Annotated in this window: 55 protein-coding genes, 2 pseudogenes and 1 riboswitch (2 of these 58 cut by a window edge); of the genes and pseudogenes, 22 read left to right on the top strand and 35 right to left on the bottom strand. The window is 31.6% G+C overall.

All coding sequences use genetic code 11. The features are described 5' to 3' along the window. The 3 genes from WY13_RS00625 to WY13_RS00615 form a co-directional block, all read left to right on the top strand. A protein-coding gene (locus WY13_RS00625) for a radical SAM/SPASM domain-containing protein (protein ID WP_063553786.1) crosses the window boundary here: on the top strand, positions 1-791 show its 3' portion. 595 nt of this gene lie to the left of the window's left edge; the window shows 791 of its 1,386 coding nt (coding positions 596-1,386); its start codon lies beyond the left edge, outside the window; the stop codon is at positions 789-791. Positions 792-844: 53 nt separating this feature from the next. After that, a complete protein-coding gene (locus WY13_RS00620; RefSeq protein ID WP_063553785.1) occupies positions 845-3,442 on the top strand; it encodes an indoleacetate decarboxylase in 2,598 nt (865 codons plus the stop codon). Between the two features lie 93 nt (positions 3,443-3,535). Further along, positions 3,536-4,468 carry an indoleacetate decarboxylase activase gene (locus WY13_RS00615; protein WP_063553784.1) on the top strand — a complete coding sequence of 311 codons (933 nt, stop codon included), beginning with the start codon at positions 3,536-3,538 and terminating at the stop codon, positions 4,466-4,468. Between the two features lie 128 nt (positions 4,469-4,596). Here the strand turns inward: WY13_RS00615 and WY13_RS00610 are convergent, their stop codons facing one another. From WY13_RS00610 to WY13_RS00600, 4 genes are all read right to left on the bottom strand, one after another. Next, positions 4,597-5,871, bottom strand: coding sequence for a HAMP domain-containing methyl-accepting chemotaxis protein (locus WY13_RS00610; protein ID WP_063553783.1), 1,275 nt, complete (start codon positions 5,869-5,871; stop codon positions 4,597-4,599). 287 nt (positions 5,872-6,158) lie between these two features. Then, the gene (locus WY13_RS21980) at positions 6,159-6,290 is read right to left on the bottom strand and encodes a hypothetical protein (RefSeq protein ID WP_278321756.1); all 132 of its coding nucleotides are present in this window, start codon (positions 6,288-6,290) and stop codon (positions 6,159-6,161) included. Between the two features lie 118 nt (positions 6,291-6,408). Next, entirely contained in the window at positions 6,409-7,953 is a 1,545-nt protein-coding gene (locus WY13_RS00605; RefSeq protein ID WP_063553782.1) for an ABC-F family ATP-binding cassette domain-containing protein, read from the bottom strand. Between the two features lie 172 nt (positions 7,954-8,125). Next, positions 8,126-8,401: a CD3324 family protein gene (locus WY13_RS00600; RefSeq protein ID WP_063553781.1), complete on the bottom strand. Its 276-nt coding sequence runs from the start codon at positions 8,399-8,401 to the stop codon at positions 8,126-8,128. A gap of 488 nt (positions 8,402-8,889) precedes the next feature. Between WY13_RS00600 and WY13_RS00595 the strand changes: the two genes are divergently transcribed. The 5 genes from WY13_RS00595 (at position 8,890) to WY13_RS00575 (ending at position 14,757) form a co-directional block, all read left to right on the top strand. After that, the gene (locus tag WY13_RS00595) at positions 8,890-9,669 is read left to right on the top strand and encodes a MerR family transcriptional regulator (RefSeq protein ID WP_063553780.1); all 780 of its coding nucleotides are present in this window, start codon (positions 8,890-8,892) and stop codon (positions 9,667-9,669) included. Between the two features lie 217 nt (positions 9,670-9,886). Continuing rightward, positions 9,887-11,065, top strand: a complete 1,179-nt coding sequence (locus tag WY13_RS00590) for a M28 family metallopeptidase (RefSeq protein WP_063553779.1) — start codon at positions 9,887-9,889, stop codon at positions 11,063-11,065. Between the two features lie 138 nt (positions 11,066-11,203). After that, positions 11,204-12,040 carry a MerR family transcriptional regulator gene (locus WY13_RS00585; RefSeq protein WP_063553778.1) on the top strand — a complete coding sequence of 279 codons (837 nt, stop codon included), beginning with the start codon at positions 11,204-11,206 and terminating at the stop codon, positions 12,038-12,040. Positions 12,041-12,153: 113 nt separating this feature from the next. After that, positions 12,154-13,563: an MATE family efflux transporter gene (locus WY13_RS00580; protein ID WP_082848330.1), complete on the top strand. Its 1,410-nt coding sequence runs from the start codon at positions 12,154-12,156 to the stop codon at positions 13,561-13,563. Positions 13,564-13,641: 78 nt separating this feature from the next. After that, positions 13,642-14,757 (top strand): helix-turn-helix domain-containing protein, encoded by a 1,116-nt coding sequence (locus tag WY13_RS00575; RefSeq protein ID WP_063553777.1) that lies wholly within the window; start codon positions 13,642-13,644, stop codon positions 14,755-14,757. A gap of 157 nt (positions 14,758-14,914) precedes the next feature. On the opposite strand, the gene WY13_RS00570 is transcribed toward WY13_RS00575, so the two are convergent. Continuing rightward, entirely contained in the window at positions 14,915-15,439 is a 525-nt protein-coding gene (locus WY13_RS00570; RefSeq protein WP_063553776.1) for a flavoprotein, read from the bottom strand. A gap of 568 nt (positions 15,440-16,007) precedes the next feature. Beyond that, on the bottom strand, positions 16,008-16,934 hold the full coding sequence (locus WY13_RS00565) for a DUF2935 domain-containing protein (RefSeq protein ID WP_063553775.1): 927 nt from the start codon (positions 16,932-16,934) through the stop codon (positions 16,008-16,010). 201 nt (positions 16,935-17,135) lie between these two features. Between WY13_RS00565 and WY13_RS00560 the strand changes: the two genes are divergently transcribed. Continuing rightward, positions 17,136-17,861 (top strand): acetylglutamate kinase, encoded by a 726-nt coding sequence (locus tag WY13_RS00560; RefSeq protein ID WP_242866288.1) that lies wholly within the window; start codon positions 17,136-17,138, stop codon positions 17,859-17,861. A 367-nt stretch (positions 17,862-18,228) separates the two neighbouring features. On the opposite strand, the pseudogene WY13_RS00555 reads toward WY13_RS00560, so the two are convergent. The 13 genes and pseudogenes from WY13_RS00555 to WY13_RS00505 all read right to left on the bottom strand — a co-directional run. Further along, positions 18,229-18,522: pseudogene (locus WY13_RS00555) on the bottom strand (transposase); the annotation flags it as partial. Between the two features lie 150 nt (positions 18,523-18,672). After that, positions 18,673-19,938, bottom strand: coding sequence for a zinc-binding dehydrogenase (locus WY13_RS00550; protein ID WP_063553773.1), 1,266 nt, complete (start codon positions 19,936-19,938; stop codon positions 18,673-18,675). 21 nt (positions 19,939-19,959) lie between these two features. Beyond that, entirely contained in the window at positions 19,960-20,895 is a 936-nt protein-coding gene (gene pfkB, locus WY13_RS00545; RefSeq protein ID WP_063553772.1) for a 1-phosphofructokinase, read from the bottom strand. 4 nt (positions 20,896-20,899) lie between these two features. Beyond that, positions 20,900-21,337 carry a PTS sugar transporter subunit IIA gene (locus WY13_RS00540; protein WP_063553771.1) on the bottom strand — a complete coding sequence of 146 codons (438 nt, stop codon included), beginning with the start codon at positions 21,335-21,337 and terminating at the stop codon, positions 20,900-20,902. A 63-nt stretch (positions 21,338-21,400) separates the two neighbouring features. Then, the gene (locus tag WY13_RS00535; RefSeq protein ID WP_082848329.1) at positions 21,401-23,485 is read right to left on the bottom strand and encodes a BglG family transcription antiterminator; all 2,085 of its coding nucleotides are present in this window, start codon (positions 23,483-23,485) and stop codon (positions 21,401-21,403) included. Between the two features lie 17 nt (positions 23,486-23,502). Continuing rightward, complete coding sequence (locus tag WY13_RS00530) at positions 23,503-24,948, bottom strand: PTS mannitol transporter subunit IICB (protein ID WP_063553770.1); 1,446 nt, start codon at positions 24,946-24,948, stop codon at positions 23,503-23,505. 315 nt (positions 24,949-25,263) lie between these two features. After that, positions 25,264-25,533: a TnsA endonuclease N-terminal domain-containing protein gene (locus tag WY13_RS00525; protein ID WP_063553769.1), complete on the bottom strand. Its 270-nt coding sequence runs from the start codon at positions 25,531-25,533 to the stop codon at positions 25,264-25,266. Between the two features lie 715 nt (positions 25,534-26,248). Continuing rightward, positions 26,249-26,482: a hypothetical protein gene (locus WY13_RS21430; RefSeq protein ID WP_204377934.1), complete on the bottom strand. Its 234-nt coding sequence runs from the start codon at positions 26,480-26,482 to the stop codon at positions 26,249-26,251. A 713-nt stretch (positions 26,483-27,195) separates the two neighbouring features. After that, on the bottom strand, positions 27,196-27,294 hold the full coding sequence (locus WY13_RS20250; RefSeq protein ID WP_082848328.1) for a YgaP-like transmembrane domain: 99 nt from the start codon (positions 27,292-27,294) through the stop codon (positions 27,196-27,198). A gap of 293 nt (positions 27,295-27,587) precedes the next feature. Next, entirely contained in the window at positions 27,588-27,881 is a 294-nt protein-coding gene (locus WY13_RS00520) for a ferredoxin family protein (RefSeq protein ID WP_063553768.1), read from the bottom strand. Then, positions 27,881-29,176 (bottom strand): FAD-dependent oxidoreductase, encoded by a 1,296-nt coding sequence (locus WY13_RS00515; protein WP_063553767.1) that lies wholly within the window; start codon positions 29,174-29,176, stop codon positions 27,881-27,883. The genes WY13_RS00520 and WY13_RS00515 overlap by 1 nt, the downstream gene beginning before the upstream one ends. A gap of 3 nt (positions 29,177-29,179) precedes the next feature. Next, a complete protein-coding gene (locus WY13_RS00510; RefSeq protein WP_063553766.1) occupies positions 29,180-30,469 on the bottom strand; it encodes an FAD-binding protein in 1,290 nt (429 codons plus the stop codon). After that, positions 30,457-31,266: an electron transfer flavoprotein subunit beta/FixA family protein gene (locus WY13_RS00505; RefSeq protein WP_063553765.1), complete on the bottom strand. Its 810-nt coding sequence runs from the start codon at positions 31,264-31,266 to the stop codon at positions 30,457-30,459. The genes WY13_RS00510 and WY13_RS00505 overlap by 13 nt, the downstream gene beginning before the upstream one ends. Positions 31,267-31,555: 289 nt before the next feature. On the opposite strand from WY13_RS00505, the pseudogene WY13_RS00500 reads away from it, so the two are divergent. Then, positions 31,556-31,771 (top strand): annotated as a pseudogene (locus WY13_RS00500) (sulfite exporter TauE/SafE family protein); the annotation flags it as partial. 13 nt (positions 31,772-31,784) lie between these two features. Here WY13_RS00500 and WY13_RS00495 read toward each other — a convergent pair. Both WY13_RS00495 and WY13_RS00490 read right to left on the bottom strand, forming a co-directional pair. Next, positions 31,785-33,497 (bottom strand): methyl-accepting chemotaxis protein, encoded by a 1,713-nt coding sequence (locus WY13_RS00495; RefSeq protein ID WP_063553763.1) that lies wholly within the window; start codon positions 33,495-33,497, stop codon positions 31,785-31,787. A 167-nt stretch (positions 33,498-33,664) separates the two neighbouring features. Beyond that, complete coding sequence (locus WY13_RS00490) at positions 33,665-34,036, bottom strand: hypothetical protein (protein WP_063553762.1); 372 nt, start codon at positions 34,034-34,036, stop codon at positions 33,665-33,667. 104 nt (positions 34,037-34,140) lie between these two features. Here WY13_RS00490 and WY13_RS20245 point away from each other — a divergent pair, with 104 nt between their 5' ends. Next, positions 34,141-34,317, top strand: coding sequence for a hypothetical protein (locus WY13_RS20245; RefSeq protein ID WP_242866286.1), 177 nt, complete (start codon positions 34,141-34,143; stop codon positions 34,315-34,317). Positions 34,318-34,560: 243 nt separating this feature from the next. On the opposite strand, the gene WY13_RS00485 is transcribed toward WY13_RS20245, so the two are convergent. The 3 genes from WY13_RS00485 to WY13_RS00475 form a co-directional block, all read right to left on the bottom strand. Next, entirely contained in the window at positions 34,561-35,004 is a 444-nt protein-coding gene (locus WY13_RS00485) for an OsmC family protein (RefSeq protein WP_063553761.1), read from the bottom strand. A 63-nt stretch (positions 35,005-35,067) separates the two neighbouring features. Further along, a complete protein-coding gene (locus WY13_RS00480; protein WP_063553760.1) occupies positions 35,068-36,435 on the bottom strand; it encodes a sensor histidine kinase in 1,368 nt (455 codons plus the stop codon). Next, positions 36,435-37,118 carry a response regulator transcription factor gene (locus WY13_RS00475; protein WP_063553759.1) on the bottom strand — a complete coding sequence of 228 codons (684 nt, stop codon included), beginning with the start codon at positions 37,116-37,118 and terminating at the stop codon, positions 36,435-36,437. The genes WY13_RS00480 and WY13_RS00475 overlap by 1 nt, the downstream gene beginning before the upstream one ends. 258 nt (positions 37,119-37,376) lie before the next feature. Here WY13_RS00475 and menA point away from each other — a divergent pair, with 258 nt between their 5' ends. The 10 genes from menA to WY13_RS00425 all read left to right on the top strand — a co-directional run bounded on the left by menA (position 37,377) and on the right by WY13_RS00425 (position 44,860). Continuing rightward, entirely contained in the window at positions 37,377-38,273 is an 897-nt protein-coding gene (gene menA, locus WY13_RS00470; protein WP_063553758.1) for a 1,4-dihydroxy-2-naphthoate octaprenyltransferase, read from the top strand. A gap of 15 nt (positions 38,274-38,288) precedes the next feature. Beyond that, positions 38,289-38,909 (top strand): CPBP family intramembrane glutamic endopeptidase, encoded by a 621-nt coding sequence (locus tag WY13_RS00465; protein WP_063553757.1) that lies wholly within the window; start codon positions 38,289-38,291, stop codon positions 38,907-38,909. Between the two features lie 148 nt (positions 38,910-39,057). Next, complete coding sequence (locus tag WY13_RS00460) at positions 39,058-39,345, top strand: hypothetical protein (protein ID WP_063553756.1); 288 nt, start codon at positions 39,058-39,060, stop codon at positions 39,343-39,345. Between the two features lie 114 nt (positions 39,346-39,459). Beyond that, on the top strand, positions 39,460-40,164 hold the full coding sequence (gene ubiE / locus WY13_RS00455) for a bifunctional demethylmenaquinone methyltransferase/2-methoxy-6-polyprenyl-1,4-benzoquinol methylase UbiE (RefSeq protein WP_063553755.1): 705 nt from the start codon (positions 39,460-39,462) through the stop codon (positions 40,162-40,164). A gap of 473 nt (positions 40,165-40,637) precedes the next feature. Further along, a complete protein-coding gene (locus WY13_RS00450) occupies positions 40,638-41,462 on the top strand; it encodes a polyprenyl synthetase family protein (RefSeq protein WP_063553754.1) in 825 nt (274 codons plus the stop codon). Between the two features lie 92 nt (positions 41,463-41,554). Next, complete coding sequence (locus WY13_RS00445) at positions 41,555-42,091, top strand: FixH family protein (protein ID WP_063553753.1); 537 nt, start codon at positions 41,555-41,557, stop codon at positions 42,089-42,091. Positions 42,092-42,109: 18 nt separating this feature from the next. Next, on the top strand, positions 42,110-43,504 hold the full coding sequence (locus WY13_RS00440; protein WP_063553752.1) for a 4Fe-4S binding protein: 1,395 nt from the start codon (positions 42,110-42,112) through the stop codon (positions 43,502-43,504). A 167-nt stretch (positions 43,505-43,671) separates the two neighbouring features. Next, positions 43,672-43,980 (top strand): hypothetical protein, encoded by a 309-nt coding sequence (locus WY13_RS00435; protein WP_063553751.1) that lies wholly within the window; start codon positions 43,672-43,674, stop codon positions 43,978-43,980. 203 nt (positions 43,981-44,183) lie between these two features. Then, positions 44,184-44,534, top strand: coding sequence for a YHS domain-containing protein (locus WY13_RS00430; protein WP_063553750.1), 351 nt, complete (start codon positions 44,184-44,186; stop codon positions 44,532-44,534). Between the two features lie 92 nt (positions 44,535-44,626). After that, on the top strand, positions 44,627-44,860 hold the full coding sequence (locus WY13_RS00425; RefSeq protein ID WP_063553749.1) for an SHOCT domain-containing protein: 234 nt from the start codon (positions 44,627-44,629) through the stop codon (positions 44,858-44,860). A gap of 391 nt (positions 44,861-45,251) precedes the next feature. Here the strand turns inward: WY13_RS00425 and glmS are convergent, their stop codons facing one another. The 6 genes from glmS to cdaA form a co-directional block, all read right to left on the bottom strand. Next, positions 45,252-47,078 (bottom strand): glutamine--fructose-6-phosphate transaminase (isomerizing), encoded by a 1,827-nt coding sequence (glmS, locus tag WY13_RS00420; protein ID WP_063553748.1) that lies wholly within the window; start codon positions 47,076-47,078, stop codon positions 45,252-45,254. Between the two features lie 565 nt (positions 47,079-47,643). Continuing rightward, on the bottom strand, positions 47,644-47,838 hold the full coding sequence (locus tag WY13_RS00415) for a DUF4177 domain-containing protein (RefSeq protein WP_013240632.1): 195 nt from the start codon (positions 47,836-47,838) through the stop codon (positions 47,644-47,646). A 104-nt stretch (positions 47,839-47,942) separates the two neighbouring features. Further along, positions 47,943-49,292 (bottom strand): phosphoglucosamine mutase, encoded by a 1,350-nt coding sequence (gene glmM / locus WY13_RS00410; protein ID WP_063553747.1) that lies wholly within the window; start codon positions 49,290-49,292, stop codon positions 47,943-47,945. Positions 49,293-49,520: 228 nt separating this feature from the next. Next, positions 49,521-51,119 (bottom strand): NAD(P)/FAD-dependent oxidoreductase, encoded by a 1,599-nt coding sequence (locus WY13_RS00405; RefSeq protein WP_063553746.1) that lies wholly within the window; start codon positions 51,117-51,119, stop codon positions 49,521-49,523. Further along, positions 51,109-52,365, bottom strand: coding sequence for a CdaR family protein (locus tag WY13_RS00400; protein WP_063553745.1), 1,257 nt, complete (start codon positions 52,363-52,365; stop codon positions 51,109-51,111). Before WY13_RS00400 ends, WY13_RS00405 begins: the two co-directional genes overlap by 11 nt. Then, positions 52,332-53,183, bottom strand: coding sequence for a diadenylate cyclase CdaA (gene cdaA / locus WY13_RS00395; protein WP_063553744.1), 852 nt, complete (start codon positions 53,181-53,183; stop codon positions 52,332-52,334). Before cdaA ends, WY13_RS00400 begins: the two co-directional genes overlap by 34 nt. A 135-nt stretch (positions 53,184-53,318) precedes the next feature. Further along, positions 53,319-53,446: riboswitch (cyclic di-AMP (ydaO/yuaA leader) on the top strand. Positions 53,447-53,448: 2 nt separating this feature from the next. Between cdaA and WY13_RS00390 the strand changes: the two genes are divergently transcribed. Then, positions 53,449-53,973 (top strand): cell wall hydrolase, encoded by a 525-nt coding sequence (locus tag WY13_RS00390; protein ID WP_063553743.1) that lies wholly within the window; start codon positions 53,449-53,451, stop codon positions 53,971-53,973. 43 nt (positions 53,974-54,016) lie between these two features. Here the strand turns inward: WY13_RS00390 and WY13_RS00385 are convergent, their stop codons facing one another. The 5 genes from WY13_RS00385 to ptsP form a co-directional block, all read right to left on the bottom strand. Next, the gene (locus WY13_RS00385; protein ID WP_063553742.1) at positions 54,017-54,874 is read right to left on the bottom strand and encodes an NAD(P)/FAD-dependent oxidoreductase; all 858 of its coding nucleotides are present in this window, start codon (positions 54,872-54,874) and stop codon (positions 54,017-54,019) included. Between the two features lie 97 nt (positions 54,875-54,971). Continuing rightward, complete coding sequence (trxA, locus tag WY13_RS00380; protein ID WP_063553741.1) at positions 54,972-55,289, bottom strand: thioredoxin; 318 nt, start codon at positions 55,287-55,289, stop codon at positions 54,972-54,974. A gap of 111 nt (positions 55,290-55,400) precedes the next feature. Continuing rightward, positions 55,401-56,633 (bottom strand): tetratricopeptide repeat protein, encoded by a 1,233-nt coding sequence (locus WY13_RS00375; protein ID WP_063553740.1) that lies wholly within the window; start codon positions 56,631-56,633, stop codon positions 55,401-55,403. Then, a complete protein-coding gene (locus WY13_RS00370; protein ID WP_063553739.1) occupies positions 56,626-57,384 on the bottom strand; it encodes a DUF4652 domain-containing protein in 759 nt (252 codons plus the stop codon). Before WY13_RS00370 ends, WY13_RS00375 begins: the two co-directional genes overlap by 8 nt. 194 nt (positions 57,385-57,578) lie before the next feature. Next, positions 57,579-57,671, bottom strand: partial view of a phosphoenolpyruvate--protein phosphotransferase gene (gene ptsP, locus WY13_RS00365; RefSeq protein WP_063553738.1) — the final stretch only. It continues 1,521 nt past the right edge of the window; only the last 93 of its 1,614 coding nucleotides appear in the window; the start codon falls outside the window, past its right edge — the gene reads right to left on this strand; its stop codon occupies positions 57,579-57,581.

Genomic DNA, 57,671 nt, shown 5'->3' with positions numbered 1-57,671 from the left:
TACTTGTTAAACAGGTACAGCATTTAATTTTTGGGACTACTTTTCCCATCATTAAGCGGGGTTCCATTAAACTCTTTTTTATGGGTGAGCCTTTAATTCACAATCAACTAGATAAATTAATAGAAAGTGGAAAACGGGCTGGCTGTACTGTTGGAATCCAGACTAATGGCACAGCTCTTATAAATAAAGTGGTCCGCCAGAAATTGTTGTCAGCGAAACCTTCTGTAATAGGAATTTCTCTTGATGGTATAAATGAAATGTCATATGAATCTGTTAGACAAGGAGCCCATTTACTGGATATTTGCAAAGGATTGGAAGCGCTACATAAAGAACGTGAGGAAATGAATTTGCATAGAAAGATATGGATTATAATATCTTCTATTATTCCCCAATGGAATCAGATGTCACTGGAACGTGCACAAAAATTTCTTGAGCCGATCCGTCCTTTTGTAGATCATATTGGATTTATTCCTCTAAGTCGTGAACGAGATCCTGAATTTTATGATGAAAACGGTAAAATGACCTTATACAGCAGACAGCCTATATCCAGCATATCGAAACTGCAGCCATTATGTGTAGAACCATTTACCAAACTCAATGTTCTCTGGGATGGGAGTATCACTCCATGTTGTTATGACATTGATTGTGATATGCTATTAGGTCAGGTCAACGATGGCATCGATACTATCTGGAAATCCAACAAAGTAAAAGGACTTCAGTATGCTCTTTTAAATCAGGATATTAAGAAGTATTCCCTATGCTCAGTATGTATGGGCAATAACAAAATATAATATCAAACTTTTATGACTAAATACAAAATATTTTAATTAGGGAGGAATATTCTATGGAACTTAAAAAAAACCAAACACCTACATGGCCACCAACTATGGAGGAAAAAGAAGAATCCGGGTTTGTTGATCGCGAAGTTAAGGGACAACCTTCAACTGAAAGAAACAAGAGAATCAAGCAGCGTTATTTAGATGCAAGACTTATGTTGGATCCAGAATTTTCAGTTTTATTTACAGAAAAATGGCGTGAATGTGATGGGGAGCCTGTATTAATACGCCATGCTAAAGCTTATGCTTATGCACTGGAAAATGTTACTCCATCAATTCTACCTGATGAATTAATTGTAATGCAGAAAACACGTTACACACGTGGAGCACCGGTTCATCTGCAATACAGCCAGCAATTCTATCCGATTATGTTAAGTCATAGTGAATCTGTTGAGGACAAAAAAATATACGATATAGGAATGGGTGGCGGACGCAAACATATTGAAATAAAAGGCTTGAAGCAGTGTGGAATTTATGCAATCAGAGATGAGGATGTTCAGCCACTTCTGGATGCCTGCAATTATTGGAAAGGCAAATGTATTGATGAAGCAGCTGAAAAATTTATTAACGAAAACATGCCTGATGCAGAAACCTTTAATAATGGCTATAAGGTAACTATGTGGCCGTTAAGTGTTGTTTCCATAATGGAAGGCAGATGGGTACCTGCTTATGATATAATCGTGGAGCGCGGCCTTGAGGATGTTATCAAGGAATGCAAGGAACACATTGCCAATACTTTACCTACTACCTATGATGTTGCCGAAAAGATCTTATTCTGGAGAGCTTCAATTATTTCCTGTGAAGCAGTAATAAATTGGTCAAAGAACTATGCGCAGCAAGCTCGCATAGCTGCAGACGCTGAGACAGATATGACACGTAAAAAGGAACTATTAGATATAGCAGAAAGGCTTGAATGGGTTCCTGCAAAACCTGCACGTAATTTCATGGAGGCACTTCAATCTGCATGGATAGGCCATATCGCTGTGGGACATGATTGTTCTGTCGTTGGTCTTTCACCAGGAAGATGGGGACAATTGTTGTACCCTTATTACAAAAAAGATCTTAAAGAGGGAAAGTTAACACGTGCACAAGTTATTGAAGTAATGGAACAGATACGTATCAAATTCTCAGGGAATGAATACATTGCACCGCGTGCATGGTCTGCAATGGCTTCTGGAAACGCATATCAGCACCTAGTAGTGGGTGGCGTAGATAAAAATGGGTTGCCAGCAGAAAATGACCTGGAATTTGATATTTTACAAGCTGGTATTAATATGCAGACAATACAGCCAACCCTCGGGGTACAGGTCAGTTCAAAGACCAGCAATAAACTGATGATGAAGGCTGCAGAATGCTGCAAGAGCGGCGGCGGCTATCCAGCATTCTTCAATAACGACATCAGCATTCAGCATTTACTAACAGATGAAAGTGAAGAAGATATTACTTTAGAGGATGCAAGAGATGTAGCTATTGCAGGATGTGTTGAAATCGGAACACAGGGAACCTCGCACGGTATCACCCATCCGGCATTCTTTAATGAACCAAAGATCCTTGAAATAGTTCTTAATGATGGTGTTGATCCAAGAACAAACGTAAGATGCTATGATCCCCTAGGGGAAATAGACAGTTATGAAAAACTGTGGGATGCATGGTGCAAGGTTGAATCAAAATATCTTAAATTTTACATGGATGCATGGAACTATACAGTAGAAATGCGCCGTGAAATAAATCCTCTGGTATTTGCTTCGGTGTTGATGAAGGATTGTGTTAAGACCGGTAGGCCTATGGACGAAAATGGATGTCGCTATAATAAGTCAGTAACCCTGTTGAATTCAGGAATGGTTAATGTAGCAAACAGCTTTGCTGCTATCAAAAAGTGTGTATTTGAAGAAAAATTATTTACTTTGGATGAATTAAAACAATCTTTAAAGGAAAACTTCGGTTATGAGAAATCAGATAGTCGTACGTCGATGCTTGAACAAAAACGAATTGATATGAAATGGGCTAAGATCCATAAATTATGTCTTGATGCACCAAAGTTTGGTAACGATGATGATTATGTTGATAGCATTTTCGTACATTTGTGGCAGCATTATAAAGATATAGTTTCAAAACAAACAACCTATTTAGGCTATCATTGGGTTCCGGCAGCATTATCCATATCATCACATGGTCCATTTGGTCGTGTATGTGGAGCAACACCTGATGGAAGATTAGCAGGTGTAACATTGACCGATGGCATCCTTTCAGCAACTCCAGGAACTGATGTTAATGGTCCTATGGCTCTATTGAATTCTGGAATTAAACTAGATTGTACCGATATGCGTAGTGTACAGCTGAATATGAAATTTCATCCTAATGCTGTTAAAGGTACTGAAGGTTCACACCACCTTGTAGACCTAATTAGAGGCTATTTTAGTAAGGGTGGTTACCATATCCAGTTCAATATAGTGGACTCCAAGATGCTCCGAGATGCACAGGCACATCCTGAAAACTACCGTGACTTAATTGTACGTGTTGCCGGTTTCAGTGCATACTGGGTTGAGTTAGGAAAGCCAATTCAAGATGAAATTATTGCCAGAACAGAATATGGAACTTCAATATAATAATATTAGATAATATAATTATTGGATGTGCATATCCCATCCCACATGTATAAAATAGTTATTTAATCATATATTGAGAGATAAAAGGAGGAAATTAAAATAGCGAATAAAACAGGAATAGTTTTCGATATTCAAAGCTTTTCAATTCACGATGGGCCGGGCATTAGAACTATTGTATTCTTGAAAGGATGTCCACTAAAGTGCTGGTGGTGCGCAAATCCTGAGGGACAAGCTGCCTCACCAGAAATTAGTTACCATGTTGATAAGTGTCAGGGCTGTATGTCATGCGTAATAGCTTGTAAAAATAAAGCTATAGAAGGAATTACTGAATTAAAAACAGGTGGAGATCATATTAAGATAGATAAGGGAAAATGTAAAAAATGCTTGGAATTTGATTGCGTGAATGCCTGCCCGAATAAAGGGTTAGTTACCTGGGGAAATTTAAAAACAGTTAAGGATGTAATGAAAGCGATAAAACGCGATATTTCATATTTTAGAGAAAATGGTGGCGTTACGTTGTCTGGTGGAGAGCCTTTATACCAACATGACTTTGCTTTAGAAATATTGAAAGCATGTAGAGAAGAATATATTAATACAGCAATTGAGACTACACTTTATGCACCTTTTGATGTTATTGAACCTTTTATACCTTTTGTAGATTTGTTCCTATGTGATATTAAGCAAATGAATGATTCAAAACACAAAAAATATACAGGGGTACCCAATAAAATGATATTGAGTAACATTTGCAGTTTATCTCAAAAAACCAAAAATATTTTAATAAGAATTCCTTTAATTCCAGGATGTAATGATGATATTTTAAACATTCAAAATACATCAAAGTTTGCATACGATAATGGGATAAATAGAATAAATATATTACCCTACCACAATCTTGGACAAAGCAAGTATGATAAATTGGGTAAAGAATATAAATTAAAGGATACAAAATCCCCTGAAGCTGATAAATTGGAGCAGTTAAGAAAAGTAGTGGAAGAACAAGGTGTTAAATGTATAATCGGATAAAATTAAATCTATGCATTGCAAAATAATTCAAAAGTACCCTCACATCACATTTATGACATGAGGGTACTTAAACTCTTTTTTTAATTGTCATTGACATAGGGTTCATTTTAAATATTAAGCGCTCCTTCTTATATCTTAAAATTATGTACCAATTTATCAATCTTTTGAGCAAATTTTTCTTGATTTTGTGACGTTTGTACCATTTGTTCCATAGATTTTGAGGTTTCATCAATATTACCTTTAATATCCCCAGTACGCTCTGCAGAAAGCTGTGAATTTTCTGCAAAAGTTTGTACTGCTGTACTAACCTGGTTTACTGTGGCTTCCACTTCTTCTGACATAGATGCAATTTCTTCGGACATGGAACTTACAAATTCACCATCTTCATCATATTGTTTTGCTAAATCTTTATATTCATGCAATGTAGGTCTAATATGTTTTATAACAAATTCAAGTAATTCTTTGCTATTTTCTGACAAGTTTTTAAAAGCATCTTCCACCTTTACTACGGTACCTTGAATAGAATTTACGGTTTCCGCTGATTGTTCTGCAAGCTTTTTCACTTCCTCTGCAACTACTTCAAATCCTTTGCCTGCTTCTCCTGCCCTTGCAGCCTCAATAGCTGCATTTAGTGCAAGTAAATTAGTTTGTGATGCAATTGCTGCAATTCCATCCGCCATAGTTTTTATTTCATTTACCACTTTTCCATCTTCTATAGACTTTATTATATTTTTTTCTTTTTCATCATAAATAGCATGAGTTTCTTCCAATATTTTTTTGCCATTTACCTGAGCTTCTTTTGCTCTTTCTTTAATTTGAGAAGCATTGCTGCTACCATCCATAGCTTTTGAAGATAATTCCTCCATGCTTGAGTTAACTTCTTCAATGGATGCTGTTATTTCTTCTAATGTGGCGCTTTCTTCTTGAACATCTTTATCTATTTCTACTGTTGAGTGGTCTACATTTTTTATTTTAGATGTTATTTTCTCAATTGAAGCTGATAGTTCCTCAGAAGATGCACTAATACCCTGCCAATTTTCCATAATAGCATTTATAAGTTCTCTAATATTATTTTGTGCTTTTATTAATGATGCTTCTGTTTGTCCAAATTCATCACTTCTTGTGTTCTTAAACTTATATATAAAATCATAATTGGCAAGCTTTTCACCAAATAATTTTATCGTGTTTAATGGTTTCATTATACTCTGAATTAATATGTAAGCCATAAAAATTATAATTAAAAGTGCTATAGCTGTGATAATTATAACTTGATTCCTAGAACCCTCATTTATTTTTGATAAACTTAATATACTTTGTGCTGCTATTAAAATTATAAACATACAAACTATTGAAAATACTAATATAAACTTTTTCTTTACACTCAAATTCTTAAAAAATTGCATTTTGACGCTTCCCTTCTATTTTATAATATGTTCTTGAAAATCCAATACACAAAATTAGCCAGTAAAATGATTATATGAAAATTTGCCTGTCCCAAAATTACTTAAATCTGTAAGTATATATCTTATCATTTTACATCTTACACCTTTTTGTAATATATTTCAAGATATTATTTACTTTTTGTGCAATTTTCGTCAAAGAATCTATTTTTTACTAAATTTTATTTAAATAAGACTTACTAATTTAGCTGCATGAAAATAGTGAAGTTAAACTAAAAAACTTATCCATTCTAATATGACCCATTTTTTTCATTCACATATTTTGTAACATTAGTCATAATTCTTATAAATACAACCACTATTGTTGCCATTGTAATTAATCCACCTATAGTAATTAAAAATATCTTTAAACCTTGCGACACCTAATCTCACCCCTCTTCTTAAAATTCAACATTATTTCTATTATTATCACATATTAACTAATATATACACTGTACAAAATTTTTTGTTTCACGAGTACTATAGGAGGCTATTTGACATTCACACTTTCCAATCTTCACAATTCCACACATCCGTTGCAATATCTTCATAAAACTCTGGTTCATGGCACACTAAAATTATGCTGCCGTCATATTCCTTTAAAGCACGCTTAAGTTCATCTTTAGCATAGATATCTAAGTGATTAGTTGGTTCATCCAAAACTAATATATTGGTTGGTTTATTGATAAGCTTGCATAATCTAACTTTGCCCTGTTCTCCTCCACTCAATATATTAATAGGACTGTCTATGTGCTGTCTTGTTAGTCCGCATTTAGCAAGGTCACTTCTAACTTCAGTTTGGGTCAAATCAGAAAAAGTCTTCCAAACATCATATAAAACCGTATGGGTATTACTTTCTGCAACCTCCTGCTCAAAGTAGCCTATTTTTTTATAGTCACTTAAAACTATTTCACCACTTATAGGTTTTAATAATCCGATCAAACTTTTTAATAGAGTTGTTTTTCCTAAACCATTAGCTCCAGTTATTGCAATTTTTTCTCCTCTTTTCATTTTTAGATTTAGAGGTCTGCTTAAAGGCTTGTCATATCCAATAACCAAATTGCTGGCTCTAAAAATTACACTTTCCGGCATTTTTACACTTTTAAAATTAAAGCGAGGTTTTATAAGGTTCTTTTTAATTTCTATTCTTTCAATTTTGTTTAGCTTTTTTTCTCTTGCCTTTGCTTGTTTTGCCGTTGCAGCTCTTGCTTTATTCTTTCTTACATAATCTTCAAGCTTTGCAATTTTATTTTGCTGCTCTTTGTATTCAATTTGCAGCTGCTGTTTTCTCATTTCATAAAGTTTGAGAAAATAATCATAATTTCCGTGATATCTAGTTAAGATTTTGTGTTCAAGGCGATATATTACATTGACAACACTGTTTAAAAAGCTGTTATCATGGGATATCAATATAAAGGCATTTTCGTAATTTATTAAATAGTTTTTTAACCACTCTATGTGTTCTTCATCCAGGTGGTTAGTAGGTTCATCTAATAACAAAATGTCTGGTGCTTCAAGTAAAAGCTTAGCAAGTAAAACCTTTGTCCTTTGTCCACCGCTTAAAGCTGAAACGTCTTTATCTAAAAGTTCTCTAATCCCAAGACCTGCTGCTGTAGATTGTATTCTTGAATTAATGCTGTAAAAGTTGTTTTTATCTAAAGTTTCCTGCATATTTGATAGCTTATGGAGGGCTCTTGATAATTCTTTTTCATTCATAGTACCAAGCTTGTTGCATAAATCACTTATTTTTTTCTCTATATCAAATAACTTTGAAAATGCACCTTTTAAAGTGTCTAGTGTGGTATTCCCTTTTTTTAGATCAACATGCTGATCCATATAGCCTATGCTAAATTTGGGATTCCATTCAATTGTGCCCCCGTCCGGTAGAAGCTCTCCCGTAATAATTTTCATAAAGGTTGACTTACCTTCCCCATTAGCACCAATAAGACCAATATGCTCTCCTTTTAATAATTTAAAAGATGCATTTTTAAATAATACTCTTTCACCAAATGAATGGCTCATATTTTCAACTGTTAAAATACTCATTATTTATTTACTTCCTTTATCTATGTATTTCCAAATTAATATATTATGCGCTTTTAAAGCATATCATTTCATGCTATAAATACTCAAGCTCATAAATATTTCTGTATTATATGTGACTATATAAAACAACGGTATATTAGCATACTTTTTTATGCTAATATACCGTTTTACATTAACCATGTTTTTTTTGTTTTCTGATTATTCTTCTAATACTATTTTCTGTTAAATAATATTGCTTAGATAAGCTTTTAACAGATATCCCTGTACAATACTTATTAAAAATTTCTTTATTCCTTATATAAAGATACTTTTTGGTTTCAGTATTTTCTCCCCAGGATTTTTTATTTTCATTTTTTCTAGGAATATAAATATATCCACCATCGGTATATTTTTGAATTGTTTCAATTATACATTGTGGTAATATATTCTGTGCCTTTTCATATTTCATAAGTCATCTGCTCCAATCTACATTTACTTTGTAAATAATGAAGCAAAGACTGAACAAAACATGTAAAAACTAAATTGATAAATTATAGGGTCGCTAATTAACTTATACACTACTCATAATGATTTAAAAATGTCATTTTGAAACATACATAAATTAAGTTTAACATTGTTTTCCCTGCAGCTCCAAGCAAAATTTTTCCATGTTTTTACAATCTTTGCATGGAGCTAAATCTTATAACTAAAAGCATTATGAATTTTCCCCCTTTTTCTTTAATCATACTAATTGTATATTTACAATATTATTCTATGAACTCATACATCATGAAAACTATTGAAGTTTCGAAATACAATCAAATTAAGTATAATATAAACTCCAGCATTTTCAAAGCTTTAATTTAAGATGACTTCAATAAGAAAAAGTTAGTTGTTTATAAGTAAAATGCTTATAATTAGATATATGTGAATTTTGATTTGGTATGGTGATATATTATGGAGAAAAAGGCAAAAATATATAAAGTTATTGATTTAGCTAGAATATATGGTATTCATCCAAATACTATAAGGCTATATGAAAAGCTAGGCTTTATATCTAAAGCAAAAAGAAATATGAATAACTACCGCATATTTGAAGAATTACATGCATTACAAATAAAGGTTTGTCGGTATATTTTGGGTTATCCTTTTACAAACAAACATATAAGAAATGCCAGTAATGAAATCATGTGGTCAATAGCAAAAAAACAGTGGGATGAAGCAGGACAAAATACAGATTGTTATATACAGATGATTGAACAGGAAATTAAGAAGGCTCAAAAGGCCTGTGAAATGCTAGATAATTGGGCAAACTCAATTAAGAATAATGAAATCTTATTAGAAAATAAAATGTTGTCACGTAAAGATATTGCTGATTATCTAGGGGTCACTACTGAAGCCATACGAAATTGGGAAAGGAATGGGTTAATTCTTGCAGAACAAGTAGGTAAAAAAGGTAAAAAACTTTATTCAAGTACTGATTTAGGAAGAATGCACATTATATATATGCTATTACAGTCTGGATATAGTATGGCTTCGATCCACCATAGTATTTCAATGTATGATAAAGGACATGCCGAGTTAGTGTCATCAGCACTGGACTGTCAAGAGTATGATGATTTTATTTCAGTTGGAGATCGCTGGCTTTATGAATTAAATAAACTACTAGAAGCAGCTCAAAAAATACCTTCAATTATTGAAGAGATGAAAAATTTGTCCGATGACTACCTGCTCTAATACTCCCACTTCTCCAAGTGGGAGTAAAGAGCAGCTACATCCCTGGATAACGATTTCTAAGCATAAGGTGGAGTCAAAACTCCATCTTATGCCAAGAACTCTGTTTATAAAAAACCTTACACTTGCACACCACCCTGTATTTTCTATGTTATTTTTTAATAGAAGGATGGTGTGTTGTTTTTTCATCCTAAATTATAAAAAAGCTGGAGGTAAAACGATGATAAGTAAGGTTTTTAAAGTGATTACAAAAGAACGTGCAGTAGGAACAGCTGCAAATGATGAAATAATAAATTTTTTAGAAAATAAGTTTAAGCATATGAACTATTCAATAAAATCTCTGCCATTTGAATGTACTGTTTGGGAAAATGGGAAATCAACTCTTATGACTGGCAGTCACTCATTTGAAGTTGAGCCAAGTCCTTTTTCTGAGCCCTTTAAAGGAAGTGGGAAATTGATTATGGTTAGAACTGTAGAGGAATTAGAGGAGATTGACTGTAATGGTTTTATCTTAGTATTGTCAGGAAAACTTACAGAAAGTCCTTTGCAGCCAAAAGACTATCCCTTTTATTATCCCAAAGAACATAAATATCTTATTTCTCTACTTGAAAGGAAAAAGCCAAGAGCAATTATTGCTGCAACAGGTAAAAATCCATTAAGCGGTAAAAATCCATTTCCGCTTTTTGAAGACGGAAATTTTTTAATACCATCAGCAAATATTAATGAGCAAACCCTATCAAAAATTGAAGCCGCAGGGCTTTTAGGTGAAGTTGTGTATTTGACAATAGATTCCCACAAGAGGTTATCTAAAAGCCGACAGATTGCAGCATTAAAGAAGGCTAAAAACTCAATGGGCAAAATTGTTATAGGTGCTCATATGGACACAAAATATAATACACCTGGAGCTTTGGATAATGCAGCAGGAGTTGCAGTATTGCTGCAGGTGGCTGAAGTATTGAAATCTGAAAAATACGATATAGAGATTGTACCATTTAATAGTGAAGAATTTTATGGTGCGTGTGGTGAAATGGAGTATTTAAAATTAATTGATAATGAAAAAGATAGAATTAGGCTCATGATTAATATAGATTCACCATGTCATAAGGGAGCCGAAACTGCCATTTCCTTTCACAATCTAAGTGATAATATAAGTGAAATTATAAACTGTACTATAGATAAGAGTGAAAAAATTGTTAAAGGTAAGGAATGGTATGCTGGAGATCATGTTCCTTTTATATTTCGTGGTATACCTTGTTTAGTAGTAACATCATCAGATCTTTTTAGTGGTGGCTTAGAATACACCCATACCTCAAAAGATACGTTGGATACCATTGATTTTGACATAATTGGCCATATAGTCAGGTATATAGTTGAAATCATTTCAGCTTTTTCTGTTTAAGCATTTTTAAAATGAATAGAGTTGGATTCCAAATTTGAACTGCAATAAATAAACAGCTTAATCTTAGAATCTTTTTAGCATATGTCTGTTATGGTAAAATATAGTTAACTGCGTTTATCCGAGGAGTTGATTAATACAATGGACGAAAGTAAAAAACTTTATCAAATAGGAAAAGTATCTAAAATATGCAATATTCCAATAAAAACACTCAGATACTATGATGAAATAAAACTGTTGATACCAAGAAAGGTCGATCCAGACAGTAATTATAGATATTATTCAAATGACCAATTGGCTTTGGTGCTTGTAATCAAGCATTTTAAAGAAGCAGGCTTTTCATTAAAGGAAATAAAAGTGCTTTTGGGCAGAGAAAATTTAGAGTATAACACAAGAAAAATTAATGAAAAATGTATAGAAATTGATAATAAAATTAACGATTTAAAAATGCTAAAAACAAAATTGCAGTTTTTCATAAAAGAAAGCAAGAAGGAAAAGAAAAAAAATAAGAATTTTAAAATAGGAATAAAAGAAATACCAGTTTCTTATGTTGCTTATCTCAGAAGTAAGGGGCCCTGTACTATTGAAGAATTTACAGTTAGGTACTGTAAGCTGATTTCATTGGTTGAAAGAAACAATTTTCATATTATAAAAAATGCTATGGCAGTGTATTATGATAACTGTATCGATTTTGAAGAAAAAGAAAAGCAAGATTATGATATAGAAGTTTGTATAGCTGTATCTGAGGAAAGAGAAATAAATGGTTTAGTTAGAAAGTTTGGAGGTTTTAAAGCTGTTACTGCTATTCATTATGGAAGTTATGACAATATGATAGATACTTATAGAAAGTTGTATAAATACATTTATGAAAATGGATATGAAATTTGCGGTGAGCCTGTAGATAATTATCTTGTGGACATAATGAACACAGTAGATGAAGAAAATTATGTGACTGAACTTATAGTTCCAATAAAATAATTAAAATAAGTGTTGACTCTCCCGTTACTGTATGCAGTATTCTTTCAATTGTAGATATTTACACCAGAAATATATATCTGTAGATAAGTCTGTTAACTTCGGTGTATCTCTATATGAAGTTTGAAAGAGGTGTATGTAAGTTGAGCGAAAAGAGTACAAAAATTAATGAAAGCTATATTGAAAATGAAAAGCTTGGCAAGCTTATTATGAAGTTTTCAATTCCCTGCGTACTCGCAATGGTGGTCAATGATCTTTACAGTATTGTGGATCAGATTTTCATTGGTCAGGGAGTAGGCTATATTGGTAATGCAGCTACAAACATAACCTTTCCACTTGTAGTTTTAGCCTTAGGTTTTTCACTACTTTTGGGAGATGGCGCAGCTGCTTTTTACAGTATAAAATTAGGAGAGAAAAACAAAGAACAGGGCGCTAAGGCAATAGGTAATGCAATTGTTTTGATGGTGATTTTAGGTTTGATATTTTTAGCAGTTGGATATATTTTTATGGAAAAGCTGCTGTGGAGCTTTGGGGCTACAAGTACTAATATTTCTACAGCACTGGATTATATGAGAATAATCTTAATAGGATTTCCTTTCATGATTTTGGCAGCAGGTCTAAATTCAATAATACGTGCAGATGGCAGCCCGGAATATTCAATGCTGGCAATGATAGTAGGAGCAATTATAAATATTGTTTTAAATCCCATACTTATATTTCATTTCAGTATGGGGGTTAAAGGTTCTGCCATAGCAACAATAATAGGACAAATTTTATCCTGCACAATTTCTCTAAGTTACCTTAAAAAGTTTAAAAACATAAAGTTTAAAAGAGAATATTTGAAGCTCGATGTAAAGGTGAGCAAGACAGTAATGCTTTTAGGTATCTCCAGTTTAGTTACACAGGCAGCAGTAACAGTAATAATAATAGTAAGCAACAATATGCTTAAAATTTATGGAGCACAATCAATTTATGGCAGTGATATTCCCATATCAGCAATAGGTATTGTAATGAAAGTGAATGAACTTTTATTAGGAGTTGTAATAGGTATAGCCATAGGAGGCCAGCCAATACTTGGATACAATTACGGTGCTAAAAATTTCAAACGTGTGAAGGATACTTATTTTATGCTTATAAAAATAGCAACTGTTGTATCAATAATAGGCTTCATTATATTTCAGTTTTTTACGCAAGGTATAGTAAATCTATTTGGTCAAAATAATGCACTGTATAATGAATTTGCATTAAAATCTTTTAAGATATTTTTGATGCTCTGTATGTTTATAGGTTTTGAACTTACAAGTTGTATTTTCTTCCAGGCTATAGGTAAACCTGGAAAAGCAATGCTTCTCACACTATGTAAACAGACCTTCTTTATAGTTCCCCTTATGATAATTTTACCTAAGTTTATGGGAGTTTTAGGAGTTTTATATGCAGGACCCTGTGCAGAAACATTATCAGTTATAGTGACTATTATTCTTATTACTTCAGAACTTAAGAAATATTCAAAGTTAACTGTAAGTTGATTTCATCAACTAAAATCAACTTTTAATCCATTGTTATCATATATTAAAACCGTATAATTACATTATGAGGTGATAATTATGAAAGAGATTAATATTGCAAAAACACTTATCACAAAGCGTAAAGAAAAAGCCATTACACAAGATAAACTCGCTGAATATATAGGTGTATCCAAGGCGTCAGTTTCTAAATGGGAAACAGGTCAAAGTTACCCTGATATTACTTTTCTTCCACAGCTTGCAGTATATTTTAATATCAGTATAGATGAACTTATAGGATATGAGCCGCAGATGACAAAGGATGATATAAAAAAACTCTATAATAAGTTAGCTGGTGAATTTAGCAGCAAACCTTTTGAAGAGGTTCTAGATAAGTGTCATGAGATCATAAAAAAATACTATTCTTGTTTTTCACTTTTAGTGCAGATGGCTGTACTTCTTACGAACCATTATATGCTGGCAAATGGGAAGGAAGCACAAGCGTCCGTTCTTCATGAAGTAATCGATTTATGCCAGAGAATTAGAACGGAAGAGGATGATGTGTATATAACAAATGAGGCAAACTCACTTGAAGCTACCTGCTCTCTCATATTACAGCATCCGGAAGAAGTTCAGGAATTATTAAATGGAACAATGAAACCTAAACCATCAGATGAAGTAATACTAGCAAGTGCATATCAGATGACAGGAAATATACAAAAGGCAAAAGAAGTTTTACAGGTTGGTATATATCATCATTTAATTAATATGATGGATACATTACCAAGTTATTTTATATTAAATCAGAATACTCCAAGGCAGTTTGAAAATATACTCCAGCGCACAATTTCCACAGCCGAACTTTTCAACTTAGACAAGCTTCATCCCGGAGTTATGCTAAAGATATATTTAACAGCAGCACAATGCTATGCAGTGCAAAATAATCAGGATAAGGCAATTGATATGATAAGAAAATATGCGGATATATGCACATCGGAGTCACTCTCATTTAAACTACACGGCGATGAGTTTTTTGACAGTATTGATAATTGGTTTGCAGAATTTGATTTAGGGAACCAGGCCCCAAGAGATGAAAAGGTCATTAAAAGAAGCATGCTCCAGGCAATCACAGAAAATCCGGCATTTGCAGCATTTAAGGATCAACCCAAATTTAAGAGTATCCTTGAATCAATAAAATCAAAATTAGGTAACCTGTAAAGGACTTATTTGACACTATTATAGTTTCCAAGGTTTCTGCTTCACAGATAAGTCAACTTAATCAAATAAATATTCTTATCTGAAACAAAGAAAATTTTTTACTTCAGCTAAAATGGAACTATATTAAATTATAGCTCCATTTTGGTTAAAATCATTTTTAACCAATTACTTCTTCAACTGTTTTAATAATAGCCTCTATGCTTGGAAATAGACTTGGAAATTTTGCCTCTTTATTTTCAACAAATATTACCCCATCTTCTTTAAGTGTTTTCACATTTCTTTGTACACTTGGTTTGCTGTACATTTTCGGATTAATATGAGTTGCAAAAATAATAGGTGCACTTGTTGACAATAGATTTGTAGTAAGAAGATTATCTGCTATTCCATTTGCTGCTTTTCCAACAGTATTAGCGGAAATTGGTGCAACAAGCATTAAATCAGATTTAAAGGACAGTGACTGATGATTCATATCATAAGCCTTTGGAAGTTCAAATTGCTCAATCTGGATAGGTGTTCCTGCCTCTCTCTGTACCATAAGCGGTGTAACAAAATTAGCTGCATTTGTCGTCATAATTACATGTACCTGTGCCCCACGCTTTTTCAATTCCTTAATTAACATAAGTGACTGGTTTGCTGGGCTGCATGCTGTGATCCCTAAAGTTATTATTTTTCCTGATAACATATTTACTCCTCCATTTTCTTGTAATTCTATTTGTACTTATTGAAATTGGAATCAATTACTTACACAATAATATAAATTCTACAAATTAATCCAAACTCCTCCGTGAACAACCAAATTTATAATACTTTAACTTGTACGCATCAAATTAAGTTCAACACTCCAATCTCTTCTTCCATCGCTTTTTCATCCAAACATATTCATTGTAAAAAGTTTCTCATTTTGTTTTGTTTATTGTAAGCGGTAAATAACTTGACACATTGACAGAGTTATTTATCGCTAATTTTTAGGTACAACAAAAACACCTAAGGGGTAATACCAGCAGCCGTGTCATGTACTGAAAATCATGTGCCATATAAAGGCAATTTCTAAGTATAGTAGCTATATGTATAAAAATAGGCCACATTCTGAAATTAATATCCTGATGTGGCCTTAGTTAGTAAACAATATAAGAATATTGTTAAATCAGACAAATAAATTAAGAGTGCTGCAAAAAAATATGTACTACCACATGATGTACAGCTATTCTATAATATATAGAAAACAAATTATATCATGTGATTTTTAGCTTTTATACCGTTTTACTAAATATTTTTAATAGACGCAAATAGTGATTTGCTTCACGTAAAGTATGGTCGCCCAAAAGTGGTATTATTATGGACTTAATTTTACATTCTACCAATCCTTCTGTACCCTGTGCCTTAAATTTGCTTATTTCTATGGTTGCTTTCAGACTGCTATCTGTAACTTTTGAAATTGGTAATGCTTTATCCATAGCTTCCCTTGCTTCTTCTGTAAGCTTATCAAATTCATTTCCAAAGTTATTTGCCGTTTTTATAAGTTCCCCTTCGGTTGGATCAAGAAGCCCTCGAATAAATTTTGAATGTTCAGCCATAATCCTGTTCCAAAAAGCTTCTTGTTCATAAGCTTCTCTTTCTAAATTCACATCTTCATGACTTTGTAATTTTCTAACTAGGTGAAAATAAAACTTTGCTTCTCTTAAAATATGATCTATAAGTAAAGGATAGTTAGTTGTAAATATTCTGCAGGATACAACATCTGATAGTAGCTTAGCCTTAAACTGTGCTAAAGCCCTAGTTAGCCTCATTGCTTCCTCATTAAGCATAATTACTTTTCGATAAATAGAAGTTCTACCTGATCTTGATGTATTACCCATTAATCTAGTTTCTACTTCAGTTAGTTTAGTTGGAATTTTCACTCCTGTAAAATAGGATGATGCCTTTTCAGCTTCTAATGTAAAAGGTGTTACTACTTCATTAGATTGTAATACACTCGTTGAAACAACTCCATTTGAAAGAGCTATGGTATTAGTTAAAAGTCTATCAAATGCCATCCTAAAATTATTTGCATGCTGTATATAACTTGAATTTTTCGAAGTAAACCCTATTTGTAAAAAGAAAGAGTGTTCCTTCATAATCCGTGCAAAGAAAAGGTTCAATCCCAGTGATTGTCGTATAAACTCACTTCTAGATAGCATAGTCAATTCTCCTTAAAAATTTTCTTTGTTACCATTATATTAAGTGTATATGTAACTGTTACAATTGTGTATATGTCAAATATATTGTTATCATTGTAGGTACAAGTCACCTTATGTATCCAAAAATATTTATAGTATAGAACTTTCTTGTTTACGTAAACATACTATGAAAAATATAAAGATTATTAAGGGAGTAATAAAATGTTATGTCCAATAAGAAGATTTTTCTGCAATATTCAACCATACAATCCAGGATTGTCAATAAAAAGATGCCCTTCTAACATTTTTCCAATTACTACAGTAAATCCAGGATCAAATTTTAATTGTTTATATTCTAGATATCGAAGTTACGATGAAAGTTATTCTACTATTCCTACAAAAATCAGTAAATCAGAAGTAGCTTTAATAAATACTCTGCGTATGCTTTGGGAACAACATATTGCATGGACAAGAATGACCATAGTAAGTATACTAGCAGGGTTACCAGATATAAATCTTGTTATCGATCGACTTCTTAGGAATCCTATAGATTTTGAGAAAGCTTTAAAGCCTTTCTACGGAGATAGAATTGCTTCCCAATTTAGAGATTTGTTTAAAAGTCATCTTATCATAGCTGCTGAACTGGTCAAGGCTGCTAAGGCTGGCAATAATCAAGCTGCCGCAAATGCTGAAAAAAGATGGTATGCCAATGCAGATGAAATTGCTAATTTCCTTGGTAGAATAAATCCTTATTGGTCTCAAAAAGATTGGCAAACCATGTTGCATGAACACTTAAAACTAACCAAATCTGAGGCAATTGATATACTTACAGGAAATTATGCGGGAAGTATCAAATTATACGATGAAATTGAAAAACAGGCTCTAAAAATGGCTGACGTAATGTCAAAAGGTATTGTCAAACAGTTCTTAGAAAAATTTACAAGATAATTACTTTAGCATATCAAAAATAATAAGGCTTTACCATATTAACATTAAGCTTATATTCTTTGGTTAGAATACAGGCTGGGCGTGTAAATTATTTTATGTATTCTCTTTCTTTAGATAAATAATTATTGAATTGTATGTATTTGTAATATAATGTTTCTTTAAGTCGATACCTGTAGTTACTATATTACCTGTACAACGTATATTATAACCAACTTTGGTCAATAATATACGTTTGTAACAGGATAGGGCTATGCTGAAGAGCAACCTGAGCGGTTACGAAATTCTGTACGGAAACGGATAGTTTTACTATCCGTTTCCGTAGAATAAATGCGGTAAACCTCAGGGGTTCGGGGACAGAGTCCCCGGTTTATGCTCCCTTATTTAAAACATTACTGAATAATATATTAAGCTGGTTTATAACAAGATCCCAGTTTGCATATATTCGAGTCCATTTCTTACTTATTTTCTGGGTAGCAAGATACAGCATCTTCATAAGACTTTCGTCAGTAGGAAATATTAATTTTGTTTTTGCCACTTTCCTAAACTGGCTGTTAAGGCTTTCTATAGCATTTGTTATATGCATTATTTTTCGTATATATTCTGGAAATGCAAAGAAGGTTGCAAGGTTATCCCAGTTGTCTTCCCAACTTTTTATTGCATCCATTTCTGCTATTCCTTGTTTGCTTTTCAGTTACGTCATACTTGTCATATCCAAGCTGTGTATCCATTTTAAAACAAAAAAGATAATATCCATGGACTTAACATAAATCAAGTCCATGGATATCATCAAACTTTACACCGAACTATTCTATTATAATTTACACATAGTTTTAAGAAGATACTTTTCAGCTTCAGTGGACCATAACCTATTATGTCTTTTAGTTATTTTTGCCAACTCAGCAAAAACTGGATTAGTTTTGCCTTTCTCTTCAAAATCATCTATTGCAGTTAATTCCATATTTATATTTGTATATATAAGTTTTTTGCCTCCAGGAATTTTAGGAAGATTCACTGTAGTTTCAGCCACACAATCCAACCCTCCAATATGAGTTATCATCACAGCCGGATTCATTATACCATCTTCTGTCATTTTTAAAGATTCCTTAAGATCATCTGTATTTCCTCCAGTAGTTCCTATTACATGCGTTGATCCATAGTGTACATTATAATAATTCAACTCTCCACTAAAGTTTTTATCTGTTGGGCCTGAAAAAAAGTTAAGGCATCCATCTCTTGCAAGTACTTTATCTGCCTGCTCAACTACCTGCTTTACAGGAGCGTATACATACACATCATCAAATCCTGTTCCGTCAGTCAATTTTCTTAAATATGCAGGTACATCATCTATATCTTTAGTATTGACAAATATCAAATCTATACCTTTTTCCTTTTTGATCTTATCCTTATCAAATATTTCTTTTGCCCTTTCTATCCTTTTGTCATCAATATCCGTTACCACAATCATTGAAGGTCTTCTATCACAGTTTATAACATACTCAATTGATCCAAGACCCATTGGACCTGTTGCAGCCAAAAGTCCTAGTTTACCTCCTTCTCTTATTCCCATCAGATGCTGATAACAGCCCATTTTCGTATGAAAACTTGCATGATATCCACCTATTATACAGGACATTGGCTCAGCCAAAGATGCTTCATAATAAGATTCTCCATTATAATTTAATAAACATCCAAGTTCCATAACTTCATGTGGAATTATCATATAAGTAGCATCACCTCCAAAATATTTATACGAATATCCCGGCGATGCCATACTTCCCTTATAATTAAGTGCAGGTTGTTGTGCAAACTTGCCTCCTTCTTTAAATTGTCCCTTCCACTTTGCTCCTACCTTTATTATATTCCCTGCAAATTCATGACCAACTATTACAGGATTTTTATCTACATCTTTTGGAACTCTCTTGTGATCCGGTCCTTGAACTGCAGCTTTATATGTTGACATACATATACTATCTGATACAACCTGAACAAGTATTTCATCATCTTTTATTTCTGGTAGTTCAAATTCCTCTAATCTTAAATCATTTTTTCCATAAAGCCTTACTGCTTTTGTTTTCATGTAGATTACCTCTTTCCTTCATTAATAATTCAAATATTCAATATTAACCTGTTTTTCAAAACCTGATATAACATCAATACTAGCAGTTTGCGTTCCTGACATTGTTACACTTGCAGTACCACATGCAACTGCAAGCCTAATAGCCTTTTCAAAATCATAATTTTTATCAATTGCTAAAGCTAAAGCAGCCACCATAGAATCACCTGCTCCAACAGTACTTCCTACATTAACCTTAATACCATGAGCAAATACAACAACATTCTTTTTTATAAAGAGAGCTCCTTCCCCTCCAAGCGAAACTACTACATTTTTTACACCATAATCAAATAATTTTCTTGAAAGTTTGACTGCTTGCTCCTTATTTTCTATCTTTTGTCCAAAAATACTTTCAAGCTCATATATATTTGGCTTCACAAGGAAAGGACCTGAATCAAGTCCAAGTTTTAAAAGTTGTCCATCTGCATCAAATATTGTTCTTGCACCTTTTTCACTGGCTATCTCTATATATGATTTGTATACATCCATATCCGCACCATTAGGCACACTCCCAGAAAATACTATAATTGAATCATGATTAATTTCTTTACAGAATTTTAAACACACATCATCAACATCTTTTTTACATACTTTAGGACCATTTTCATTTATATCAGTATTGGTATGTTTTACTTTATCTACTACCTTTATATTAGTCCTGGTATTCCCTTTAACAAATACAAAATCATTTTCTATATCTTCCTCATCCAAATATTTTTTTATAAAATTTCCATTTGTACCCGAAAGTATGCCAACAGCCTTACTTCTACCTCCTAAAGCCTTAATAACCTTAGATACATTTATTCCTTTTCCTCCTGCATCGATACGACTGGCTCCTATTCTGTTTACAATACCAACATCAAAATTATCAACTTCAATCGTTTTATCAACCGCAGGATTTAAAGTAACAGTTGTAATCATATTTCTACTCTCCTTCTAAGATTAAATTTATCATCACGTTTTTATCATTCTCCTCAACCAACTTCTGAACATTTTTCTTATCCTGACACGCTATCGCTATTTTTGATAATATACTCATATGGTCATCACCTTTGCCTGCAATTCCTATTACCAAATACGCTATATTACCTTCACCAAAATCAACTCCATGTGGATATTGAGCAATAACAATTCCAGAATATTTTATGTATTTTACATACTCATTCATTCCATGTGGAATTGCAACACCATTGCCTATGTACGTGCTTATATCATCATTCCTTTTTATCATTCCTTTAATATATTTTTCATCTACATATCCATTTTCTACGAGCAATCTTCCAACTCTTTTAATTGCTTCATTTTTTGTTTCACTTTCAATATTTAATAATATATTTTGCTCACATAAAACTTCCGGTTTCATTTAGATATCCTCCCTATTAAGTATGTTAATATAAGCCCTTTACAATAATCTTCTAAATATTTTTTATACCTGCTTTTCATCATCTTGATTTGCACTCTTAAGTATTTTAAGCATCTTGCTGCGTAAATCCATTATATTTCCAAACCTTAAAATTTCTGTAAAATTTTTATCTTCTATCAAACATATGCTTATATTTCCCATTTGCTCAAGCACATAAGATTGTTCACTTTTTCTTGCAAGTAGTACTATAAAAGTATCTACATCCTCATACGCAAAACCAATACTTCTAAGTTTCATATATTTTTTCAATCTATATACACCTATAAATGGGCTTACAACACAATCTGATCTTGTATGAAGTAAAGCTACTTGAGAATTAGGTATAACTACACTCCCCAGCTTTTCCCTGTTGATTATAAGATTTTGTATGTCTTCTTTGTTATTTATAATATTGTGGTCATATTCATCTTTTGCAATTAATTCAATCATTTTCTTAAAAGACTGAGGTTCTATTGTTTCAATACGCATATTATTCAATAAATTATCAATCATCTCATACTTTTGTTCTTCTGAACTTTCATACTTTACTGATTTTGATAATAAACTTATTTTATTAAAATAAGTATCGTCCTTATGAAGCTTAGCCATATAATTATTTATTTTGTCTATATCTTCCTTTTGTAAAAATGGTGAAACAGTTATTATATGATCTTTTTTTGATTTTTGTTTTGAATTAATGTTTACTGTAGAAAGTACAATATCATATTTATGTTTACAATTTTCCCAATCTTTAAAAGATTGTATATCTATACTTTTAATATTTTTTATTAACAATTTAAGCTTATTAGAAAGTATTCTGGCAGTACCCATTCCATTTGGACATATTATAAGCATTGAAAAGTTATTATCTAACCTATTGCTTCTTTCTATAGCTGCACCTATATGCATTGTTATAAATCCTATTTCATCCTGTGATATATTTATATTATATTTTGAAAAAACTAATTTACAAGCATAACTAACTGCTTTAAATAATTCATTATAATAATCTTTTATTTGATCCAGCATACTATTTTTTATAGGCATGTCCATATTAACCCTATACAAAACAGAATTAAAATGTTGAGACAACCCTAAAATTAGCTGTCCATCACAGTTAATTTTAACATGCAACTTTTTTGAAACTTGATGCACTAATTCCATGGATATATCTTCAAATGAGACTCCGAATTCTTCAAATTTCTTGTTTTCCGTGTAAATATATTTATTTCCTAAAACATATATTGTAATATATGTAAGTTCACTATCTGCAAGCACTATACCTAATGATGTCAAATATTCTTTCATTTCGTAAGCAGAAGAATGTATTTTTGATAAAAGTATATCTTCAATTAAATATGAAGGTAATTTTATTGGAGAACCTAATTCGTTCTTTTTTAATGCTAGAAGTACATGAATTAATGAGCTCAGGTAAGTTATATCATCCATACTTGTTGCTCTTTTTTCTAAAAAGTCAAATAACTTCTTTGAGGTTGAAATAAGTTTATCACCAAAAAGTATCTTAAAAAATGTATGTATAAAAAGATCATCTTGAGTTCCATATACATATGCACATAATTCATCTATAGGCTTTAGTTCATAAACAAGTTCCATAAAGCAATTTCTTTTGATCCATTCAGAACCTTCTATTATTATTCCATATCCTCTTTTTCTTACAAGCGTCAAGTATCTGGCACTAAGCCACTGCTCAATTTTATCCATATAAAAACTTATAGTTCCTTCTACAACATTTAACTGATAACTGAAAAAAGCTAGTTTATATGGTTGGTTTGCCAAAAGAAGCTGCATTGTAATAAATACTATTCTCTGCTCCTGATTAAATAGCCATTGTACCGGTATGCTTCCTAGTGATTTTTTTAAGTAGCTTATTTCTTGCTTTTTTCCTTCAATGCTAAACTTTAGCTTATCATAACATACACTTATATCTTTAGCCTTTAAAACTTTATTTATCGCACTAACTTCTCTCAGTATAGTACGATCGCTTACACCAAATTTTAAAGAAAGTTCCTTACTGTTTAAAGGAGGCTTTTCCAGTATTGTATTCAAAATAAATTTTTGCCTGGCAGTAAGTTCACTAATGTTACACACAACAGTCACCTACTAAATTATTTTTTTAATGATTTTATATAATCATCATATACAGTATTATCGAGAAAATTTTTTATAGTAATAATCTTTGCATTAGGTACTATCATCGAGGCTCTTTGGGCAAGGCCCTCTTGAGTAAACACTACTTCTACATCCTGTGGTATTTCATTTATTGCTGAATGTTTTACATCAATTTTAATTCCTGCATCTTTTAACTTTTTCTTAAGTATAGATTCTCCCATTGCCGAAGATCCCATACCTGCATCACAAGCAACTACTATTAATTTAGGAAGAGCATTAGAAATTACCGTGGTTTTCTCTTTAGTATTTTCAATCTTTTGCCCTTTGCTTTCAGCCTTCATGTCTCCAACGGTCATCTTAGCATTATTAAACGATTCATCATCAAGTTTCACACTACTCTTTTTTACTATAGGACATGCTATTAAGAAAGATACTACTGTTCCAACTAATATACCAAAAAGTACAGGTATAAGCCCACCCTTAGGACTCATTGCAATTTCTGCAAATATACTTCCTGGTGAAGGTGATGCTACAAGGCCTGCTCCAGAAATTACAAATGTTAAATCAGCTGCCATACCGCCGCCAATTACTGCTAATAACAATAGTGGAGTCATTAAAACAAATGGAAAATATATTTCATGAATGCCACCTAAAAATTGAATAATTATAGCTCCTGGTGCAGACTGTTTTGCATTTCCCTTTCCATATAAACAGTAGGCAAGTAATACGCCAAGACCTGGCCCTGGATCAGATTCAAGTAAGAAAAATACTGACTTTCCAAGTTGCTTTACCTGTGCTATACCAAGAGGATCAAAAATGCCATGATTAATTGCATTATTTAAAAATAATATTTTCCCTGGTTCAACAAGTATCGATATAAGGGGAAGCAATTTAACCTCTGTTATCCATTTAGCTCCATTTCCAAGAGCTACTGTAAAAGCAGCTACTATAGGTCCTATAATAGAATAAGCAATAAGTGCAAGAATTCCACCTAGAATACCTGAAGAAAAGTTATCAACCAACATTTCAAATCCTGTCGGAACTTTATCCTTAACAAGGCTGTCAAATTTTTTGATTAAATATCCCCCTAAAGGTCCCATTATCATTGCACCAAGGAACTGAGTTACTGAAGATCCAACAATAACACCTATGGTAGCTATTGCACCAACTACACCTCCTCTTGTTCCATATACCAATTTACCCCCTGTATAGCCAATAAGAATTGGTAGTAAAAAAGTAATTGTTGGTGATACCAATTTATTAAAATATGCATTAGGAATCCATCCTGTTGGAATAAATAAAGCTGTTATAAACCCCCAAGCTATAAATGCGCCAATATTGGGCATAACCATTCCTGCAAGAAATCCACCAAATTTTTGAACCCTAGCTTTTCCAGTTTTACCTTTGTTATTAATAGAATTAGTTTTTTTAGAAACTTCCATGTATATATACCTCCTTACTTTTTAATTACTTATAGTTTTAATATATTACCTAGTAAACGTTTATACAAGCATTACTACCTCAATCCTGACATATGAAACCTTTGACAATTTTAAACTTCCTTTGTAAGTGTTACTCCCTTACTTATGAAATTAAAATAAAAATCGAGTAGGAGCTGAATAATTATTTTATTCAGCTCCTACAGGTATGCTAGTTGTCCAATTGGCAACTCTAACTCCCACAGAATCCGGCGTGCAGATTTCCCGCACCGGGCTCTTCAAAAGTTGATTCACAGTATTACATAGGATTTCATTTCTCTAAATGGAATTGAAATCTTCGGTTTCAATAACGGAAATTTCTCTTCTTTCCCAATAAACACGCTCAATCTCAAATTTTTCAATTACTCTTTTATTCATAAGCATATCCTTGGGTTTTATCGTTCTTACTATATTAATCGTTTTACCTTGAATCTCCTTAGTTATTAAGAAATCAGTTGTCATAACTATATTTTCACCGTTCTTTGGATTTTTAGGATGCTCTATTCCTAATTCATTTGCTACCGTCAAAGTCTCTTCTATTGGCAGCAAAGGATATTATTCTCTTATGTCCGTTACTAGATCTGAATATTCTAAAATGTAAAAATATATCAAGCTTTATTTCAAACCAACACAAATGTATTGCATAAAAAAAGTCGGTAATTTTTATCCACCTCAAAGCACCGAAATGTCTAGAGCCGTTTTTACTTATATAAAAAAAGTTAGGAACTATATTTTTTCTATAATTAAGTTAAATTACTTCATCTATAAAAAATGTTGGAAACTACTCATTGAGAATATGTATTTCAATTGTATTCTTGATATTTTTTTAACAAATAGTTTGTAGACTAATACTTCTCAATTTTTTAATTTGAGTTTCAACCTTACGTATTTTTACTGTATATATTCGTCAAGTCAAAAATACATATTTTAGCAGTGTATACAGACTTATAATTATTAAAGTACCAATATAAATATTTATTTGCAAGTAAATTAAAAAAAAGCAAGTTATGCTCTAAAAGATACTATATAGGTTATTTACAATATAAGAAAGATACTACAGAACTGAATCTAAAAGTATCTTGTATCAACTCTAAAAATTGAAATTTATTAAATTCACATTGTATTGATAATGGATGACTTGCTATAAACATAATATATCAGTTCAAAATTCTGTTGAACTGATATATTATATGGATAATGTGAATTACCAAGGCTAGAATTAAAAGTCTATTAAAGCCATTAGTATCTTATGTAAACAGTGAAATTAGAGACCTTCAGCCCTTTGTGTAAACCTCTGATATGTGTAAAATAGAAGCACCAATTGGAGGTTTAGTTGATTGTCGTAGCTTATTATTCCACCCGAACCGTATACAGGACAATCGCCATCGGGTAAAGCCTTATAATCTCGGCCATTTGAAATCTTTGCAACACTACAGATCGGTACGAAGTCAACACCATCTGGGCAGAGGTTGGTGAGTAGTTGCTTTATTTTACTCATGTGTTTTCGTTACAAACTTTCACCAATTTTATTTAAGGAAAAGTCATCACGCTTTTTGCACACAATGTGTAATTTACAAGGAGATTTTATTTTGTGGGAACTTATGTTTAATATAATTGTAATTATTCATATATGAAAAAAGCCTTAATGAAAACTTTAAATTATTAAATTAATTCAACACCGTCAGCAATAAGAGCATCTATTTGTCTAGCCAAATTTTGGTCTTCAGTACTTTACTCTTCCATATGCAATTAACACATAATGATCTCTAGTCTAAATTGATTGCACCATAAACATTCGTTTATGGTACTTTCAAATAAAATAAAACTAGAGTATTTTTACTCTAGTTAAGTTAGTAAACAATATAAAAAAATGTGTATGTATTATAAATTTGAACTAGATACACATAGTGTTTGTATTATGTATTAATATTTAAATAGCACATAATTTTAATAAATAAGTACAAATAAAAGTAAATGGTTGTAAAATAATGACATATTACTTTTGAATTTAAATTTATCAGTATTTATAATTATACACTAACAGATATATTAAAGGTAATGCTTAGATAACAAAAATTGCTCAATAAAAGAGTCACCCTATTTCTAATATTTTTTATTAAGCATCCATAAAATAGTTAATCAAAAAACGATAAGTATTTAACCTTTATTTTCAGGTTTATAGGTTGACCAACCTATCATATCTAAAATAATTCAGTAACCAATTACTCCTTCTACTAAAAGCAATGAACCTAATATTATTCTTACTATTCTATCAGCATTTCCTAGATTTCTTTTAGAAGATATTATCATAACTTATCACCCTTTCTTTCATATTATTTGTGCTAAATGATTTTTTATTCCATAAATATATTTACTTGACAAATTATATACAAAAAATATAGGCAGTAATTAATATATCGAAAATACTTTAGGTACTTACTTTAACCATTTTCCACATTATTTCTATTTTCCCAAATTTCCTTATAGCTAATCTTGGTAAAATGTATAATAAAGTACCCTATAAAGATTTTATATAGATACAAATGTAATACTAAAAGGTCTCAGCAAATAAAATTTGCCAAAACCTTTTATAATTCAATATACTATGCCATTCGAAACTGTATACCAAATCCTCCCCTTGGGAAGTTCCAATCAATATTATCATGAGAACAAGCTATACGACATGCCCCACATTCAAGACAACCTTCATAACCAACAGTAACATGTCCATTCTTACATTCATAAACACGAGCAGGGCAAATGAAAGTACAGGTCTTTTCCTCACATGTCTCACATATCTTCTGATCCTTTATAGCTAAGTGGGAAAGAGTGTCTACATTATAAGTATTTAAATACAGCTTATCATCAATATTTACTTTTAATTTTGTATCTTCCATTATTTCATCGCCCTCCATATTTTAAATCCATCCATACCCATACTTAATATAGATTTTCCACCAGCCATATGTTTAATAGCTAACTTTTGCTTGTCTCTCTTTGATACTCCATCTACAGTAAACATTTCACTCATTACCTTGTTAGCTGCTGGTATATAATGATTAAAGAACTTCGGATTTTCTTCCATAGTTGTAGATGCATTCTTATATTTTTTTAGATCTTTCATAACATAACTTTCTTTAAGCAGCTCCTGATAATGTGAAAGTGCTTGTTCATTGAATTTGCCTAGTTTCTTAGCCTGTATAATAGTCTCAGCAGCAAAACGTCCAGAGGTCATTCCTAGATTTGATCCTTCTCTATGAATACCATTAACAAGCTGTGCTGCATCCCCAATTACAAGTACTCCATCCCCTACTAATTTAGGTATACTATTATACCCTCCTTCTGGAATTAAGTGTGCATAATATTCACTTGCTTCACCTCCTGCAATTAAAGGTTTAATAACAGGATGCTGCTTGATATATTCTAATAACTCATAAGGCTTAACATTTCTCTCACTCATCTGTGAAAGCAAAGCTCCACATCCAATAGATATATGTTCCTTGTTCGTATAGATAAAGGCTGTACCCACCATTCCCAATGTTCCATCACCAAACATTTCTATGGTTGCTCCCATACCTTTGTCCAAGTTAAATCTATCTTCAATTTTATCTGAAGGCAGTTTTAATTCCTCCATAGCTGCAAGAGCTACCTGATCCTTACGCCATTCTTTATGGAAGCCTAGGCTTTTGGCTAGTAATGAATTAACACCATCTGCAAGAACAACTACATCAGCATAAAGGTCTCCATCGGGTCTATCTGTTCTAACTCCAACAACCTTATTGTTTTCTACAATGCATTCTTTTACAACAGTCTCGTTGACAATTAATGCCCCAGCTTCCACGCATTTTTTTGAAAACCACTGATCAAACTTGCCTCTAAAGACTGTGAAATTATTATAAGGAGGCTTTGACCATTCTATCCCCCTGTAACCTGTTTTTGCTGCAGATTCTTTGCCTAATAGCCAAAAATTTTGCTCAACAATAGGACGCTCAAGAGGTGCTTCCTTCCAAAACTCTGGTATAATCTCGTCCATCATGTGGCGATATAATACACCACCCATAACATTTTTTGAGCCAGGGTATTTACCTTTTTCAATTACAATAACTTTAAGACCTTCTTTTGCCATTACATATGCTGCTGCAAGCCCGGAAACCCCAGCCCCTACAACAATAACATCAAATTTTTCAGTCACTCTTTAAACCTCCTTCGCAATCTTACACAAACCTTTATTGTTTATCTTTGAAACTTCTGTAAGTTCTTCTTTAAAACTACTAATTAATTTAGGTAATACTTCAAAAACATCTCCTTGAATTCCATAAGTAGCCAACTTCATCATTTCACATTCAGAATCTGTATTTATACAAACTATTGTTTCAGCTCCCTGTATTCCAACAGTATGCTGTATTGCACCAGAAATTCCTATAGCAAAATATAGCTTTGGAGACACGGTTTGACCGGTCTGCCCAACTTGACGTTTATGATCCACTAAACCTTTCTCCACAGCACCACGACTACCAGCTACTACCCCACCAATTACTTTTGCTAATTCCTGAAGCAGCTTAAATCCTTCTTGATTCTGCACACCGCGTCCACCACAAACTATAATTTTAGCATCTTCAAGCTTCGCATTTTCTGACTGTTCCTTAATAACTTCAAGCACCCAAGTTCTAAGGGATTTTTCTTCAATTTCAAAATTCTCTCTAATTATAGCGCCTGTTTTATTTACCTCAGGTTCTGGCATTGGCATAACTCTTGGGCGCACAGTAGCCATTTGAGGACGATGTCTTTCACATACTATAGTGGCCATTATATTTCCTCCGAAGGCTGGGCGACTGGCAAGTAGTACTCTTTTTTCTAAGTCAATATCTAGTCCGGTACAGTCTGCTGTAAGCCCGGTTTTCATTGCAGTTGCAACGGCACCAGCTAGATCTCTCCCTGTAGTTGTTGCTCCCATTAACAATATTTCTGACCTATACTTATTTATTAAATAGCAGAAAGCTTTGCTATAAGTCTCTGCTCTATAGAAATGAAATACTTCATCATCTATAACATATATGGTATCTGCACCATATGCAAAAAGCTCAGGTATTATAGATTCAACTTTATCACCTAATAAAACTGCACATACCTTTACCTCTAATTTTGAAGCGAGCTTTCTTGCAGCACCAATAAGTTCAAGAGTAACAGAGGATAGCTTACCTTCCAATTGTTCTGCAAAGACCCATACATCTCCAGTAGGTTTTTCTGACTTTGAAGCTTTACTACCTTCCTTAGTCTCATTCTTCAAGATATCATTGGCTTTCTTTTTGCCACCTGAAATATTTAATGCAGAAACTGGACACACCGCTACACACTTTCCACATTCAGTACACTTTTCTTTACTAGCTACTAATTTACCTTCTCCATTAATCCCCAATGCATCGAAGGGGCAAATTGGGATACAGGATTCACATCCAATACAAGAATCTGTAATTATAACTGCCATCTAACTATTCCTCCTTTCAAGCTATCTGTAAGTTGTTTTACCACCTCATCAATGTTGCCCTTTAGTAACTCCCCACCGGACCTTTGAGGTGGTGGAAATATACGTCGAACTGAAGTTGGAGATCCTTTAAGCCCTAATTGACTCATATCTGCTTCAAAATCATTAATTCCCCAAACTGTTGCTTTATAACGTGCTGCTCTAATAATATTTGATAGTGGAGAAAAACTTAAATCATTTATATCTTTTTCTACTGTGATTAAGCATGGAAGTTTTGATTCAACAACTTCGTAGCCATTATCAATTTTTCTGTGTATTATCACAGTATTATTTTTTAAATTTAAAAACTTTATTTTTTCCACATAGGTTAACTGAGGTATTTCAAGTCTTGATGCAATACCTGGTCCAACCTGAGCTGTATCTCCATCTATAGCTTGCTTTCCACAAAACACTAAATCAATAGCCTCTTTCTCCATTATTTTTTTTATTCCCGTTGAAAGTATATAACTTGTAGCTAGAGTATCAGAACCAGCAAAGGCTCTATCTGAAAGAAGATACCCTTCATCAGCTCCCATTTCAATACACTTTTTAATAACTTCCTCTGCTTGTGGTGGCCCCATTGATATAATAGAAACCTTACCTCCAAACTTATTTTTAATTTTCAGAGCTTCTTCTACTGCATGTGCATCATAAGGATTAATAATTGTAGGTGCGCTTGATCTATCTAAAGTATTTGTTTTTGGATCCATTTTAATTTCTGTAGTATCCGGTACTTGTTTCACACAAACTAAAGTATGCAACTAAACAACAACTCCTTCAATTTTTATTTTAAATTATTATTTACAATCATTTTTCATTATTTGTGCTCTATTATATAAGTCTCATATGAAGAAAAAATGAAGATTAAATAATTTAAAAAATTTATTTAAAACAAGTTTGGCTATGCAAATATTTTTTATATAAATCTTTATAACTTCTACACAACTATTCTGTATATTATAGCTATTAAATGTATTTATAATGTGAGGACTATACCAATGTACTCAGCTTATATAATAAAAATAAATAATATACTGATGAGGTGAATTTATGAGTATAAAAAATATAAGACTAAAAGTATATAATATGACTTGTACATCTTGTGAAAAAACTATGGAAAGAACATTAAAAAAGTTAGTAATGGTAGCAGTTTCCATTATTCTTATAGGTAATTCTACTGGTGGTTTCGATATGAATAATATGCTTAAAGGAGCAACCTATTTTGTACTTTTTGCAGTTGGAGTGCTCACCTCTATACACTGTGTAAAATATTTAAAACTTATATCTTAAACTTCTGTACTAAACCATTTAACTCCTCAGCTAATTTCGATTGTCTTTGAGCTGATTTAGCTACTTCTTCAATCGCATAACTTGTTTCATCGATGCTATTTAATATGCCGTCTGAACTTGACGCAGATTGCTCAGCTGTTCTTGACACATTCTCAATAGCTGTGCTAGTTTGTTCTATGGAGCTTAATATTTGTGTTGTGCCATTTGCTATTTCTTCTGACATAACCTTTATGAAAACAGCATCTTCTTCATATTTTTCTGCAGTTTCTAAAAACAGTTCATAATCAGGATTTACATTATTGTCAATAAAAGCTAGTATATCTTGTGTATTGTTAGATAAATTATTAAAAGCTTCATTTACCTGTGTTATAACATTTTGAATGCTTGAAACATTGCTCGTTGACTGCTCTGCAAGCTGACGTATTTCATCTGCAACCACTGCAAATCCTCTCCCCATTTCCCCTGCTCTTGCCGATTCAATGGCAGCATTAAGCGCTAAAAGATTAGTTTGAGAAGCTATATTTGCTATAGAATCTGCCATAACCTTGATTTCCTCAACAACTTTTCCATCTTTTATAGCCTTAACTATATTAATTTGCTTTTCTTTATATATTTTTTGAGAGATATCAATAGCCTTTAGTCCTTTATTCTTTATTTCAGTTGCACGAGCCTGTACCTCATCTGATGCTCTATCACCATCTTTAGCTTTATTTGAAAGTTCAGTGGTATTTGATGTTATCTCTTGGATTGAAGCATTTACTTCCTCTGAAGTTGCGCTTAAGTTCTCTGTTCCAGCCGATATTTCTTTAGTTGCTGCATTAATATTAGTCATTTTTGCAGAAATTTTTTCTATAGTTCCAGAAATCTCTTCACTAGAACTAGTCATGTCAATAGAACTTGAAATTATTGTAGATATTAAGCTACGAGTATTTTCAACCGCTTTATTTAAAGCTTCAGAAAGCTTACCAATTTCATCCTTTGCATAAATATCAATTCTTTTAGTTAAATCGCCACTTCCCAGAGCATCTGCAAATATAAGAACCTTATTTATTTCTTTTGATAAAGATGTTGATATTAATATTCCAAGAAGTATTGCAATTATAAAGCCAAGTATTACAATGGAAATCATGATATTAAAGGCTGTCTTATATGTTGAATTATTAGTTTTGTCAGCCTCCTGTGCTTCTTTTAAATTTAGATTTATAAGTTCATTGATACCATCAAAGGTCTTCTGTCTTGCTTGCAATACCATATCAAAAGCCATCTGAGCTTCAGCATATTTATTTGAATCTATTAATTTCATATAATTTTCACGTGCCATCATGTAATCATTATGATTTTTATTAAACTTATCTAATAAGTCCTTTTCCATTCCTGTTGCATTAGTATCTTTAAATTCTTTTGATATAGCCATATCCTCTTCTGTTAGTTTATTTACCTCATCTATTATTTGCTTCTTCTTAGATGAATCTTTTGTAGTTAAAAGAGATACTAAATCTGAATGTATCTGCAAAAAATTTTCTTTCAAAGCCCCTACTTTTCTGATATGTAGTAAGTTATCTTCATACATTGAAGTTGAATTTGTATTTATCTTTTTTATTTGTACTATTCCTATAGTACCCACTGCTGTCATGAGAAGTGATATTAATAAAAAACAGCTTATAAGTTTTTGTGCAATTTTTAAGTTTTTGAATATTTTCATCTGTACTCCCCCCAATTACTTAAGATAAATTTTTTCTGATTTTTAGCAATTGTATACTTATGTTATATAAACCACTATGTAAATTTTATAAAGATAAAATAATTATTATATATAGTAAAAGATGAAACTTAGTATCTATAGCTAAATTTCATCTTTTATTACATTCATTACCTTCCCATCATAGAATTGTGAACATTTACCATGTCTTGTCTACTAACAGATTCCATCATATTTGTCATTGGAGCATATCCATTGTTCTTCATTATATCCATCATCTTCTTATAGTCTTTATCTGTTAAGTTACTCATAAATTTATTCATAGAATCAAAATCCTTATCTTCCATTGCTTCTGCTGCACCGCTAAAGCCATTTTCTTTCATAATCTTTACCATGTTATTAAAATTGCTTGTATTTCGGTAGCTTACATTATCATTCATTTTATTTGAATTTACATAGCCTTTTGCCTGTGCATAAGCTACTGAAATTCCTCCTATAACTAATATTGCTGTTGTCATCAAAACAATTAATCTCTTTTTCATAAGAATCTACCCCTTTTTATTTTCTCTTCTCTATGTTTTTATTATAGATTTTAATTGTGTAGAAAATATGGAGAAATCTTTTTTGTAAAATATATTTGTTAACTATGGGTAATAGAGGACTATCTTTAGCTGGAATAAATGTTGTTTCGTCTATAGCTTCTCTTTTACCTGGCACTAACCAATCCCTTGCTGCTTCTGCGGCAAATAGCACTAAAGCTATTTTAAAGGATGGAAGTTCAGGTAGTAAATATGACTGCAGATGGAAATGGGTATACACCTAGTGTACTGTATGTAAAGAAAGGCATTCCTGTTAAATGGGGTAATTCGAAAGATTCCAACTGAAACTATAGTTAATACTGCAGTGGTAAGCCGAACATTGTTCACAAAATCCACATTAACCTAATAATATTCAAGAGTAATTTTGTAGATGCTCTAATTACCATAATAAAAAATGGCATAAAAAAAGTGATTGAATAAAAGTAATCTACACATTTTTACTTTATCAATCACCTTTAGTTTAATAATTACTTCTCTATTGTAATCTTCGCCTTTTCTAGCTTAACGGCATTTCCTATTGTATCTCCTACTGGGCATCTTTTTTCAATGAATTCAACAAATTTCTTAATTTTTTCTTCTGAAGCATCACTCTTTATATGCATATTATATCTTATACTCTGGTATCCCGGTCTCACATCTGATAATCCCATAAATCCGTCTGGATCCAAGTCTCCTTCTAACTCTATCCAAAAATCCTCGAGATTTATTCTCATTTTTTCAGCAAAAGATGACGCAAGAATTGTTTGACATCCACCTAAAGCGCAAAGAACTAATTCAACCGGATTCATTCCAGTGTTACTTCCACCTAAGCTTTCTGGTTCGTCAATATCTACATTAAACCCCCTTGCTCCTCCTGTAACTGCAAGACCTTTCTTTCGTCTTGTTGTTGCCTTAAATGTTGTTACTGCCATAATACCACTCCTTTGTAAATTTAGTTAATATTACAATTACAAGTATATCACAATCAATTAATACTAAACATTATTTCTAAATCGTATAGTAAATATGGATCCTTTACCTACTTCACTTTGAGCTTCAATAGAAGCTGAATGGAGAGTTAAAATATCCTTTACTATAGTTAATCCGATTCCACTTCCTTCAATTTTATTTCTGCTCTTATCCCCTCTATAAAGTCTTTCAAATATAAATGGTAAGTCTTTCTTACTAATTCCAATTCCAGTATCTCTTATGCTAACAATAATATTTTCTTTATCTCTAGTTAAGTTAATCCAAACTTTTCCTCCACAATCTGAGAATTTTACTGCATTAGATAAGAGATTAATAAATACTTGTTTTAATTTGTCTGGATCTACAATTATACTATAATCTTTGTTTGGTCTTATATTATAAGCCAGATCAATATTTTTTTCTTTCAATGCAATTGAAAAATCATCACATACTGAAGATAGCAGTTCATCTAACCGAACCTCTTCTCTATTAATAGAAACTGTATCTGCTTCAAATTCTTTTAGAGCATTTAGGTTATTTAAAAGTTTTCCAAACCTGATAACCTCATCATTTAAACCTATTAACTGTTCCGTATTTACTGGAAAAATTCCGTCAATCATGGCTTCTAAGTTATTTTGAAGAATATTAAGTGGAGTTCTTATTTCATGCGATATATCAGAGACTAGCCTTTTTCTTAGTAAATCCTGATGATTAAGTTTTTCTCCTAACGTATTTATACTGCTTTTAAGCTTTTCAATCTCTAATATGTCTGTATCTACATTAGTTTTAGAATTATAATCTCCATTAGATAGTTTTACTGATACATTTGATACTTCTCTAATTGGTACTGAAAACTGTTTTGAAATATACAGGCTGATAATTATTACAATAAGAAGACTTAAAAAAATACTAGCAATAATTCCTTCGTTAATGGATAATTTAAAATTTACATCATCAGCAGATAATAACACTGAAGAATATTGCCCTATCTGTACATATCCAACAACATGGCCATTATATTTAATTGGGAAACTATTTGTAGTAAAAACTCCACTTTTACCATCTAAGGATTTAAAATGTTCTTTTTCTTTAATATCATTTGGATCCATCATCCAAACCAACTTTTTATTTGAATCTAAAAGAGTTATGCAGTAATTGCTCATATATGCCTCATGCTTCATTTCACTTCCTGAAGCTGCTGTCCATTTTTTATCTCTTTTATAAACCTCTTGGAAATACTGTACTATTCTATCATTTCTTTTATTCTGGTTATTCACCATATATTCGCTAAATTTATTATTTATTGTGATATTTACAAAGATAGCAGTTAATAATACAGCTAATATAGAACAAGCTAAAATTATAATGCTTAGCTTTTTTCTAATACTATACATCAATTGTCATCACCAAACTTATATCCTAGTCTAGTAACTGTCAAAATATACTTAGGACTTTTACTGTCTTCTTCTATTTTTTTCCTTATATTTTTTATATGAACATCTACAGTCCTGTCAAACCCCTCAAAATCCATACCAAAAACCCTATCTATTAATTGTTCTCTAGTAAGAACTTTTCCTTTATTTATTGCAAGAACATATAAAATATCAAATTCATTAGGGGTAAGGGATATTTCTTGTCCTCTAACTTTTACAATTCTACTATCTTTATAAATTTGGATATTTCCATTATCTAAAGATAAAACTGAAATGTTATTTGCCCCTAACCTTCTGAATAAAGAATTAACTCTGACAACCAGTTCTCTTGGACTAAAAGGTTTAACTAAATACTCATCTGCACCTGTATTAAGCCCCTCTATTCTGTCTTCTAATGCAGATTTAGCAGTAACCATAAATATATGCACATCAGACTTATCTCTTATAATTTTACATATTTCCTCTCCTTGAATATCCGGCAGCATTAGATCAAGTATTATTAAGCTAAATTCAATTGAATCAAAGAGTTCTAAAGCTTTTAGTCCAGTTGTTGATGTATATACTTGATAACCTTCCTTTTCTAAATATGCCTTTTGAATATTAGATACCTTTTTCTCATCTTCTACTATCAAAATTTTATTCATGTTACTCACCTCAATTTTGTATTGTAAAAAACTAATTCTCATAATAGCTGAATTTTATGAAGATTATATGTAGATTGTAGAATTATATAAAATCTATAGTAATCTCTTATTTAGCTGCACTCCAAAATTGCCCCTAGGAATCTTTATAAAATCTTCACATCATTAATTTATAGTATGTGTAAAGTGAAAATTTAAATCGACTGATTTTTAAAAGTACTATAAAATTAATAGTTACAAATATATTTAGGAGGATAAGTGATGAAACAAAAATTTAAAATATGGTTAATGGCTGCAAGGCCTTTTTCTTTAACTGCTTCTATAATTCCAGTTACAGTAGGTGCTATATTTGCTGCAAAGGAATCAAAATTTCAGTTTATATACTACCTGATTTCCTTATTAGCTGCTGTACTTTTGCAAGCCTCATCAAATATGATTAATGACTATGATGATTTTATTAACAAAGTTGATACCAAGGAATCTGGATCTTCTAGTGGTATTATTTTTGAAAATTTATTGACTTCTGAAGAACTCCTTATAGGAGGACGATTAGTTTTAGCCTTAGGATGTATACTAGGACTATTTTTAGCTTTTCAAAAAGGGGGTTTTATTCTAATTCTAGGTACTATAGGAGCTTTAAGTGGTTATTTTTATACCGGAAAACCACTTATGCTAAAATACAGAGGTTTAGGTGCCCCTTTAATATTTATGATCTTTGGGCCCCTAATGATGCTCGGTGGATACTTTGTTCAAGTTCAGAAAATCAATATAAACGTACTTCTGTTATCTATACCAATTGGACTTTTAACCACAGCTATTTTACATGCAAATGATATTAGAGATATTTATCATGATAAAAAAGCTGGAATAAAAACTCTATCTATAATGACTGGAAGAACTAATGCCTGCTATATTTATTATGGTTTAGTTTATTTATCCTATATTTCTGTTTTAGCTATGACTTATTACAGAGTTACCCCTATTTGGAGTTTACTTTGTCTAATTACATCGCCAACAGCATTGAAAAATATCAATAAATTGCGTATTTCTAATAGGTCTAATTCTAAACTCACTACCCTTGATCAGGAAACAGCAAAACTACAGGGACAATTTGGAGTTATCCTTATTATTTCAATACTATTTTCTTATATAAGATAAACGGAGGTATTACTCTTGAACAATAAAAACTATAAATATTTAACTTTTACATTGTTTGCAGCAGCAATCTTATGGTATCTAATGTTTGTTGTAAAGCCCTTTAACTTTTGGATAGAAATGAGTGGATCGATATTACTATTAATATTAATGGCATTCTTTGCTGATAGAGATATATTCCACTTTGGGAAAATAAAACCGAGACATATTTTAATTGGAATACTCTCAGCAATAGCCTTGTACGGAATATTTTATGTAGGAAATATTATATCAGGATATTTGTTTTCATTCAAAGATGCTCAAATTTCATCAGTTTATAGTAATAAATCAAATGTTAATCTAACACTGATAAGTTTATTACTATTTTTTATAATTGGTCCAGGTGAAGAACTATACTGGAGAGGCTTTATACAAAATACCTTAGATAAAGAATTTGGAGAAAACAAAGGATATTTATTTTCAGTTTTATTATATGCAGTTGTGCATATTGTTACAGGCAACTTTATGCTAATTATAGCAGCTTTGGTATGTGGATTATTCTGGGGATGGCTTTATAAAAAAGAGAAGAGTTTGATACCAGTAATTATCTCCCACGCTATTTGGGATTTAACAATATTCGTTTTGCTTCCACTAATGTAATTTTTTTAGCTATATATAGGATAGTATCCCAATAATTAATTTTTATAGTTTTTTAATTTCTTCACAACTTCTTTATATGTAGGCTGTATAATTCAAATAAAATAAAAATTATTTTATAAATTTAGGAAAAGCAATTTGGAGGTATATTATGAATTGTCATGAAGATAACAAAGAAAAACAAGGAACTCATAAACATAGCCCTTTAAAGCATATGCTGCATATGGCTATCTGCTGTGGATTACCTATAATTATCATAGAATTATTACCAATAATATCAAGATTTAATCCTAGTGCTGGCAGTATAGTTGGAAGAATAATACCATTTTTATGTCCTATAATGATGATCTTTATGATGCCAATGATGATGGGTAATAATAAAAAAGGAAGCTGCTGTACTACTAAAAAAACTAGCACTGATAGTAAAGAAGTCGTATAGATTAAAACAATAAAATTATTTTTAAGGAGAGAACTCTTCATATTAAAAAGTTCTCTCCTTAAAAAATAATTGTAGAATATGATAAATTTAATTAAGAAAGAAGGTATACTGGACATGGTGAGCAATTCCTTAGAAGTACAAAACATTTTCTCATCTATCGCAGAAAAGTATGATAGATTGAATTCAATTCTAACCTTTAATATAGATAAACTCTGGAGAAAAAAAGCTATAAGAGTATGTGATCTAAAAGTCGATAGCAAAGTTTTAGATTTATGCTGTGGTACAGGACAGATGATTAATTATGCCTGTAGAAAAGTAGGAAAAAATACTGAAGTTATAGGACTTGATTTCAATCAAGAAATGATTGATGTTGGATATAAAAGACTTAACCAAAACATAAAGGCTTATAATTTTAAATTAATAAAAGGTAACGTTTTAGAATTACCTTTTGAAGATAACAGTTTTCACTGTGTAACAATTGCATTTGGTCTTAGAAATGTTAAGGATAAAAATAGAGCATTGTCGGAAATGTATAGAGTTTTAAGGCCTGGTGGAAAACTTGTTTGTTTAGAATTATCCAATCCGGAAATGCCCATTTTCAGAGAACTGCACTCAATATATTTAAACTCTATTTTACCTACTGTTGGGTATTTAGGTACAAAAGACAAAAATGCATATACTTATCTTAGAGACTCTGTAAAATACTTTATGTCCAAAGATATGTTAAAACATTCATTTGATAATGCCGGATTTAAATATACTGGATATGTATCTCTAACACTTGGAATTGCTTCTATTCATTACGGAACCAAGGAATAGAAGTTATCGGGATATTATAATCTATCTGTTACTGGAATATCTGTAGTAGCAGCCTTATGTATAGGAATTATTGAGCTAGCTCAAATTATAATTATTATTGCTATTAAGCCTCTTAACATTCTAGTGTTAAGGGGCTTTTTATATAAAAATGGTAAGTTTCATGAAAATTATAAAATCTAATGTTATAAATAAAATTTATGATGGCTTTATTAGATATATATTAGCTATAGCTGCATTGCATAACTATCTTTTCCTATCTTATTTCCTGCTGAAATAAGTCTAATGGATATTGCAGATGGTTTTTTTATCTAATGCATACGAATGGTTTTTAACTTATTTAATAGTTTTTTAATTTTAAAGTATATCTTCATATTTTCTTCACAGCAAATTTTTATAATAACAATTGTAGATAGGATATAAAAAAATTAATTATCCATTAACTTACTTAATTAAAATATACAGGAGGTGAAAAAATGAGCTTCGATGGAATTTCAATTCCAATAATAAAAGAACTTAATCAACTTGAGTCAGAGTTACAAAATATTGCATCAAAATTAGATTCTACTGTTACACAAGATATTTTTACCTATTTTTTTTCAATTCCAGGTAAAAGGCTAAGACCTACATTAACATTTTTATCTGCAGGTGCTATTAGTAACGAGCTTACTTCATCTGCAAAACACAATTTAATTCAGTTATCAATAGGCCTAGAGCTTATTCACAGCGCTAGTCTAATTCATGATGATATCATAGATGGTGACTTACTAAGACGTGGTCAGAAAACCTTAAATAAGACTTTTGGAAATAAAATAGCAGTACTTGCTGGTGATGCTTTGTACTCAAGAGCCTTTACTATTTTCTCAGATACTCTGCCAAGAGAATTTGCGCAGGTAATGGGCAGAGTTACTGAATCAATGTCTGTAGCTGAAATATTAAATGCTAACAATCCCTCTCCAGATCGTGAAACCTATTTTAAAATCATTTTAGGAAAAACAGCATCTTTTATGAGTGCTTGTTGTAGGCTTGGTGCCAGCATAGCTTATGCCACTTACGAAGAGTCTAATATGCTTTCTAAATACGGTGAAAACCTTGGTATAGCATATCAAATACTGGATGATTATATCGATGAGGATCCCGTTGCAATGAAAAATATAACTATTGAAGAGGGATTTGAATTTGCATATAATGCCAAAGCTTCTATTGAGAATTTAAAAAACTCAGCATACAAGCAAAGCTTAATAATGTTAGTAGATTATGTTTTAGATTTTTATAGGCCTAAGGTAGAGAATGCATTATAGTGACTAGTATAAAAATGGTGACATAATTTTGTTGCTATTGCCAATCCCAAAAGGCAAAAATATTAAACTAATAGTAAAGGAAGGTATTTAAAATGAAAAACAAACTAATTAAAAAACTATCAATTATTTCAGCTCTAGTTCTAACTTTATCTACATCGGTATTAGCTGCTGGCAGCGAAAAAATGATAGAAAAAAACATTGATGGAGTTAAAGCAACTCTTATGCTAACAGGAGATAAGGCTAAAACCGGTGATAATGAGTTAACACTAAAACTATCTGATGATAAAAACAAGCCAATAAGTAACGCTGATGTCAGGGTATCTGCAGAAATGGATAAAGGCAGTATGGGTGATATGAATATGGGTGACTCTAAGGCTGAAACTATCCAATTCCAAAAAGGCCATGAAGATGGTGAATATGTTGGAACTGTAAAACTTAGTGATAAAGGTACATGGAAAATTAAAACAAGCTTTATGACAAATGCTGGAGAGAAGATGGCTGATTTTGATGTTGATGTAACAAGTTCTGGACCTAACTGGTTTGTCGTTGGAGGCTTTTTAGTAGTAGCTGCCTTAATTATAATAACTGCCGGGATATCAAAGAAAAATAAGAAGGCTGTAAAATCATAGAAAGTGAGGTAATATTTTGTGTCAGAAAAAAAGAAAACTAAAATTGATGAAGAAAAAGCATACTCATCAGATGATAAAAACCTTTTAGACAACAAAAAATTTGCAAGCTTTATGAAAAGTAAATGGTATCCTGGTGTTTTTCAATGGCCAGTAGCAATAGTATTTGCATTTATAGTTTATCAACTTTTATTCAGTTCTACAAGTGCCCATGATAACTTTGGTACCGCTGCAACTTGGGTATTATGGTGGCCTCTACTGCCAATTATAATATTATTGTTAGGTAGATTTTGGTGTACAATCTGTCCTTTTGGGACACTTAATGATCTAGTTCAAAAATTTGTTGGTAATAATCATCCTGTACCTAAATTTCTAAAAAAATATGAAATTTGGATTATTGATGCAATATTCATCTTAATTACGTGGAGCGATCATATTTTTGGTGTTGTTGAATCACCAAGGGGTTCCGGTAACCTTCTCTTATTGATTACTCTAGGTGTAATTGCTTCCGGTGCTATATTTGAACGTAGAACTTGGTGTAGATATGTTTGTTTTTTAGGAGGATTGTCTGCTAACTATACTAGAGCAGGTATGATGGAACTTAGAGCTACTCCTGAAAAATGTGCTAAATGTAATGTTGCCGCTTGTTACAAAGGAAGTAATAAAGCAGCAGGATGTCCTATGTTTGAATTTCCGAGAATTATGGATACTAACGCAGAGTGTAATTTCTGCGGAAACTGTGTAAAGAGTTGTCCAAATAACTCTATTAAAATATCAAGACGTGTACCTACTAGAGAATTGTGGTTTATCCGTAAACCTAAGCTTGAAGAGTCTTTCCTTGCTGTTGTAATTATGGGTATAGTATTTGTGCAGAACATCACTATGCTTAATATATGGGAACCTATATTAAATTGGCTTGAAAGAACTACTGGTACAAACAGCTACTATGTAACCTTCACTATAACCTTTACTATAGCTATGTTAATCCCTATAATAATGTTATCAACAACAGGGTTAATTGCTAAAAAGTTTAACGGAGATTCTGTGAAACAAAACTTTGCTAAGTTTGGATATGCTATCATCCCACTAGATATGGCTGCCCATATAGCTCATAACCTTTTCCACCTACTAGCAGAAGGAAAATCAATCTTCTATACTTTTATGGGGCTATTTGGTGTGGAAATGAGTGGTTCAACAGCAATTTTGGATACGCCAACAATACAATCTCTTCAGTATCTTTTAATTGTTCTTGGAACTATAGGTTCAATATATACTGCATATAGACTTGCTAAAAGTAATTATGGTGGTAAGAATAATAAGTCCTTAGGGACTTCAATAGTATATAGTGTTTTAATAGTAATACTAGGTATTATAAACATAGTACTATTCATGCTTCCAATGGCAATGCGTATGTAACTTAAATGCTGTCAGAAAACATTTTTCTGATAGCATTTTCTTCATAAAATCTACATATTAATTTTGTAAAATATGATTAAGTTATTACCTCAGTAGTTTTTATTATTTATAACAGCATAAATAAGAGGTATTAATTCATTATAAAATTAGTTTGGGGATGATATGTTATGATAAAAATTGATAACAAGGCTTTGAATTATGCTCAGAGTAAAAGTCTATGCTTTGTAGTATTAATTAAAAATACAGAAATAGATTGTGATTGTGGCAACATTCATAATCATGTTAAAACTGTTAAAATTAGGGCTTTATTTGAAACTGAAATAATAGACAAAGAGTTATATGATATTTATAAATATACTGATATTAAAGTATTTATTTTAAAAGATCTAAAGATTGCTGGAGATATAAATATTTATCAGAAAGTAAAGATGCCTTTTATGAAACCTATATTTGGAGTTAAAGGTATCACAGCTTAATAATATCTTATCAAATTTATCTCAAACCTTCTCAATTCTTGACTTAACCAGCCTTATTTTCACAGCTGAAAAGCCTAGTAAATAAATTTTAAGGTAAGTTAATAAACCTTCATTTTATCTACATAACTCTACTATATACTATACACAAATAATAAAAATTAAGAAATTCAACATGTTTTTAATATTGAAAAGAGGTGTTTAATTTGGAATTCTTAGTAAATAACTGGTTCTACTTTTTAATATTTGGAGTAATGACATATATGATGTCCAAAGGAGGAGGATGTTGTGGAGGTGGACATACAAATCATAATGGATATGGAAATTCTCATGAAGGCGGATGCTGTGGAGATGGTCATATGAATCATAAAAATATGAAGAAAAATTATGAAGGACACAGTGCAGGATATATTGAAAATTCAGTAGATATGGCACAAGATCCTATATGTGGTATGTATGTATCTAAAAAGGATTCTATATGCCGGGTAATAAATGGTAGGACATATTATTTTTGCAGCCAGAACTATGCTGATAAGTTTCAAAAAAATATGCAATAAAAAAAGAATTTATGTATCAAATTCAACAATTAGTAAAGCAAGTATAACAAGGTATTTTATTTGTAAGAATAAATATATAAGGAGGTATTAATATGATGCATGGATATTGGGGATGGGGAATGATGCCTATGATGGTTATATGTTTTTTACTTATAATCGCTATAGTAGTATTTTTCATTATATCATTTAATGGTAGAAAAGATTACCGACATGATAGAAAACCAATTGAAATACTGAATGAAAAATTAGCATCTGGTGAAATAAGTGAAGAAGAATATAAAAGAAAAAAGCAAATATTAACTGAAAAATATGATATTGATAAATAGTTATATAACTACATATTGAGCAGTTTTCGGATTTCTAAGATGTTGTATTCCTAACTCTTTAGCTATATGAACAAACTTTATTCTATATTACAATTCTTTTAATTTACATAATCCAATGTCAATAAAATTATTTTTCAAAAAACTCATGATTTCACTATATAAAATAAGAACCTGATATACTCAATTTCTGAGTATATCAGGTTCTTATTTAAATATTCTCTATACTAACCATAAATAATACTTAATTTAAAATTTTTTAAATATCATCAACACTATTATTGTTAAACCTTTAGCAATATCTTAGTTTCCAACTTTATTTATAGTTCCCGATATTATTTATAGTTTCCAACTTTTTTTATACAAAACACAAACAACATTATTGTATAATTATTTATTCAACAGTAACTGACTTGGCCAGATTTCTTGGCTTATCAACATCGCATCCCTTTTGAACAGCTATATAGTATGCTAAAAGCTGAAGTGGAATTACCGTAAGCACTGGTAAAAGTATATCATTAACTTTTGGTACATATAATACCGAGTCAACTGCCTTTTCCATGTCTATATTGCCTTCAACTGTAAATCCAAGAACCCTTGCTCCTCTTGTTGTTACTTCTCTTATATTACTTATCATCTTTTGATATAACGAAGTTTGAGTAGCAAGTGCTATTACTACAGTTCCATCTTCTATTAGAGCTATTGTACCATGCTTTAATTCTCCACCTGCATAAGCCTCTGAGTGTATATATGAAACTTCTTTTACTTTAAGTGATCCTTCCATTGCTACTGCATAATCAATTCCTCTTCCAAGAAAGAACATCTCCTTATGCATGTAAATTCTTGAAGCAAACTTTTGAAGTACTTCTTTCTGTTCAAGCATTTGTTTTGCTTTTTCAGGAAGAGTAAGCATATCATTTTTTATTGCTTCTATTTCTTCTTGACTTAAAGTATTTCTATTTTGTGCAAAGAATAATGCTATCATATACATAGTAATAAGTTGAGTTGTATATGCCTTAGTAGATGCAACTGCAATTTCTGGCCCTGCCCAAGTATACAAAACATCATCAGCTTCTCTTGACACTGTGCTTCCAGCAACATTTGTTACAGCTATTACTCTAGCACCATGTGCTTTTGCTTCTCTCAAAGCTGCTAAAGTATCTGCTGTTTCTCCAGACTGACTTATAATTATCATAAGTGTTCTTTCGTCTATTATAGGATTTCTATATCTAAACTCTGAAGCAATATCTACTTCTACAGGCATTCTAACCAATTTTTCTATTACATATTTTCCAACTATTCCTGCATGGTAAGCAGTTCCGCAAGCTACTATATATATTTTATCTATATTTTTAATTTGCTCTTTAGTTATTTTTATATCATCTAATGTTATAGGCTTTCCAGGCATAATTCTTGATGTCATTGTGTCTTTGATTGCCTTTGGCTGTTCGTGTATTTCCTTCATCATGAAATGATCAAATCCACCCTTTTCAGCTGCATTTGCACTCCAGGTAACGTGGTATACATCTTTCTTTATTTCCTTTTTATCTTCTGATAAAAGTTTTACACCATCTTTAGTTATGACAACAAATTCATTGTCATTTAAAAGGTATATATCTCTAGTATGATTTAATACAGCAGGTATATCTGATGCTATATAATACTCATCTTTTCCAAGTCCTACTATAAGAGGGCTGTCCTTTCTTACTGCTACTAATTTTCCAGGTTCTTTTGAGCAGATAACTCCTACAGCATAGCTTCCCTTTATCTTAGATATTGCACGCATAACTGCTTCAACTATATCACCCTTGTAAAAATATTCTATGAGCTGTGGAATAACCTCAGTATCAGTTTCAGATACGAACTTATATCCTTTTGAAGTGAGCCATTCTCTAAGTTGTACATAATTTTCTATTATACCATTGTGAACTACACTTATAGTTCCATCCTGGCTGTTATGGGGATGCGCATTTAGATCAGATGGTTTTCCATGAGTTGCCCACCTTGTGTGACCTATACCTAATATTCCTTTTAGAGGATGTTCTGACAATTTATTTTCAAGGTTTTTAAGCCTTCCTTTACATTTTACTACATTGATATGATCATTATCTATTATGGCAACACCTGCAGAGTCATAACCTCTGTATTCAAGTTTACTCAGTCCTTCAACCAAAATAGATGACGCTTGTTTCTTTCCAACAAATCCAACAATTCCGCACATAATCAATTCTTCCTTTCACATTTTAATATAATAAATCATAATCTACCTACAAAACACTGCAGCTTTATTGATAAAAAATTTATAAGCAAATAAAACCTGCATTGTTATTAAAATTTTACAGGTAAATATATTTTTGGAATCATACCTTTTGATTCCTATTAAAGGTTTTAACACCAAACTGATGTTGTATCAGAAATCGCTTCCTGGTTTTATCAGTTGTTAACGGTAGTGCGATACCGTGGGGCACCCGCCGAAGATTCGATACTCCCCATCCTCGTCAGCTCAAAGTGCTATTTAAATTAAGCCTTGAGCTCTGGCGCTTTATATTCATATTCTGCTTAAATTCAATCACCTTCTTTCTAAAATATAACAGTATTAAAAACCTATCAATCTATTATATTCTTTAATCTTATCTTATGTCAACTAGATAGCTAAAATTAACTTTTTGTTCTTATTTTCATATTATGGAATTGAGATTGGAATGTGCTATATACCCTCAAAATTGTAAATATATAAAATCTCATAAATAAACCGCCTTTAAATTTTACTTTAAAGGCGGTTTTTTTTAACTGTGTTTTTTAAACACTATTAAATCATCTTCTAATTTATCCTGGTTTCCAAGTGTAGCATAATGTCTTTGTAAAACTCCTGTAAGTTCCCAATCTTCCTTACCATACTTATTTAATTTTTCTTCTAAGTTTAAATTATCAGTTGAATTTAAAAAACGCTCCACTGTAAATATTCTATATTGCCACGACATTGGACTCACTCCTCTAATAATTTATATCTCAATTATTAGAGTGTCCAATTTTTAATATATTTAAAACATTTAATTTTTACAAATAGAAATGCACTTTTATATTTTTAATTTACTTTTGATTCAATAAGTTTAGCTAGCTTATGAGCAATTTTATCTATTTCACTTTGATTTTGACCTTCCAGCATAACTCTTACTAATGGTTCTGTTCCCGAAGGTCTTATAAGCACTCTTCCACAACCATCCAATTTTTCTTCTATCTTCTTTATCTCAGATATTATTTCTTCATCTTCTTCATATATATTTTTTTTATCATTTGGAACATTGGCATTTGCAAGTACTTGAGGTAAATTTTCCATCATAGAAGCACATTCAGATAGCTTCTTCCCAGTCTTTTTTACTATAGAAGCTATTTGCAGTGCTGTTACAAGTCCATCTCCTGTAGTATTATAATCCAGCATAATTATATGGCCTGACTGTTCTCCACCTAATTTATAGCCTTGTTTTTTCATCTCTTCAAGCACATATCTGTCTCCAACTTTAGTCTTTACAGTGCTCATTTGCTCCTTTTTGAGTGCTATATCAAGTCCAAGATTACTCATTACAGTAACTACTACCACATTTTTATAAAGTTTTCCTTCATCTTTTAAACGCTTTCCTATTATAGCCATTATAAAATCTCCATTTATGAGATTTCCCTTTTCATCCACTGCAAGACATCTATCTGCATCTCCATCAAAGGCAAGTCCCAAATCATAACCTTCTTTTACTACAGTCTGCATAAGTTCTTCAGGGTGAGTTGAACCACATTTTCTATTTATATTTATTCCATCAGGTTTATTATTTATAACTTTCACTTCCGCTCCCAATTCCTCAAAAGCTTTCACAGAAGTTACGTAGGATGCTCCATTTGCACAATCTAAAACTACCTTTAATCCTTTTAAATCTATATCTATAGTGGATTTTGCAAATTCTACGTAGTTTTTTAGCGCTTCTCCTGTTTCCACTACTTTTCTTCCAATTTCAGCTCCAATAGGCATAGATACATCTTTAAAATCACTTTCAATTACTTTCTGTATTCTATCTTCTAATTCATCTGAAAGTTTATATCCCTCACTATTAAAAAATTTTATTCCATTATATTCTACAGGATTGTGGGAAGCAGATATAACTACCCCTGCATCCATTTTATATTTTCTAGTCAAATAAGCAACTGCTGGAGTTGGTATTACACCTACACAAACAGCTTCTGCTCCTACAGAAAGTATACCCGAAACTAGGGCACTTTCTAGCATATCTCCAGATATTCTTGTATCCATTCCAACTAATATCTTTGGTTTATGTGCCGTTTCTGTAAGCACATACGCTCCTGCCCGTCCTAATTTATATGCTAGTTCTGCAGTTAACTCCTTGTTTGCAATTCCTCTTACTCCATCAGTTCCAAACATTCTCTGCATATTATTAATACCTCTCTTATTAAAAGTTAATTTTTCTATAGGTTATCACACTAAATCTAAAATCTGTGCTCCTCTCTTACTTTTAAAATATTCATCTTTTATTATATTACATTAAAAATTTTTCCACAACGCAATTTTTAGCAAGCTAAATTTAGAATACTTGTAATGAAGATTTTCTACAATATTAACGAAAGAAAATCCTCAATAACTATTAATTTTTAATTATATTTATAAAAGTGGACTGTATTTTTGTATTATACTCTCTGCAGTTTTTAATCCATCTACTGCCGCTGATATTATACCTCCTGCAAAGCCTGCACCTTCTCCACAAGGATATAATCCTTCTAAAGATACACTCTCAAAGTTACTGTTTCTCATCATTCTTATTGGAGATGAAGTTCTACTTTCAATGGCTGTCATTACACCATCACCTTCAGAAAACCCTTTTATCTTTTTTTCAAAATCAATAAATCCTTCCTTTAATGCAGATGAAACAGCGGATGGCAAACACTTTCTAAGATCTCTAAATTCATATCCAGGTTTGTAAGTAGGTTTTACTTCTCCAAGTTTATTTGATACCGTGTCATTTAAAAAATCTTTAATTAACTGTACTGGAGCAGCATAATTTCCTCCTCCTAACTTATAGGCCAGGTTCTCATAATGCCTCTGAAATTCCATTCCTCTTAGAGGAGAATTTCCTTCAAAATCCTTTTCTCCTACAGTTACAACTACTGCAGAATTTGCATTTTCAAAATCTCTTTTATAGTAACTCATTCCATTTGTTACAAGCCTATTTTCCTCTGAAGCTGCCGCAATTACTTCCCCTCCAGGGCACATACAAAAACTGTAGACTCCTCTTCCCTCTTTACTATTATAAGCTAGCCTATAATCTGCAGCTTTTAATTTAGGATGGTCTGCAAATTTTCCATATTGATTTACATTTATCATATGCTGGGAATGTTCTACTCTAACTCCTATAGCAAACGCCTTAGGTTCTACTACAACATCTTTTCTTAATATCATTTCATAGGTGTCTCTTGCACTATGCCCTATAGCTAATATTAAATTGTCGCAGCCTATCTCATTTCCATTTACTAATACTGCCTTTAATTTTTTATGCTCTATTATTAAATTATCCAACTTACTATCAAATAGTATATCTCCGTCTAATTCAAGTATTCTATTTCTTATATTTTTTACGATTATTTTCAAATTATCCGTTCCCAAATGGGGCTTTCCATTATAAATAATCTCTTCTGGAGCTCCATACTTTACAAAAGCTTTCAATATAAATTGGCATCTCTCATCTTTTATCCTGGTAGTTAATTTTCCATCTGAAAATGTCCCTGCCCCACCTTCTCCAAACTGTATATTGGATTCCAAATTTAGCTTTCCATTTTTCCAGAATTCATCTACAGTTTTTGTTCTATCTTCAACTTTTTGTCCCCGCTCTATTATGATTGGCCTATAACCATTTTCCGCCAGCAAGAGACCTGCAAACATACCTGCAGGTCCCATGCCAACAACTATAGGTCGATATTTCATTTTTTTTGTACCTAAAATTAATTTTTCTTCTACTACCTCTTCTTCTATCTTTATATTCCCATCTCTAATTTTTGATACAACTTTTCTTTCTCCATCACAGGTTAATTCAACAGAATAGTTAAACCTTATATTGTTTTTTCTTCTGGCATCCAGAGACTCTCGAAGTATTTTAAACTTCTTAATATCCTTCTCACCTATCTTAAGCTTTTTTGCAGCTTTATTTTTTAATTCATCTATGCTTTCATCTATGTTTATGCTTAAATTATTTATTCTAATTGCCATTTTGTCCCTCCGACGTTTTTTTCTTAATTTCTATACTAATTTTTTGTGGGTCTTGTGATACTAAAGACACTCCCTGAGGCATAGATACAACTACATTTACCGTATGAGTGCCTTCTGATAGAGAACTTGCATCCACAAAACAACTTATATTATTTTCATTTAGACTATCTATATTATTAGTAGATCCATTAAATACTGCAGATACACTGTTACTGCCTAAGCTAGCCGTATACCCAGCATTTAAATTTCTAACCTGTATATTAAGGTTCATTGTCTTTTGGCCACTTTTATCGGAAGAAGCTGCAGCCTGATTATTTATATTTACATTTAATTCTACCTTACCTGAGTTATTAACTAATTTTACCCCTTTAGGTACTACTAGCTTAACTTCTATGCTACCTGAACTACCAATTTTACTTAAATCAACCGGCTCTGTATCTAAACTACTTATGCTCTTTATTACATTTTCATCCCCGGACACATCTACTTTATCTGGATTACTTACTATTGAATTAGGAACTACTCCATTTGCTGTATTTCCTTGAATTTTTACGTTTACAGGTACAGTCTTTACTTTTCCTATGGGTACAGTAACTTTAATGGGGGATGGATTTATAGTAACATCCTTTACCACATTTCCAAATGAGTCCTGAGCCTGAAGCTTAACAGATGTATTTACATCACTTCCAGCATATTTTACATCACATGCCGCTGCAGCATACTTTACACTATTTACCGCATCTGCTGCTCCGCTTATTTCCACTTTGTCTGTATTTAAGACAGGATCTAATGCATAGTATCCTTCTTTTGGTTTACCCACTACTCCTATTCTTACAGGCACACTTTTCTGTTTTAATTCATCAAGTTGTACCTTTATCCACAAATTTTCATTGTTTAATATACTTACGTTATCAGGGCTTTTTTTTACTTCTACAGGTATATTATTTCCCCCTTTTTTCATAACATAGGCACTTAAATCTGATTGTAATTTAAAATCTGATGGTTTTACTGAGTATACATTGGAAGCATTACCTTTTATTAAAAGAGATATAGTAGCAGATTGATTATCTATTTGTACAAGTTTCGATTGAGCAAGTGCGTCTTTATTCACTATGGTAACAGGTACCACAATCTTTCTTTCCCTCATAGGATCTTCTATGTTGAATATGTACAGCCATAGAATAAATGACGCTATTACACAGCATATTTTTATTAGGATTTGGTCCCTTTTATTTTTTCTTTCCACCCAATCACCCTCTCTCTCCATGTACTCTTTTTCTGAAATCTATTTTTCATTATATTTATAAGAACTTTTTTCAGCCTATCCTTTGTATAATTCCTTATAATCTTTCCATTCATGGCAAGAGAAATAGTACCAGTCTCTTCTGAAACCACTATGATAAGTGCATCGGAATTCTCTGATATACCAATTGCAGCCCTATGTCTCGTGCCTAACTTTTTATTTAAATCGTTATTACTAGTAAGCGGCAAAAAACATCCTGCTGAAACTATTCTATTATTTCTTATTACAGTTGCCCCATCATGCAGTGGAGTATTTACAACAAATATGTTTTCTAGAAGTGCAGACGATACCAAAGCATCTATCTTAGTACCGGTATTTATTATATCTCCAAGTCCAGTAACTTGTTCTATCACAATAAGTGCCCCTGTTTTGCTTTCAGATAAATTGCCTACTGAATTTGCAATCTCTGTTATAACCTTTTCCATAGTCTCTTCGTCCTCTAAAATATGCTTATCATTAAAAGCAGTTCTTCCTAACTGTTCTAGTGCCCGACGAATTTCCGGTTGAAATATAATAACAATAGAAAGGACGCCTATAGTCAAAGTCTTGGTAAGTATCCAGTTGAGCATAGTTAAATTAAAAAAGCTGCTTATTGGTATAAGAAATATTATGAGTACAATTCCCTTTAAAAGCTGTTCAGCTCTAGTTTCTTTTATAAGCATGTATCCTTTATAGAGTATATATGATACTACTAGTATATCCATAACAGAAGATATACTTATATTCCTTATTGAATTAGCTGCCATTTGCAATAATTCCACCCATCTCACCACCCTGTCAATAAAATATATATTTAAATTATACACTATTTGATATTGTTTATATCACGTAATAAATTATTTTATAAAATTTTAATAAAATACATTTTTATCGTATTTTATTTTTTTATATGGGTACAATATCATTAGCCTAAGTTTTACTAAAAACACGGGGAAACCAGTAACATTGGGGTGAATCGTATTTACGTAGGTTATGCCTTTACCGAACCCGTCAGCTAACCCCGTCGGTAATAAGGAGAGGATTAGATTGAAAAAAATTTTTTGTTTAATACTTTTTTCTTTACTGTTACTTATTCCTTTTTCTAAAGTAACTGCAAAGAATTTCGACAGTACCAGTTCCAATTTATTTAATGGCCAGGAAGAAGTCGTGCAAGTGTTTAATTACTCTGATCAAAAGATATATATAACTCAGAATGATGTTGATTTAATGGCCAAAGTTGTTTATGCTGAAAGCAATTCAGAACCCTTTGAAGGCCAGGTAGCAGTAGCTTCCGTAATACTAAACAGATTAAAATACCCTGAGTTTCCAAAGACAGTAGAAGGTGTTATAAAACAAAAGGGTGCTTTTTCCTGTGTCAAAAATGGTACTATAAATGCATCTCCAAATGAAAGCAGTTATAGTGCAGTTTCTCAGGCTCTAAAGGGTATAGATCCTTCAGGTAAATCTATTTTCTTTTATAATCCCCAAATAGCCACATCTCAATGGATGAAAAACATAGATAAAAGAAATATGAGAACCATAGGGCATCATGTATTTTTTGTAGCTAATTAAAAAAAGCCCCTTCATCTTTTTTAAAGATGAAGGGCTTTTTTAATTAATTTTTGTCAATGTAAAAGACAGCATTTAGTGATGCTACCTGTCCCTGTCCTGCGGCTTTCATATACTGATACGGTCTTCCCACACAATCTCCTGCTGCAAAACAACCTTCAATATTAGTCTGCATATCCATATCTACTTTTATGTGTCCATTTTCCATAATAAGTCCCGGTACCAATTTATCTGGTGCTATGCTATCTTTTAAAACAAACACTCCATCTGTAACTATTTCCTTGCTTTTCAAAATTACCTTTTCTACTTTATTTCCTCCAGATATCTCTACAACCTTATCTCTTACTATTTCTATATTTTCATTTAAATTTAAGCTTTCTCTATACATTGGTATATAGTATGTCTTTTTAGCCAGTTCATTTACATAGTTGGCTTCTACTTCAGCTTCTTTATTATACCCTATTATAGTAACAACTTTTCCTTTATAAAGTGGTGCATCACAGGTAGCACAATATCCAACTCCCCTGCCAAGGAATTCTTCTTCTCCTTTTAATGCTTTTGTATATTCAATGCCAGTTGCCAATATAACTGCACTTGCTTCATACATTTTTTCATTTACTGCAACACCAAAATATTGCCCCATAGCATATATGGTATTTATTCTTTCATAAGTTATATTTATCTCCATGTTTGCCACGTGCTGCTGAAATCTATCTTTTAATTGCATTCCTGTTATACCAGGAAGTCCCAGGTAATTATCTATTTTAGGTGCTTTTATCAATTTACCACTGAGCTCGCTGCTTCCAAAAATAATTATATTCTTATTTCTTATTTTTGCATTAATTGCTGCTGACAGTCCCGCAGGACCGCTGCCCACTATAGCAATATCATATCTAGTGCCCATACTACCACCTCCAGTTTTTGTTTTCTAATTCAATAGTTAAAATGACAAATTAACTAAATTGTCAATTTGTCATTTTATCGGGTAAACAGAGTTTAAACTATATATGTTTTTTTAAAGCATCTTTTATTGCATCCTTTGGTCTGAATCCAACAAATTTATCTACCATATTTCCGTTTTTAAATACCATTACAGTTGGAATACTTGCAATTTTAAATTGTGCTGCTGTAACAGGATTCTCATCTACATTTAACTTAAAGAATTTTGCCTTTTCCCCCAACTCATCTGAAACTTCTTCTATTACAGGAGAAAGCATTTTACATGGTCCACACCATGAAGCCCAGAAATCTACAACTACAGGAGTAGGTGCATTTTCAATTGATTGTGAAAAATTTTGATCTTTTATTTCCTCTACCATTATTTGCCCTCCTTATACCCCGTAGGGGTATTATCTTTAATTATATTTTATAATATATTATCTACTAGGTCAACGTTTTTAGTCTATAAATTTAATGAAAAAATAAAAATTTTAGTCATTTATCAAATTACTTATTATAGAATTATTGTAAATTGAATTAGGATATTTATCTACCAAACCTTGAGCATATTTTTTTGCTTGTGACTTATCCGTATCTTTATATATAACGGCGAGCCTGTACAATACGGTTTCTTCATAATCTCCATCAGAAAAGCTTTTATCATATTGAATATAATAATTTATAGCATTTTTGGTATCTCCTGAGGAATCTAAAGTTGTAGCAAGCATATATACTATGTCAGCATAAAGATAATTTTCACTTCCAAACTCATAAGCTTTTGTGAGATAAGCTTTGGCATTATTATAATCTTTACTATTTAAATAATTGGTGCCCAATTTATAAAAATAAGCAGATCCGTCTTGCTTTAAAAGATTGGAACCTTCTGAAAGAAGTGCTCCTTCATCAGTACTTAATTGTTTATCTTTCCACTTTTTAACCTCTATATATATAGAATCATAATCTTTATTTTGCAAATAACCTTTAAATTTTTCCTGTGGAAAAACTTCTTTAGTGGTTTCAGCTTTTGGTTTGGTCTTATTACTTATACCTGAAGCCTTTTGTCCACTATTCTTAATAGCAGAAGTTTTTACTTTTGCAACATTTTTATTAAACAAATTTTTGTTTTTGACACCATTAAAAATTAATACAATTAAAACTACCGAACATATTATACTTGCTGAAATACAAACTACCTTTCTAAGTGGAAACTTTTTCTTTACTACATTTAAATCTTCAAGCAGCTTCATGGTCTTTTTAGCTTCATCATTTTTTATATCAACTTTTAACACATTGTTTAATTTTTCCAGTGCATTTTTATACTCTCCCTTTTTTATATAACAAAGGGCACTATAATTATTTACTTTAATATAATTAAAATCACTTTCAGAGCACTGTTCAAGTAACTTAAGTGCTTCATTTATTTTTAATTCTCTAATTAACCTTAAAGCCTTTACATACAAACTGAATCGAACATCATCTTCCTTTAAAGAACCGAGATATTTTTCTGAAACTCCATCTCCATTAACTTGATGGTTCATCTTCCAAAGTTTTTGAGCTTTATCTAAATCACCTTTAAGATAAAATAAAAGTCCCTTAAGATTAATAGATGCCCTATTTTTTATATTTAAAGATATACTTTCTTCACAAAGTTCTATTGCCTTATCTATATACCCATCATTATATTTTTTTAGAGCCTTATTATATATTTTCTGAGACTTATCCATTTATCGTATATACCACTTTCCCATTAGAATTTTTAACTTCCATCTTATTATTTAAATTTGTGCTAAAAGAATTTATAGTCCAATTCTCTACATGACATTTATTATACACATCATCGTCATATACATTGACTTTTAGATTTACAATATCTCCATTTTTCTCTGCAGACATTATCTGTTGTTTTTTACTTGGCATCTTTATTAAGATTTCATTATCCTCCGTATCTACATTTAGCATATAAAGGTCTCCGCCTTTTGAAATGGATCCATTTGAATATCCTATAACCACCAATAAATTTTTATCATCAGCCCATTCCAAGTATTTCGGAGATAATTTAGCATTGTTTTCAATTTGGAAACTATAAACTTTCTGGGGATCTTTTACGATTATTTTCCCTGTACCCTCTTCTAGTGCCTCACTGCCTTTTCCTTCTATACAAGCATTATAACTTCCATTTTTGTTACTTTTCCAGGTAGTGTTAAAACTAACTGTAGAATTATTATCCATTTCTTGCTTTATAAATTTTATTTCACTTGAATTTTTAACAGCAGTAGAAGAAGTTTTCGTTTCCTCCTTTGGCTTTTGAGTTTCTTTATTGTTAGATACCTTGCTGGAGTCTATTTTTTTACTATTAATACTACCGCTGCTTTGAGTGGAAGTAGAATTGCCTTTGCTGTTAAAACAGGCTGTAAGTCCTAAAGTAAAAATAACTAATAATGAACACATTATAAAATTCAATCTATTATTTTTCATATATAATATATCCTCCCTATATAAAATTATATTGTTATTTTTCGGGCTGTGCAGTCTTAGGCATTTTCAAATTAATAACCAGTCAGTATGCTAGATTATTTTTTATCATACTGACTTAATATTTAATTAAATTATACCATAATAATTCTATGCTAAAAACTACTGGTATGCTATTCTACCAGTAGTTTTTAATATTACTTTTTCATTATAAGTTCTTTTGCCTTTAATATAGAGGAAGCACTCATGGAGAATTCATCTAATCCGTATTCTACTAAAGTTTCAACGGC

The organism is Clostridium ljungdahlii (genome assembly GCF_001636845.1).
Classification (GTDB): Bacteria; Bacillota; Clostridia; order Clostridiales; family Clostridiaceae; genus Clostridium_B; species Clostridium_B ljungdahlii_A.
The sequence above is the reverse complement of the archived record's forward strand: the minus strand, read 5'-3'. Positions and strand labels throughout refer to the sequence as shown.

Bases quoted from the DNA above. Each gene is read 5' to 3' on its own strand.
- WY13_RS00485 (WP_063553761.1), bottom strand. From the start codon at position 35,004: ATGGCAGTAACAACATTTAAGGCAACAACAAGACGAAAGAAAGGTCTT.
- WY13_RS00460 (WP_063553756.1), top strand. From the start codon at position 39,058: ATGAATTGTCATGAAGATAACAAAGAAAAACAAGGAACTCATAAACAT.
- WY13_RS00570 (WP_063553776.1), bottom strand. From the start codon at position 15,439: ATGTTATCAGGAAAAATAATAACTTTAGGGATCACAGCATGCAGCCCA.
- trxA (WP_063553741.1), bottom strand. From the start codon at position 55,289: ATGGTAGAGGAAATAAAAGATCAAAATTTTTCACAATCAATTGAAAAT.
- WY13_RS00425 (WP_063553749.1), top strand. From the start codon at position 44,627: ATGATGCATGGATATTGGGGATGGGGAATGATGCCTATGATGGTTATA.
- WY13_RS00415 (WP_013240632.1), bottom strand. From the start codon at position 47,838: ATGTCGTGGCAATATAGAATATTTACAGTGGAGCGTTTTTTAAATTCA.
- WY13_RS00580 (WP_082848330.1), top strand. From the start codon at position 12,154: ATGAAGTTTGAAAGAGGTGTATGTAAGTTGAGCGAAAAGAGTACAAAA.
- WY13_RS00540 (WP_063553771.1), bottom strand. From the start codon at position 21,337: ATGAAACCGGAAGTTTTATGTGAGCAAAATATATTATTAAATATTGAA.
- WY13_RS00445 (WP_063553753.1), top strand. From the start codon at position 41,555: ATGAAAAACAAACTAATTAAAAAACTATCAATTATTTCAGCTCTAGTT.
- WY13_RS00375 (WP_063553740.1), bottom strand. From the start codon at position 56,633: ATGGATAAGTCTCAGAAAATATATAATAAGGCTCTAAAAAAATATAAT.
- WY13_RS00600 (WP_063553781.1), bottom strand. From the start codon at position 8,401: ATGAAATATGAAAAGGCACAGAATATATTACCACAATGTATAATTGAA.
- ubiE (WP_063553755.1), top strand. From the start codon at position 39,460: ATGGTGAGCAATTCCTTAGAAGTACAAAACATTTTCTCATCTATCGCA.
- WY13_RS21430 (WP_204377934.1), bottom strand. From the start codon at position 26,482: ATGAGTAAAATAAAGCAACTACTCACCAACCTCTGCCCAGATGGTGTT.
- WY13_RS00590 (WP_063553779.1), top strand. From the start codon at position 9,887: ATGATAAGTAAGGTTTTTAAAGTGATTACAAAAGAACGTGCAGTAGGA.
- WY13_RS00530 (WP_063553770.1), bottom strand. From the start codon at position 24,948: ATGGAAGTTTCTAAAAAAACTAATTCTATTAATAACAAAGGTAAAACT.
- WY13_RS00620 (WP_063553785.1), top strand. From the start codon at position 845: ATGGAACTTAAAAAAAACCAAACACCTACATGGCCACCAACTATGGAG.
- WY13_RS20245 (WP_242866286.1), top strand. From the start codon at position 34,141: ATGGGTAATAGAGGACTATCTTTAGCTGGAATAAATGTTGTTTCGTCT.
- WY13_RS00480 (WP_063553760.1), bottom strand. From the start codon at position 36,435: ATGTATAGTATTAGAAAAAAGCTAAGCATTATAATTTTAGCTTGTTCT.
- WY13_RS00385 (WP_063553742.1), bottom strand. From the start codon at position 54,874: ATGGGCACTAGATATGATATTGCTATAGTGGGCAGCGGTCCTGCGGGA.
- WY13_RS00575 (WP_063553777.1), top strand. From the start codon at position 13,642: ATGAAAGAGATTAATATTGCAAAAACACTTATCACAAAGCGTAAAGAA.
- WY13_RS00550 (WP_063553773.1), bottom strand. From the start codon at position 19,938: ATGAAAACAAAAGCAGTAAGGCTTTATGGAAAAAATGATTTAAGATTA.
- glmM (WP_063553747.1), bottom strand. From the start codon at position 49,292: ATGCAGAGAATGTTTGGAACTGATGGAGTAAGAGGAATTGCAAACAAG.
- WY13_RS00405 (WP_063553746.1), bottom strand. From the start codon at position 51,119: ATGGCAATTAGAATAAATAATTTAAGCATAAACATAGATGAAAGCATA.
- WY13_RS00520 (WP_063553768.1), bottom strand. From the start codon at position 27,881: ATGGAAGATACAAAATTAAAAGTAAATATTGATGATAAGCTGTATTTA.
- WY13_RS00370 (WP_063553739.1), bottom strand. From the start codon at position 57,384: ATGAAAAATAATAGATTGAATTTTATAATGTGTTCATTATTAGTTATT.
- WY13_RS00560 (WP_242866288.1), top strand. From the start codon at position 17,136: ATGTTATGTCCAATAAGAAGATTTTTCTGCAATATTCAACCATACAAT.
- WY13_RS00490 (WP_063553762.1), bottom strand. From the start codon at position 34,036: ATGAAAAAGAGATTAATTGTTTTGATGACAACAGCAATATTAGTTATA.
- glmS (WP_063553748.1), bottom strand. From the start codon at position 47,078: ATGTGCGGAATTGTTGGATTTGTTGGAAAGAAACAAGCGTCATCTATT.
- pfkB (WP_063553772.1), bottom strand. From the start codon at position 20,895: ATGATTACAACTGTTACTTTAAATCCTGCGGTTGATAAAACGATTGAA.
- WY13_RS00565 (WP_063553775.1), bottom strand. From the start codon at position 16,934: ATGCTATCTAGAAGTGAGTTTATACGACAATCACTGGGATTGAACCTT.
- WY13_RS00585 (WP_063553778.1), top strand. From the start codon at position 11,204: ATGGACGAAAGTAAAAAACTTTATCAAATAGGAAAAGTATCTAAAATA.
- WY13_RS00510 (WP_063553766.1), bottom strand. From the start codon at position 30,469: ATGGCAGTTATAATTACAGATTCTTGTATTGGATGTGAATCCTGTATC.
- WY13_RS00450 (WP_063553754.1), top strand. From the start codon at position 40,638: ATGAGCTTCGATGGAATTTCAATTCCAATAATAAAAGAACTTAATCAA.
- WY13_RS00435 (WP_063553751.1), top strand. From the start codon at position 43,672: ATGATAAAAATTGATAACAAGGCTTTGAATTATGCTCAGAGTAAAAGT.
- WY13_RS00605 (WP_063553782.1), bottom strand. From the start codon at position 7,953: ATGAGTATTTTAACAGTTGAAAATATGAGCCATTCATTTGGTGAAAGA.
- menA (WP_063553758.1), top strand. From the start codon at position 37,377: ATGAAACAAAAATTTAAAATATGGTTAATGGCTGCAAGGCCTTTTTCT.
- WY13_RS00610 (WP_063553783.1), bottom strand. From the start codon at position 5,871: ATGCAATTTTTTAAGAATTTGAGTGTAAAGAAAAAGTTTATATTAGTA.
- WY13_RS00475 (WP_063553759.1), bottom strand. From the start codon at position 37,118: ATGAATAAAATTTTGATAGTAGAAGATGAGAAAAAGGTATCTAATATT.
- WY13_RS20250 (WP_082848328.1), bottom strand. From the start codon at position 27,294: ATGATAATATCTTCTAAAAGAAATCTAGGAAATGCTGATAGAATAGTA.
- WY13_RS00495 (WP_063553763.1), bottom strand. From the start codon at position 33,497: ATGAAAATATTCAAAAACTTAAAAATTGCACAAAAACTTATAAGCTGT.
- WY13_RS00595 (WP_063553780.1), top strand. From the start codon at position 8,890: ATGGAGAAAAAGGCAAAAATATATAAAGTTATTGATTTAGCTAGAATA.